General features: G+C 45.7%; 50 protein-coding genes, 1 riboswitch and 1 other annotated feature (1 of these 52 running past the window's edge). Of the genes, 14 read left to right on the forward strand and 36 right to left on the reverse strand.

Annotated features, from left to right (window positions below; all coding sequences use genetic code 11):
* Positions 1 to 316: 316 nt before the first annotated feature.
* A complete protein-coding gene (locus GON05_RS34310) occupies positions 317 to 739 on the reverse strand; it encodes a universal stress protein (RefSeq protein WP_157326012.1) in 423 nt (140 codons plus the stop codon).
* 170 nt (positions 740 to 909) lie between these two features.
* Here GON05_RS34310 and GON05_RS34315 point away from each other — a divergent pair, with 170 nt between their 5' ends.
* The 5 genes from GON05_RS34315 to GON05_RS34335 are packed head-to-tail and all read left to right on the forward strand — an operon-like array spanning position 910 to position 6,169.
* The gene (locus GON05_RS34315; protein WP_157326014.1) at positions 910 to 2,469 is read left to right on the forward strand and encodes a spore germination protein; all 1,560 of its coding nucleotides are present in this window, start codon (positions 910 to 912) and stop codon (positions 2,467 to 2,469) included.
* A 16-nt stretch (positions 2,470 to 2,485) separates the two neighbouring features.
* Positions 2,486 to 3,679 carry a Ger(x)C family spore germination protein gene (locus tag GON05_RS34320; RefSeq protein ID WP_157326015.1) on the forward strand — a complete coding sequence of 398 codons (1,194 nt, stop codon included), beginning with the start codon at positions 2,486 to 2,488 and terminating at the stop codon, positions 3,677 to 3,679.
* Between the two features lie 5 nt (positions 3,680 to 3,684).
* Positions 3,685 to 3,924 carry a hypothetical protein gene (locus GON05_RS34325; RefSeq protein WP_157326017.1) on the forward strand — a complete coding sequence of 80 codons (240 nt, stop codon included), beginning with the start codon at positions 3,685 to 3,687 and terminating at the stop codon, positions 3,922 to 3,924.
* Positions 3,925 to 3,951: 27 nt separating this feature from the next.
* Complete coding sequence (locus GON05_RS34330; RefSeq protein ID WP_157326019.1) at positions 3,952 to 5,055, forward strand: GerAB/ArcD/ProY family transporter; 1,104 nt, start codon at positions 3,952 to 3,954, stop codon at positions 5,053 to 5,055.
* Between the two features lie 16 nt (positions 5,056 to 5,071).
* The gene (locus GON05_RS34335) at positions 5,072 to 6,169 is read left to right on the forward strand and encodes a GerAB/ArcD/ProY family transporter (RefSeq protein WP_157326021.1); all 1,098 of its coding nucleotides are present in this window, start codon (positions 5,072 to 5,074) and stop codon (positions 6,167 to 6,169) included.
* 42 nt (positions 6,170 to 6,211) lie between these two features.
* On the opposite strand, the gene GON05_RS34340 is transcribed toward GON05_RS34335, so the two are convergent.
* The 9 genes from GON05_RS34340 to GON05_RS34380 all read right to left on the reverse strand — a co-directional run bounded on the left by GON05_RS34340 (position 6,212) and on the right by GON05_RS34380 (position 15,512).
* Positions 6,212 to 7,180 carry a 2-hydroxyacid dehydrogenase gene (locus GON05_RS34340; RefSeq protein WP_157326023.1) on the reverse strand — a complete coding sequence of 323 codons (969 nt, stop codon included), beginning with the start codon at positions 7,178 to 7,180 and terminating at the stop codon, positions 6,212 to 6,214.
* Between the two features lie 52 nt (positions 7,181 to 7,232).
* Positions 7,233 to 8,432, reverse strand: coding sequence for an MFS transporter (locus GON05_RS34345; RefSeq protein WP_157326127.1), 1,200 nt, complete (start codon positions 8,430 to 8,432; stop codon positions 7,233 to 7,235).
* Between the two features lie 65 nt (positions 8,433 to 8,497).
* Complete coding sequence (locus GON05_RS34350; RefSeq protein WP_157326025.1) at positions 8,498 to 9,157, reverse strand: hypothetical protein; 660 nt, start codon at positions 9,155 to 9,157, stop codon at positions 8,498 to 8,500.
* A 189-nt stretch (positions 9,158 to 9,346) separates the two neighbouring features.
* Positions 9,347 to 10,645 (reverse strand): ABC transporter substrate-binding protein, encoded by a 1,299-nt coding sequence (locus GON05_RS34355; RefSeq protein ID WP_157326027.1) that lies wholly within the window; start codon positions 10,643 to 10,645, stop codon positions 9,347 to 9,349.
* A 42-nt stretch (positions 10,646 to 10,687) separates the two neighbouring features.
* The gene (locus tag GON05_RS34360) at positions 10,688 to 11,842 is read right to left on the reverse strand and encodes an efflux RND transporter periplasmic adaptor subunit (RefSeq protein WP_246239702.1); all 1,155 of its coding nucleotides are present in this window, start codon (positions 11,840 to 11,842) and stop codon (positions 10,688 to 10,690) included.
* Between the two features lie 42 nt (positions 11,843 to 11,884).
* On the reverse strand, positions 11,885 to 12,745 hold the full coding sequence (locus tag GON05_RS34365) for a carbohydrate ABC transporter permease (protein ID WP_181646054.1): 861 nt from the start codon (positions 12,743 to 12,745) through the stop codon (positions 11,885 to 11,887).
* 12 nt (positions 12,746 to 12,757) lie between these two features.
* Positions 12,758 to 13,621 (reverse strand): carbohydrate ABC transporter permease, encoded by an 864-nt coding sequence (locus GON05_RS34370; protein ID WP_157326028.1) that lies wholly within the window; start codon positions 13,619 to 13,621, stop codon positions 12,758 to 12,760.
* A 117-nt stretch (positions 13,622 to 13,738) separates the two neighbouring features.
* A complete protein-coding gene (locus GON05_RS34375; RefSeq protein WP_157326031.1) occupies positions 13,739 to 14,827 on the reverse strand; it encodes a HAMP domain-containing sensor histidine kinase in 1,089 nt (362 codons plus the stop codon).
* Positions 14,820 to 15,512: a response regulator transcription factor gene (locus tag GON05_RS34380; RefSeq protein ID WP_157326032.1), complete on the reverse strand. Its 693-nt coding sequence runs from the start codon at positions 15,510 to 15,512 to the stop codon at positions 14,820 to 14,822. Before GON05_RS34380 ends, GON05_RS34375 begins: the two co-directional genes overlap by 8 nt.
* 357 nt (positions 15,513 to 15,869) lie before the next feature.
* Between GON05_RS34380 and GON05_RS34385 the strand changes: the two genes are divergently transcribed.
* Positions 15,870 to 16,274 carry an Rrf2 family transcriptional regulator gene (locus GON05_RS34385; protein ID WP_127450345.1) on the forward strand — a complete coding sequence of 135 codons (405 nt, stop codon included), beginning with the start codon at positions 15,870 to 15,872 and terminating at the stop codon, positions 16,272 to 16,274.
* Positions 16,275 to 16,346: 72 nt separating this feature from the next.
* Complete coding sequence (locus GON05_RS34390) at positions 16,347 to 16,982, forward strand: NAD(P)-dependent oxidoreductase (protein ID WP_157326033.1); 636 nt, start codon at positions 16,347 to 16,349, stop codon at positions 16,980 to 16,982.
* A 59-nt stretch (positions 16,983 to 17,041) separates the two neighbouring features.
* On the opposite strand, the gene GON05_RS34395 is transcribed toward GON05_RS34390, so the two are convergent.
* Entirely contained in the window at positions 17,042 to 17,782 is a 741-nt protein-coding gene (locus GON05_RS34395; protein ID WP_157326034.1) for an SDR family oxidoreductase, read from the reverse strand.
* Between the two features lie 177 nt (positions 17,783 to 17,959).
* Here GON05_RS34395 and GON05_RS34400 point away from each other — a divergent pair, with 177 nt between their 5' ends.
* On the forward strand, positions 17,960 to 18,541 hold the full coding sequence (locus tag GON05_RS34400) for a TetR/AcrR family transcriptional regulator (protein ID WP_157326035.1): 582 nt from the start codon (positions 17,960 to 17,962) through the stop codon (positions 18,539 to 18,541).
* 49 nt (positions 18,542 to 18,590) lie between these two features.
* On the opposite strand, the gene GON05_RS34405 is transcribed toward GON05_RS34400, so the two are convergent.
* The 5 genes from GON05_RS34405 to GON05_RS34425 form a co-directional block, all read right to left on the reverse strand.
* Positions 18,591 to 20,279: a methyl-accepting chemotaxis protein gene (locus GON05_RS34405; RefSeq protein WP_157326036.1), complete on the reverse strand. Its 1,689-nt coding sequence runs from the start codon at positions 20,277 to 20,279 to the stop codon at positions 18,591 to 18,593.
* A 267-nt stretch (positions 20,280 to 20,546) separates the two neighbouring features.
* Positions 20,547 to 22,145: a sensor domain-containing diguanylate cyclase gene (locus GON05_RS34410; RefSeq protein ID WP_181646055.1), complete on the reverse strand. Its 1,599-nt coding sequence runs from the start codon at positions 22,143 to 22,145 to the stop codon at positions 20,547 to 20,549.
* A 119-nt stretch (positions 22,146 to 22,264) separates the two neighbouring features.
* Positions 22,265 to 23,503 (reverse strand): TolB family protein, encoded by a 1,239-nt coding sequence (locus GON05_RS34415; RefSeq protein WP_157326038.1) that lies wholly within the window; start codon positions 23,501 to 23,503, stop codon positions 22,265 to 22,267.
* Between the two features lie 133 nt (positions 23,504 to 23,636).
* Complete coding sequence (locus tag GON05_RS34420) at positions 23,637 to 24,092, reverse strand: CBO0543 family protein (RefSeq protein WP_157326039.1); 456 nt, start codon at positions 24,090 to 24,092, stop codon at positions 23,637 to 23,639.
* Between the two features lie 94 nt (positions 24,093 to 24,186).
* A complete protein-coding gene (locus GON05_RS34425; protein WP_157326040.1) occupies positions 24,187 to 25,038 on the reverse strand; it encodes a bifunctional 5,10-methylenetetrahydrofolate dehydrogenase/5,10-methenyltetrahydrofolate cyclohydrolase in 852 nt (283 codons plus the stop codon).
* 56 nt (positions 25,039 to 25,094) lie between these two features.
* Positions 25,095 to 25,173: riboswitch (ZMP/ZTP riboswitch) on the reverse strand.
* A 116-nt stretch (positions 25,174 to 25,289) separates the two neighbouring features.
* Here GON05_RS34425 and GON05_RS34430 point away from each other — a divergent pair.
* Entirely contained in the window at positions 25,290 to 25,706 is a 417-nt protein-coding gene (locus GON05_RS34430; RefSeq protein ID WP_157326041.1) for a GNAT family N-acetyltransferase, read from the forward strand.
* Between the two features lie 52 nt (positions 25,707 to 25,758).
* On the opposite strand, the gene GON05_RS34435 is transcribed toward GON05_RS34430, so the two are convergent.
* The gene (locus GON05_RS34435; RefSeq protein WP_157326130.1) at positions 25,759 to 26,214 is read right to left on the reverse strand and encodes a GNAT family N-acetyltransferase; all 456 of its coding nucleotides are present in this window, start codon (positions 26,212 to 26,214) and stop codon (positions 25,759 to 25,761) included.
* A 1,516-nt stretch (positions 26,215 to 27,730) separates the two neighbouring features.
* On the opposite strand from GON05_RS34435, the gene GON05_RS38935 reads away from it, so the two are divergent.
* Entirely contained in the window at positions 27,731 to 27,895 is a 165-nt protein-coding gene (locus tag GON05_RS38935) for a hypothetical protein (protein ID WP_185157267.1), read from the forward strand.
* 798 nt (positions 27,896 to 28,693) lie between these two features.
* Here GON05_RS38935 and GON05_RS34440 read toward each other — a convergent pair.
* From GON05_RS34440 to GON05_RS34465, 6 genes are all read right to left on the reverse strand, one after another.
* Positions 28,694 to 29,527, reverse strand: a complete 834-nt coding sequence (locus GON05_RS34440; RefSeq protein WP_157326042.1) for a nucleotidyltransferase domain-containing protein — start codon at positions 29,525 to 29,527, stop codon at positions 28,694 to 28,696.
* A 22-nt stretch (positions 29,528 to 29,549) separates the two neighbouring features.
* The gene (locus GON05_RS34445; protein ID WP_246239703.1) at positions 29,550 to 32,165 is read right to left on the reverse strand and encodes a GH116 family glycosyl-hydrolase; all 2,616 of its coding nucleotides are present in this window, start codon (positions 32,163 to 32,165) and stop codon (positions 29,550 to 29,552) included.
* Between the two features lie 51 nt (positions 32,166 to 32,216).
* Entirely contained in the window at positions 32,217 to 33,095 is an 879-nt protein-coding gene (locus tag GON05_RS39565) for a carbohydrate ABC transporter permease (RefSeq protein ID WP_157326043.1), read from the reverse strand.
* Positions 33,096 to 33,112: 17 nt separating this feature from the next.
* A complete protein-coding gene (locus GON05_RS34455) occupies positions 33,113 to 34,006 on the reverse strand; it encodes a carbohydrate ABC transporter permease (protein ID WP_220138815.1) in 894 nt (297 codons plus the stop codon).
* Between the two features lie 73 nt (positions 34,007 to 34,079).
* Positions 34,080 to 35,348, reverse strand: a complete 1,269-nt coding sequence (locus tag GON05_RS34460) for an ABC transporter substrate-binding protein (protein ID WP_157326045.1) — start codon at positions 35,346 to 35,348, stop codon at positions 34,080 to 34,082.
* A gap of 14 nt (positions 35,349 to 35,362) precedes the next feature.
* The gene (locus GON05_RS34465) at positions 35,363 to 35,566 is read right to left on the reverse strand and encodes a hypothetical protein (protein WP_157326046.1); all 204 of its coding nucleotides are present in this window, start codon (positions 35,564 to 35,566) and stop codon (positions 35,363 to 35,365) included.
* Positions 35,567 to 35,739: 173 nt separating this feature from the next.
* On the opposite strand from GON05_RS34465, the gene GON05_RS34470 reads away from it, so the two are divergent.
* Positions 35,740 to 36,741, forward strand: a complete 1,002-nt coding sequence (locus GON05_RS34470; protein ID WP_181646056.1) for a LacI family DNA-binding transcriptional regulator — start codon at positions 35,740 to 35,742, stop codon at positions 36,739 to 36,741.
* Between the two features lie 88 nt (positions 36,742 to 36,829).
* Here GON05_RS34470 and GON05_RS34475 read toward each other — a convergent pair whose 3' ends face one another.
* From GON05_RS34475 to GON05_RS34505, 7 genes are all read right to left on the reverse strand, one after another.
* On the reverse strand, positions 36,830 to 39,418 hold the full coding sequence (locus GON05_RS34475; RefSeq protein ID WP_157326048.1) for a discoidin domain-containing protein: 2,589 nt from the start codon (positions 39,416 to 39,418) through the stop codon (positions 36,830 to 36,832).
* Positions 39,419 to 39,657: 239 nt separating this feature from the next.
* Positions 39,658 to 40,542: a carbohydrate ABC transporter permease gene (locus GON05_RS34480; protein WP_127450379.1), complete on the reverse strand. Its 885-nt coding sequence runs from the start codon at positions 40,540 to 40,542 to the stop codon at positions 39,658 to 39,660.
* A gap of 17 nt (positions 40,543 to 40,559) precedes the next feature.
* Positions 40,560 to 41,450, reverse strand: coding sequence for an ABC transporter permease (locus tag GON05_RS34485; RefSeq protein ID WP_127450381.1), 891 nt, complete (start codon positions 41,448 to 41,450; stop codon positions 40,560 to 40,562).
* Between the two features lie 75 nt (positions 41,451 to 41,525).
* A complete protein-coding gene (locus GON05_RS34490) occupies positions 41,526 to 43,232 on the reverse strand; it encodes an extracellular solute-binding protein (RefSeq protein WP_157326049.1) in 1,707 nt (568 codons plus the stop codon).
* Positions 43,233 to 43,392: 160 nt separating this feature from the next.
* Entirely contained in the window at positions 43,393 to 44,496 is a 1,104-nt protein-coding gene (locus GON05_RS34495; protein WP_157326050.1) for a response regulator, read from the reverse strand.
* Positions 44,489 to 46,213 (reverse strand): sensor histidine kinase, encoded by a 1,725-nt coding sequence (locus GON05_RS34500; RefSeq protein WP_157326132.1) that lies wholly within the window; start codon positions 46,211 to 46,213, stop codon positions 44,489 to 44,491. The genes GON05_RS34495 and GON05_RS34500 overlap by 8 nt, the downstream gene beginning before the upstream one ends.
* A 67-nt stretch (positions 46,214 to 46,280) precedes the next feature.
* Entirely contained in the window at positions 46,281 to 47,162 is an 882-nt protein-coding gene (locus GON05_RS34505; RefSeq protein ID WP_157326051.1) for an AraC family transcriptional regulator, read from the reverse strand.
* Positions 47,163 to 47,290: 128 nt separating this feature from the next.
* Between GON05_RS34505 and yicI the strand changes: the two genes are divergently transcribed.
* A complete protein-coding gene (gene yicI, locus GON05_RS34510; protein WP_157326052.1) occupies positions 47,291 to 49,612 on the forward strand; it encodes an alpha-xylosidase in 2,322 nt (773 codons plus the stop codon).
* A gap of 111 nt (positions 49,613 to 49,723) precedes the next feature.
* On the opposite strand, the gene GON05_RS34515 is transcribed toward yicI, so the two are convergent.
* On the reverse strand, positions 49,724 to 50,512 hold the full coding sequence (locus GON05_RS34515; RefSeq protein ID WP_157326053.1) for a class I SAM-dependent methyltransferase: 789 nt from the start codon (positions 50,510 to 50,512) through the stop codon (positions 49,724 to 49,726).
* 117 nt (positions 50,513 to 50,629) lie between these two features.
* Here GON05_RS34515 and GON05_RS34520 point away from each other — a divergent pair, with 117 nt between their 5' ends.
* Positions 50,630 to 51,664, forward strand: coding sequence for a stalk domain-containing protein (locus GON05_RS34520; RefSeq protein ID WP_157326054.1), 1,035 nt, complete (start codon positions 50,630 to 50,632; stop codon positions 51,662 to 51,664).
* 8 nt (positions 51,665 to 51,672) lie between these two features.
* Here the strand turns inward: GON05_RS34520 and GON05_RS34525 are convergent, their stop codons facing one another.
* Entirely contained in the window at positions 51,673 to 52,578 is a 906-nt protein-coding gene (locus tag GON05_RS34525; RefSeq protein ID WP_246239713.1) for a YVTN family beta-propeller repeat protein, read from the reverse strand.
* 162 nt (positions 52,579 to 52,740) lie between these two features.
* Between GON05_RS34525 and GON05_RS34530 the strand changes: the two genes are divergently transcribed.
* The gene (locus GON05_RS34530; RefSeq protein WP_157326056.1) at positions 52,741 to 52,917 is read left to right on the forward strand and encodes a hypothetical protein; all 177 of its coding nucleotides are present in this window, start codon (positions 52,741 to 52,743) and stop codon (positions 52,915 to 52,917) included.
* An 80-nt stretch (positions 52,918 to 52,997) separates the two neighbouring features.
* On the opposite strand, the gene asd is transcribed toward GON05_RS34530, so the two are convergent.
* The 4 genes from asd to GON05_RS34550 all read right to left on the reverse strand — a co-directional run.
* Positions 52,998 to 54,083 (reverse strand): aspartate-semialdehyde dehydrogenase, encoded by a 1,086-nt coding sequence (gene asd, locus GON05_RS34535; RefSeq protein WP_157326057.1) that lies wholly within the window; start codon positions 54,081 to 54,083, stop codon positions 52,998 to 53,000.
* Positions 54,084 to 54,213: 130 nt separating this feature from the next.
* Positions 54,214 to 54,477, reverse strand: a binding site (T-box leader).
* Between the two features lie 72 nt (positions 54,478 to 54,549).
* Complete coding sequence (locus GON05_RS34540; protein WP_157326058.1) at positions 54,550 to 54,858, reverse strand: hypothetical protein; 309 nt, start codon at positions 54,856 to 54,858, stop codon at positions 54,550 to 54,552.
* Positions 54,859 to 54,983: 125 nt separating this feature from the next.
* Positions 54,984 to 55,991, reverse strand: coding sequence for a DUF3231 family protein (locus GON05_RS34545; protein WP_157326059.1), 1,008 nt, complete (start codon positions 55,989 to 55,991; stop codon positions 54,984 to 54,986).
* A gap of 197 nt (positions 55,992 to 56,188) precedes the next feature.
* Positions 56,189 to 57,671: the 3' end of a glycoside hydrolase domain-containing protein gene (locus tag GON05_RS34550; protein ID WP_157326060.1), read on the reverse strand. It continues 4,277 nt past the right edge of the window; 1,483 of the gene's 5,760 nt are visible here — the last part of the coding sequence; its start codon lies beyond the right edge, outside the window; its stop codon occupies positions 56,189 to 56,191.

Genomic DNA, 57,671 nt, shown 5'->3' on the forward strand with positions numbered 1-57,671 from the left:
ATCCTACGAATGAGCGAGTATATGTAAGAAAAACGTTAATACAGAGGGAGGGGAACTACACGCCGCTATTTGACGCCAAATGAGCAATTTGTGAGTTGGAAGAGAACTACAGGGTCTTATTCCCCTTAGGAAGCCGAAATGTGAGCCCATATTGGCAAAATAAAGGACCGTAGTTCCCCAAAGCAACACTAATCACTGATTTCATAGCGAATAGAGGCTCCTAGTTCCCTTCCTACTGCTCTCTCCACCTACTCTTCGGCATCTAGCACAAAAAAGCTGCACCTTTCGGCCATCAAACCGAAGGTGCAGCTTTTCTTCATTTTATGATCAAGACCGGGCAGTTCGCATGTTTGATCACACCGTGGCTTACACTGCCAAGGAGAATTTCCGACATGAGGCCGACACCCCGGCAGCCCATCACGATCAAGTCGTGGCCATCTGTATCTGCCTGCTGGCAGATGGTCGTTGACGGGTCCCCGGTCAACGTCACACTTTTGAAAGCTACCCTATTCTCCATCAATTTCGCCGAAGCAGGTTCAACAATCTTCTGTCCTTCTTCGGCCAGTGTGTCGCTAAGCGGAACACTCATCAGTGGTTCGTTCAAGATGATCTGAGGACTCACATGAATAATCGTTATACGCGCATTCGGATATCCGTGCTTAGAAAGTTTAATCGCATGATCCAATGCCCGATCGGATTGCTGCGAACCGTCGATAGGAACAAGAATGTGGTTGTACATAGGTTTTTCCTCCTTTGATCGTTGCCTGAACCATCCTAAGCATACATACCCAAATCCGCGTTCCTTGAAACCAACCTGTTCACGCCGCGCTTTTTTGCTCTCACGCATACCTCAGGAAACTTAAGGAAAAGATACTAGCACAACATCCTAGAGCTTGGAGAAAATACCATATGTTCGCTCGTTGGCTGAGCTCCAAAAAACATCCGACTCTTCCTAAACCAAACACCATCGTAGAACCGTCGGCTTCCATGCCTTTATTCGCAACCATCCAGGAAAATACGGATTATGTCAGGCAAGCTCTCGGAAACAGCACGGATATTGTGATTAGAGAGTTTACCTATAACTCCATTACAGAGGACGTCGCTATTTTATACACCGATGGCCTTGTGGACGGGAATGTCATTAACGATTTCATTATGCGAGCCATGATGACAGATTCCATGGACATTGATCCTGCTCAAAACCCTTTTGACATCTTGGAACTGCATACGCTGACGATTGGAGAAATTCAGCAAGTCTCCGATATGAAAAAATTGTTTCATCATATCCTCTCGGGCGATTCAGTCATCCTGATGAACGGCTACACGACGGGTCTTGCAGCAAGCACGAAAGGCTGGAAAGACCGTGGTGTAACGGAGACAAATGTTGAAACGGTTGTCCGCGGACCACGCGAATCTTTCTCGGAATCGATTCGAACGAATACAGCACTCATCCGCCGAAAAATCAAAGATCCGAATTTATGGGTGGAAACTTTTCAAGTTGGCAATGTGACCCAAACCGACGTCGTGCTGATGTATCTGCACGGGATCGCCCAGGATTCGCTTATTATGGAAGCCCGCAATCGGCTGACTCAGATTCAAATTGACGGAATCTTCGAAAGCAGCAATATCGAGGAGCTTATCCAGGATGAAGTCATCACGCCTTTTCCAACCGTTTATAACTCGGAACGTCCGGACGTTGTTGCACTTGAATTGATTCAAGGCAAAGTGGCCATTCTCGTCGACGGCACCCCCTTCGTCCTGATCGCTCCCGCCTTATTTGAAACCTTCCTCAAAGCTTCCGAGGATTACTATCATCGCGTGGATATCAGCACGTTGGTCCGGATACTCCGTTATGCCGGGTTTCTTATCGCTTTATTAGCGCCATCCTTCTACGTGGCCATCACGACGTTTCATCAGGAAATGCTGCCGACGCAGCTGCTCATTTCCCTTGCTGCGCAGCGAGAAGGCATTCCCTTCCCGGCTTTCATCGAAGCACTGTTGATGGAAATCACCTTCGAAGTACTGCGGGAGGCCGCACTTCGTATGCCGCGAAGCATCGGCTCGGCGCTATCCTTCGTCGGGACATTGGTCATCGGGCAAGCAGCCGTTGAAGCCGGTATTGTTTCGGCGGCGATGGTTATTGTGGTATCCATTACCGCGATTTCCAGCTTCGTCTTTCCTTCCTATGACTTATCGAACGCCATTCGCATCTTGCGGTTTCCCTTGATGGCTTTAGCGGCTTCGTTCGGATTTTTCGGGATACTGGCCGGACTTCTTGGGTTAATTTTACATTTGAACAGTTTACAATCATTTGGCGTGCCTTATCTAAGCCCTTTTGCTCCTCTGGAATTAAACAAACAAAAGGATGCCTTGTTTCGGATGCCTTTTCAGTCGTTATTTTCCCGAGTTCGTACGATCCATACCAATAACGTTGTGAAGAAAGCAAAAAGAAAACCATTCCGACCTTAAGGAGGCACGAGGTCATTTGATATCCCGGATGCGGCTAACCACCTGCTTACTCCTCATCATTTTCCTATTAAGCGGCTGTTGGAGCCGCAGAGAGCTGAACGATATCGCGATTGCAGAGGGTGTCGGCATAGATATCTCAGATGGCCAGTTTGAGTTAACCGTTCAAATTGTGAACCCGCGGAGTGTGACCAAGGAAAAAGGGAATGCCGAAGTTCCCATTATCGTCTATTCTTCCAAAGGCGTGACCTTGAATGAAGCAGTCAGAAGATTGACATCTTCGATTTCAAGGAATATTTATTTCGCCCATATACGAATTCTTGTCATTTCAGAAGATCTGGCCTCCAAAGGCATCGTCAAAGCGATGGATTATCTAATGCGAGGAAGCGAATTCCGCACGGATTTTGACGTTGTCATTGCCAGAGAAAGCACAGCCAAGGACTTATTAAGCGTCATGACACCGCTAGAGAAAGTTCCGGCCAACTATATCTTCAATTCTCTCGAAGCAGCCAAAAAAGAGTGGACTTCTGCGGTCACCATCAAACTCGATCAATTATCGAGCGGTCTCGTAACTCCAGGAAAAAGTTCCGTTGTCTCCGGCATACAAATTGTAGGTGATCCTACGACGGGCAAGAGAAATAACAATATCGACTACACGTCCCCCCGCGTGAAGCTGCAATATTCGGGCAACGCGGTCTTTAAAAAAGATAAACTCGTTGGATGGTTGAACGAGAAAGAGTCCCGCGCATACTCCGTCATTACGAATCAATCCATGCGCTCTTCCATCCACCTCGTCTGTCCCGATGGCGGGAACATTGGTATCGATATCGCCCGCGTCAAAAGTAAGATACACGCTGTTATCAAAAACGATAAACCTGAAATTTATATCAACACCCGGACGGAAGGGAATGTCTCTGATGTAGAGTGTAAAATTAATCTATTCAAAACAGAAACGATCGCCTATTTGGATGCACAATACGCAGATTTTTTTAAATCCAATATGGAGAAAACCATTAAGAAAACACAGCAGTTAGGGACGGATATTTATGGTTTCGGAGAAGCTGTCCATCGGGCTGATCCGACCTATTGGAACAAAGTCAAGGATAATTGGGAACAGGTCTTTAAGCAGATCGATCCCCATATGAATGTGGTTGCCAAAGTGAGAGGTACAGGTACCTTGGGAGATTCTGTAGTCAATGATGCAAAGGAGTAGCCGTCATGTTAATTGGCCTCAGTATACTTTTGATTTCCATCCTGATAGCGTGGTATGAACTTCCGCGTTTGTGGAAGCAAGGATGTAAGAAGACGGTTTGGTTATACGTTATTCTCATGCTGATCGGCAATGTGCTTGCTACGCTCAAAGGGATGGGAAAAATACTGCCAAATCCAGGCGATGGCATTACGTTTCTTATGGCTCCATTAAGCAAGCTGTTATTGCAGATGGGGTTAATTAAATAAGTTGGGCTCGGCATAGGGAGGCAGAGCATGAACAACGAGAGTACTTTAACCGCTCGGCAGCTCATGATATTTATTTTCTTGATTTCGCTAGGGACAACGATCCTTGTCGTCCCCTCCATTTTGGCTGCACAATCCAAACAGGATGCCTGGATCTCCGGAATTACGGCAGTATGCGCAGGGATGCTCTTCATTTGGATGTATGTCAAGTTAGCTCGGATGTATCCGGATATGACCCTATTTGATATGAATGAGTACGTATTAGGTAAATGGCTGGGCAAAGCGGTAACACTTCTCTACATCTACATCATGTTCATTATAAGCGCGCAGGTGCTTTTCTATATTGGCGCCTTCATGACGACCCAGATCATGCCTACGACACCTATTCAATCCATTCATTTACTCATGATCACTTTTACTGTTATTGGCGCAAAGCTGGGTGTGGTCATCCTAGCGAGAACTGGGGAAATCTTTTTTCCATGGATGGTCTTGCTGTTTTTCTTATTGGTGATCTTTGTAGCTCCCCAGTCCAATATTAAGAATCTGCTTCCAATTGGCGAAGCAGGCATCATGTCCATTGCTCGTCCAGCTATGTTTATGATCGTGTACTCGTTTTTCCCAATTGTTTTTACGCTCTGTTTAACCTCCAAAGAGGTCAGATTCCCTGCAAGGTTCGCCAAATCCTTCTTCTACGGGGGAATAACAAGCGGAGTCATGATGATCATCGTCACATTACTTGGCATTCTGGTGATGGGCGCGGACCAATCATCACGGCATGTTTATGCCACCTATGCGCTAGCCAAAAAAATTAGCGTTGGGAATTTCCTGCAACGGATTGAGGTTACGGTCGCTTTTCTATGGTTTATTTCCATTTATTTTAAGCTGACGCTCTATTTTCACGTAGCGCTCAAAGCTGTTGCCTCCCTTTTTCAACTCCAAGATTATAAATCTCTTGCAACGCCTACAGGTCTCATCGTGATCGTGCTTTCTTTAATGGTATACCCTAATGTAGCTTACATTCACGAATGGGACCAACATACCTGGGTACCTCTGGGCTTATGTTTCGGCTGCCTGCATCCCGGTCTGCTCATCATTATCGGCTACACGCGCAGAAAAAAAGTTAAAAACAGCTAAACAAGGATGTGCTTGCATGGGCAAAGAGTCCATCACACCGCGGCAACTCATGATCATCGTCATCCTTTATTCCATAGGTACAGCTATCCTGGTCATACCAGCGTCGATAGCCGCGGATGCCAAACAGGATGCCTGGATCCCACTTGTGCTTAGCATAGGTCTGGGCGCAATCTTGACCCTCCTTTATACAGCAGTGGCGAAAAAATATGCGGTCTCCTCTCTCTTCGAGATCAACGACCTCGTTTTTGGCAAATGGCTGGGCCGAATGATCACTTTGGGCCTCAGTTTTCTGACGCTTATTTTTGGGGCTCAGGACGTTTTTTACGTTGGCCATTTCATGAGCAATCAAATTATGCCTTCAACGCCGATCCAGGCGATTAATATCCTATTCATGCTGGTAGTCATAATGGGAGCCAAGCTGGGACTGGTTGTTTTTCTGAGAACGGCTGAAATTTTCTTTCCTTGGCTCATCCTGTTGTTTGCCTTATTTATGACCATGAATATTCCGAATATGGACACGAACAATCTCTTGCCGATTGGAGAGGCAACCGCCATTCCGATTACCAGGTGTGTGATCAGAATCCTTTGTTTTACGTATATTCCTTTATTTATTACAATTGGCCCTATTATCAATCAAGTTTCAAATGTACAAAGAGCTGCAAAAGGGTATCTTGTTGGCGTTGTGATAAGCGGACTAGTCTTACTCTTGCTCGTGGTATCCAGTGTGTTGGTGTTAGGACCAGACACAACGGCCATGGAATCATTTCCCAGTTATGCCTTGGCGCAAAGAATCAGCATCGGCAATTTCTTGCAGCGCATCGAAGTTGTCGTAGCCTTTTTATGGCTGGTTTCCATTTTTTTTAAAACATCGATGTACTTTCATGCAACACTTCGAGGTTTAGCGCACGCCTTCCAATTACGCGACTACAAATCGCTTTGTACGCCCATCGGGCTAATTGTTACCGTCCTAGCACTTGTTGTATACCCGAATGGCGCTTATGAACAAAAATGGGATAACCACACTTACATCCCTCTCGCCCTCCTCATAGGCATTGTTTATCCGCTATGTGTTGTACTGATGGGTTGGGTGAGAGGTCAATTGGCCACAAAATAAAAAAAACCTGACGGAGTTTAAATCGGCCCCGTCAGGCATTCATTACTTCAACTCCGCCACAAGATTCGGCGGCACTTCCCCTTGAACACCCTTCACCAAATTCGTTGCGGCAAGCATCGCCATATCAAAACGTGTTTGATGGGTGGCCGATCCGATATGCGGCAAGGTGACGACATTCGGCATTTTCAGTAGCTTGTTCTCCGGATCTACCGGTTCTTGTTCGAATACATCAAGACCTGCTCCGCGAATCTGCCCTTTTTCCAATGCGTCAATGAGTGCTTCTTCATCCACGGTTTGACCGCGGGACGTGTTGATAAAGATGGCGGTTTTCTTCATAAGCGCCAGCTCTTCACGGCCGATTAAACGGGTCGTTTCAGCTGTCAGCGGCGTCATTAACACGACAAAGTCAGACTCTTGCAGCAGTTCCTGCAGCGACCGGTAAACCACACCCAGCTTCTGTTCAGCTTCTTCTTTCCGGCTGCGATTGTAGTACATGACCTCCATATTAAAACCAAACTTCGCCCGTCTGGCTATGGCCTCCCCGATGCGCCCCATGCCAATAATCCCGAGCTTGGCGTGATGAACATCGATGCCGAAAATGTGGTCATCGCTTCCTTTTTTCCACTTGCCGGCTTTCACGTAAGCGTCAAGTTCCGGCATTCGCCTTGCTGCGCCTAAAATAAGGCCGAAAACCGTATCGGCCACCGTTTCATCCAATACGCCCGGTGTATGCGTTCCCATAACACCTCTGGTTTTCATGGCCGCCGTATCTAAATTGTTGTAGCCTACCGACACATTGCTTACAATTTTGAGCTTCGGCGCATGATCCAGCAATTCTTGATCAATGCTTCCGCCGGAGATTAAGAGTCCGTCCATATCGGATAACTCCTCTAATAGCTGTTGACGCGGAATTTCTTCTTCCCTGTCCCATTTTCGATAATCGCAGTGCTCTGCAATATACGCTTCTACTTCACTTGGAACTCGCTTTGCAAGAAAAACTTTCGGTCTCATCTTCAAAACTCCTCTCCATACTATGTAAGAATCGTACCACAAATTGCTAGATTCAGATAAGCTCTTTTTGCTTTTTTAAGATGAGGTATAAAATGAAACTGAATACGGCGCAGATTGCCGCGCATAGTCCAATGAACCCATATCCGGTTTGGAGGCCGCGAATCAAGCCGATTTGGGTGTCCGATCCAACCCCGTTTTTGACCAATTCAATAACGCCGCCAATGAGATAGTTGCCAATGACACTGCCGACGCCCATGAGCGTAACCGTGAATGTAATGGCCGTATCGGTTCCGTTCGGGTACCTTTTGGCAATAAAGGCCATAACGGTCGGATAAATCATCGCGATCCCGATTCCCGCCGCTGCGAATAGGAAGGCAAGTGGTTCCCCGCCTATGATGGCACCAAACGTGCATAGCGCAGAAAATCCAGAGAAAATAATGAGCGACAAAATGAATCCTATTTTATCCGTAATCGGACCCAAAATTAACCTTGCAAGCGTAAAACAGAGAAAAAAGGCAGAAAGCATCCCGGAAGCCTTCACACCTTCCCACTTGTACGCTTTCTCCAAGAAATTGACTAACCACCCGCCTACCGCGAGTTCCGATACAACGCCAAATGAAAGAATCAGAACCATGAACCACAGAACTCGATCACGCATCAGTGTTTTCATAGGAACCCGGTCTTCATGGGCAACTTCATCGGAAGGAAAGGAGCTGCGCAATGCAAAAAGGATGGGAAGTATGGACAACGAAAGCATGGCCACATACATGCCGCGCCAATCGAGCATATGCCCGAATACGCTTACAGACATAAGTCCTGTTGCAATCAACGGGGCAACCGTGGAACTAAGTCCATAGAAGCCGTGCGTGAGATTCATCATGGTTCCCGTATTTTTCACAAAGATTCTCGCCCCCAGAATCGCGAGTGCAATCTCCAGCATCCCGTTGCCGATATACATGAGAAAATAAGACGAGGAAAACATTGGAAAACTATTGGATAAATAGATAAACACACCTGAAAGGATCATCACGCCAAAGGCAGCGATACTAACGATTTTGATTCCCCATAGACGGGTTAAAAAAGCCGTGAAGGAGCAAGCGATGAGATAACCCAGCGCATTGAGAGACAGCAATGTCCCAAGCTGCGATTCATTCAGCATAAAATCGAATTGAATGCGCGGGATCGCGGGTCCCTTAATATTTTCTGAAAAGCCAAACACAATGAAGCCTAGAAAAATCGTAGCCAGTTGCATGGCGTAGACCTTTTTGGACTGTTCCAAACGTTGTTCCACGTTGTCATTCCTCCATGCAGCTTAATTCATTTGTAGTCGCCAATGTAATACGCAAAGATAGGTTCAATCGGTTTAAAGTACAGATAGCCGTCTTCTTCCCAAGGCTGGAAGTGCAAATCCATACGCGAATCCTGCCAGTTCTCGGGAGTTCCTTTCGTTTTCAAACGACCGGGTACAACTGGCTCTTCGATAACCTTTGGAAACTCTTGATAACCAAACAGCAGGTTCTCGTGCATCGCAATGATTTCGTATTTGTCCCCTGTGAACGCTCGCTCTTCCTGAAGCTGATAATGATAATAGATATAACTGCTGATCATTTCAGGTTTCAAATGCGCAACTCGCCCGACACGTTTCTCTACCCGCTCCTTGCGCAGCCAGTGCTCACGATCAGCCGGCTCATTAAAGTGGAACACGTCAATCATTGGAATCCACTTGCGCGGTTCTGATTGACCAGGCCAGTCCTTCAGATAGGGCACGGCTGCGCCGGCAATTTCATCAGGACTTAACCGGACATCTATACACTCATAATAGAGGAATAGACTATTTTTCCACACATAAGCTGCAGCGGTCATCAACTCACCTTGCATGACGCGTTGCTCGGCTTGCTCACTACTTTCTAACGCTTTTACACCTGTTGATACTTGCCCCTCTTCAAATTCCGCTCGATAGATCATTCTTGTAATCATTTAAACTCTGCCTCAACTTTCTATGAGATCATGATCAACAAATCTGATTATACCACTGTTAGCCAAGGCACGGCGCGACAAAAAAAAGATCCACAGCGAGGTGCTGAGGATCTTTTAAAAAAGCCATGACATTCAATTTCCATTGATTGTCATGACCTTATATATACAGGTGCTGCTATGTCATGTACCCTACTCGTTCAAGAAGGTTGTTGCCTTACTCTGGATCAGCTTTGCTACTTCGAGCGCAGTCTTCTGCTCACCAAAGAAAGCTCTAGCCTCATCCCCTATCATGGCAATTACACTGCCGTCTACCATGGGATAATTATCCGCAGTACTTAGGAGCTGTTTGAACTTTTTGAATTCTTCATCCGATACCTTAGGCACTTTCCCGTCCTTCAGCTTGTACGTACCGCTTTTCACCTGCTCCTGAATGCTGTTTAATTTCTTCTCATTCACAGACTTAAGCAGCGAAAAGCCCTCTCTCTCTTGTAGAGACTGCCCCTCTTCCGATAACAGGAAGGTAATTACTTTCCAAGCCTCCTCTTTCACTTGAGACTTGGCTTGAATCGCAAGCTGGGTCGAGGTAACAATCCGGGTTCCACCTGTTTGCTCGGGTTTTTGCAGCAGCTTCGGATTGGCGAAAAACTGATGCAAACCATCTACAAAATCTACGGGTGATCGTAAAACAGTAGAATAGAACATTTGCTTGCCTACATCCGCAGGTTCCGAGGTCATGACTTTGTCACTATACATTTTCTTAATTTGCTGCATCGCTTCAATGAATAAAGGGGAGTCAAATGTTGCCTTTTTCGCTGTATGATCAACAAATTGTGCGTAATGATCGACCATCATTTCTTGCAGTAGAATTTCTGGCGGATCATTAGCTAACGCGTAACGTCGCTCCGTGCCGCTTTGCCCCATTTTCTTCGAGGTCTCCGCAAACTGCTTCCAGGTCCAATTCTTATCGTCTACCTTCATTTTATCAAGAATGTCTCCATCACCGACGAAAGCCCGCAGGAAAAAACCGGAAGGAATCATATACAAACCTCCATTTAACTTTAAGGCATCCAACACATTTGTTTGCAAATCACTTTTATTCACTGTTTGGTCTTGTTGCATGTTGTCATTCATGTTCAGCAGAAGCTTTTTGTCCAAATAATCGCCGATCGGCAGTGAACTGATTTCGAAGATATCAGGCCCTTTTCCTGATAGCAGAGCTGCATTCGTCGTCTTCTGGTATTTCTCATACTCATTCGTAAACTGAATTTGAAGGTCGATGTCAGGGTATTTTTCTTCAAACTTCTTCTCTACTGTCTGGTAATAAGGATTTGCCGCTTGTAAAGACATCGTAACGACGGTTTTCCCCTTTGCCGACCCTGATCCTGTGACCTCCTTGCTTGCCGCTGAGTCATCACGGCTTCCTGAGCTGCACGCGGTCGCTACCGCCATTAAAAAACTCATAATTATGATTGATTGACACTTCTTCATCGTATGAATCCTCCTATCATTCTCTCTCATCTACATGCTTAATTACTCCAGACGTACTCGGTTTCCATCTTGTAAAGGCTCACTGCTCTCCAAGATCACCATGTCTTCCTCATAAAGGCTATCGGATTGAACCATCGTTTCTTTGCTATTTCTTTCGCTGTATTGCAACCTGACTTTACGGACTATGAATTCGTTGCCCAACGCATTTCTCATCTCTTCCAATTTATAAACAAACATACCGTCTCGATCCTGATGAATCGCTTCATTTGATATCATCCAACCCTCTTCACGCGATCGCTTCTCGAGCTTGATTCGAACCTGCTCACCCCCCTTCACTTCAGCATCAACGACCTTCACGCTAAGAACCTTCTGAGGCACTGTTATCGTCTTGCCTGCCTCTCCATCAGAGGAACTTACGGTTCGAGGTTCTGCATCCGCCATTTCATCAATTGTGCCGTTGATGATACGCGTATAGGGTTCCTGACTAGCGTGTACTTCGACCTCTACCTTCTCTCCCGTCGACATCCCTAAGCTGGACAGAAGAGTTGAATCAACGAATAGATCGAAGCGGTAGCCAAGGCTGCTGTTCGTGATAAGGATCTCCGGTCCTCCCGCTGAAACCAGCCCTTCCGTAGCATTTACCTTCGTTATCAGGCCATCGAACGGAGCCGTCATTTCCTTATGGGTTGCCAGCCCATCTCTCAATTCTTTAATTTTGCGCTCCTGCGCAGCCAGATCGAGCTTTCTTGTCTCAAGATCACGCCTTGCCGATCGAATCTTGATGTCGTCCCCGTCCATGGTCGACTGGATGAACTGGTCCTGCACATTCTGAAGTTCGATGTTTTGCTTGTCCAGGTTGGTTATAGCGTCTTCCAGCTCATGTTCGGCCACTTTGCTGTCATAACGGATAAGCGGTTGCCCCTTTTTCACATGATCACCTCCTTTAACGAGAATCTCCTGCACTTTCCACCCGGCCGTATTCGACAGTTTAGCCTCATAGAACGGTTGTAGGCTGCCGCTGCCTTCAATTGAAAATAAAAGACTCCCTTTCACCGGCTTTTCCGTTCTCACTTTCGGTAATGCTAACGACTGCAAGGTATTGCTGAATAGCGAAAAGAACACAAGTAATCCCATAAAAACAAGGAATACGACTCGAATGCTTTTCTTTCGGCCAAATACAGCCGGCTCCTTTTCCAACCCCGTTCCCCCTTTCTTCTCTCGAATAATCTTTTCGCAAGACTAACCCTTGAGACCAGACAATTGAATACCTTCTATGAAGTACGATTCTGCGTACAGAAATAGCAGCACCATCGGAGCCATATAAAGCACGGATGCAGCAAAAGCGATCCCTGGCTCGCCGTTTATCCTGGATAAATACACGGACAAGGGCTGCTTGAACGGATCGTCCAGAAAAACAATCGGCTGCTCCACCATGTTCCAATAGTCAACGAATAGAAGAAGAATTAGGGCTGCCAAACCTGGCATAATCATGGGGACAATGATAGTGTAGAAAATCCGCAAATGACTGGCTCCATCCATCTTGGCCGCTTCCATATAGGCATATGGAATTTCCAGCATGAACTGTCTAAGCATGAACACGCCGAAGGCTGCGAAAATACCTGGTAAAATGATCGCAGTCGGACTATTCAAAAGCCCCAGCTTATCCGCCATCATATAATTGGGCACCAGAGTCACTTGAAACGGCATCAGCATCGTAAAAACATATACGAGAAACAAGGGCTCTCGCCCGCGAAATCGCAGCTTGGAGAAGGCATAAGCAGCAAGCGATGCTACCAAGGTCTGGCCTGCGATAATCGGTATGACCATAAAAGCCGAATTCCAGAACATTTTCAAATATCTAGGACTGCCTACTAACACCTTGTCATACTGTTCCAAGGTCACTTGATCCGGGAGTAATTTGATATTCACGAAACGAGCCGCTTTATTCATCTGCCCAATAGGACTGTAGTTGATGCCGATTTCTTGGGCAGTCATTAATGAATTGGTAAAAGTAATAACAATAGGAAATAACAACACGAAGGCTATGACGCCCATAACAATCGTTAACGCAATTTTTCTCAGGATACTAGCAACAAACACGACTCCTTCCCCCTACTCCATAAACTGCCGATACCGGCGCTCTAGTATAAACATGCCTATGACAATCAGAAGAATACAGCCGGCCATCAAAATCGCCGATGCAGTCAGCTTTTGAATATCCAACGACGTGAACATGTTGTTCATATAATGCTGCAGCATATAAATACTGTCGTGCGGATAATCACTCGCAATCAGGTACGTTTCCCGGAACACTTTAAACGAATTAATAATCGACATGATGACTACAAAAAACATGGTGGATGTTAGATAGACCATCGTAATACTGCCAAACTGCCGTAAGCGCCCAGCGCCTTCGATTTGGGCGGTTTCGTAATAATCCTTCGGAATTTGCTGAAGTCCCGCTAAGAAAAGAATCACGTTATAGCCGATGTTCTTCCATATATACACCACAATGATGACCGTTCGGGCATCATCCGTTTTCATCCAATCCACACGTGCGATCCCGTAGCTGCTCAACCAGGCATTCAAAGAGCCGTTCCAGTCCAATAAAATCTGCCAGACAAGCAGTATGGAAGCGACAGGAACGACAAGCGGCAGCACATATGCCATACGAAGCCAGTTACGAAAATAAATATTTTGGTTTAGCAACAGCGCCAAGCTAAGCGAAAGCACAAGCATGAGCGGAACACTAACAACACTGAAGTAAAACGTATTGAAAGCTGCCTTCCGGAAGGAGTCGCTTGCAAGCAGCGCACGGTAATTATCCAATCCCACAAAACGGCCATCTATCGTACCGTCCATGAAGGAATTGTACAAACCCATAGCAAACGGGATCAGGTAGAATAGCGCAAATCCGATACCGCTCGGCGCAAGAAACATCCATGCTACTGAAGCATCCTTACGTAACCCTTTCATCTACTCCCTCCTCTCTTACATGTAGATTAAGATGAACTTTTTAAAAAAAAGCAGGGTAAAACTTAAAGTTTTTCTAAAGTCTTTTGCAGAAAAAAAACACCGCCTTGGAAGGCGATGTCAACCTTGTGGTATACGGACTTCAAATAGTGTACGAATTAAATTACTTTGAACTGTAATTGTGCCATGATGCTGCTCTACAATATTCTTTACGATGAACAGGCCTAAACCGGAGCCGCCTTCTTCATGCGTTCGGGCCATATCCCCCGTAAAAAACATATCAAAGAGATGCGGTAGCTCCTCCTGCGGAATGCAATCTCCGTAGTTGACCACTTGGATCACGGCCTCTCCACCGTCCGAATGGCCAATAATATCGATAAACAGCCCGTCTGCACCATAGCGAATGGCATTCGTCAGAAGATTTTCAAATACGCGTGCCAGCAAATCTCCGTCACCCCAAACGAGCATATGCGGTGTCATTTTCATTCTGATTAATAAGTTTTTTTTAGTTATGACAGGAAATAATTCCTCAGTTAATTGGATGAGAAGCTCATTGAGATCGATCGTTCTTGTTTCGAGAGGAAGCCTGCCATAGTTCATTCGAGCGATTTCAAAAAGCTCGTCTATCAGCCTTTCCAACCGTTGTGCTTTAGTGTAGGCAATGCGTGTATAGTGATTCGTTTGATCGCCCGTTAGTCCATCCGATTGAAGGATGAAATCCAAATAACCGATCACAGAAGTCAGAGGCGTACGCAAATCATGAGCCAAATTCAGTACCAATTGCTCCTTGCTGGTTTCCGCAAAATCGCCCCTTTCCATCGCTTGTTGCAGCTTCTCGCTTGCCCGATTAATGTTTCTCGCGACATCACCGAATTCATCATTGGAGGACAGGCGAATACGGCTGTTGAAATCACCTTTCGCGAGCTGGTTAATTCCATTGGATATGACATAAAAATAGGTCGCATATCGTTTTGTGAAGAGATAGAAGAAATAAAAGGAGAGAGGAAGGAAGATGAGCAGAAAGAAATTGATATCCCCGATATCTCTTATGAAATAACGTACTTTCGTTAAGGGATTTTCATACCTGGTTGTGTAGTAGTAAGATTGAAGGACTTTAAAAAGGATGTAAGTGATCACCGCTGAAATAGACATACTTAAGCCAAACCATAAAATCATTCTAAATCGAAAACTGCGGAACATGCTAGCCATGGAATGAATACCCCACCCCCCAGACGGTTTTTATCCGTTTGGTTTTATGCACGTCTTCCTCCAGCTTTTTCCGCAGAGAGCGAATATGCACCATGACCGTATTGCTGCCCTCATAGTATGTCTCACGCCACACTTGTTCGAAAATATGTTCCGAGCTAAACACTTTCTTGGGATGTCTGGCCAGCAGGTGTAAGATATCAAACTCTTTCGGAGTTAATTCAATGGGTTGGCCGTATAAAAAAACAGTACGTTCTTCGGGATAGATGAACAATCCACCAGCCTCCAAAACGGGTCTAGCTGTTTGCGTCGACTGATTGAATTGCTTAGATCGCCTCAACTGCGCATTGACTCGCGCTACCAACTCCATCGGGTTGAATGGCTTGGTCACATAATCATCCGCCCCTCTTACCAGTCCTGCAATCTTGTCGAGATCGGACGTTTTGGCGCTTAAAAAAATGATAGGAAAGTGATGCTTCTCTCGTATCTGCCTGGTTACTTCATAACCATCGTGTTTAGGCATCATAATATCCAAAATCGCCAAATCAATGACATGCGCGTCACAGACAGCTATAGCCTCCTGACCGTCAGCTGCTTTCAAGCATCGATAGCCCTCTTTCTCTAAATGAAGTTCGATAAGATCGGCAATCTCCGTCTCATCATCAGCTATCAAAATGGTCATTGACATCCTTTTTTCCCACCTCTATAAACTTTTTCACTAGTCCAATAGCAGCTATAGCCAGCCGCTCACTCAAGGATAAGGAAAAATATTTAAAAAGATATGAGTGTAAAAATTAAAACTTTCTTAAATTATTAATGACAGAGGGGTGGTTGACAAAAACCAATCATGTAACTATTATTGTTACATGTAAGACAAACAAATAAAGCAAAGGAGTGAATATATGTAGCGTATACGATAATTGGTGGCATTGCCATGACCATGAGGAAGCTAGAAGCTCATTTATCTGCTATAATGGGATAAACGTGTCCTATGGAAAGAAGCCTCATCCTTTCATCAAGACACTTCCTTCGTGAGGTGATAGTCATGGTTAACACACGTCTTTCCGTTGCCATTCATATAATGGCTCTAGTTCATACGAACCCTAAGGCTTCTTCGGATATGATTGCAGGAAGCGTCTCAACGAATCCCGTTGTTATTCGCAGAATTACCAGCATGTTGAAAAAATCCGGCTTACTATCTTCAAGAGTAGGCGTTGCGGGGTTTGCCTTGACCAAAAGTCCAAGCGAAATCACCTTGTATGATATCTATAAATCCGTCCAATTGGAGTCTGAGATTTTCAATATCCATGATAATCCGAATCCGAATTGTACGGTCGGCAGGGAGATCCAACAAACCTTGGATGTGACTTTTGAAAGTGTAAAAGCAGCGATGGAAAATGAGCTTAGAAATAAAACACTACAAGATGTTATTTATCATATCTTCAAGTAGTACGAGCTTTTTTTCGACTATGTTGTAACAATAATTATTACAAATATTTTAAACATTTTAGGAGGAAAAACAATGAAAATCGCCATCATCGGAGCAACAGGAAAAGCGGGTAAAGTCATTATGCAAGAAGCCCTTTCAAGAGGGCATGAAGTAGCGGCCTTTGTTAGAAGTGTGTCCAAAGTACAAGAAAGCGATGTACACGCTGTAGAAAAGAATATTTTTGATCTCACAGCCGACGATTTAAAGCCTTATGATGTTGTTGTAAATGCCTTCAACGCCGCGCCGGGACTTGAACATCAGCATGTGGAGGCTGGTAAAGTGTTGATTCAAGCCTTACAAGCTAACACGCATACCAAATTAGTCGTGGTGGGCGGAGCAGGCAGTTTATTCGTTGACCAGGACAAAACAACACGACTTTTCGATACGGAAAATTTCCCGGCTTTATACCTGAGTACCGCCAAAAATATGGGAGAAAACCTTAACGAACTGCTAAGCACCACTAACATCGTATGGACCTATATCAGCCCTTCCGCCTTTTTTGATTCAGAGGGCATTCGGACTGGAGAATATACAGCAGGAAAAGATCATTTGCTTGTCAATTCGCAAGGACAAAGCTATATCAGTTACGCTGATTACGCAATTGCGCTACTCGATGAAATCGAAAATCCTAAGCATGTCAACCAAAGATTTACGGTTGGATCGAAATAAGCATTTCTATAAAAAGGGATTAGGCTGCCGATCGTATGTTATCGGCAGCCTCTTTTTGGTCAAGCTAAAGCGGTGGGTCTAACCATAATTTCACTGATCAGCGTGTCATCTGGTTCGTTAATGGCGAATGCAATGGCTCTGGCAATACTATCAGGAGAAATCCCCAACCCACTTATTTGACCGGCTATCGCCTGCACTTCAGGACTCGTAATGCTATCAAACAGTTCGGTTTTCGTCAGACCCGGAGCAATTACGGTCGATCGGATATTCGAAGCCGCTGATTCTTCAAGCCGCAGTCCTTCCGAGATGGCTCTTACCGCGAACTTGGTAGCTGCGTATACAGCCGATGTTGGTGACACCTGATAACCCGACGTAGAAGACAGATTGATGATATGTCCAGACCGCTGCTCCCTCATGGCAGGCAGTACCGCGGCGATACCATATAAAACGCCTTTGATATTCACATCGATCATTTGATCCCACTCGGTTACTCTTAATTCATTCATCCTGGAACTCGGCATGACGCCTGCATTGTTCACCAGCACATCGATTCGGCCATATACACGCAAAGCAAAATTGGCCAATTGCTGCATATCTTCAGCAGAAGCGACGTCGGCTTTTACAGAAACAGCCTCGCCGCCAGCCTGTTTGATTTCGTCCACAATCGTGTGCAAGCGTTCCTCTCGTCTGGCGGCCAATACCACCTTTGCGCCATGTTGCGCCAACATTTTCGCTGTAGCTTCACCTATTCCACTGGATGCTCCTGTAATAATGACCACTTTACCTTGTACATTTTCCATCGTTAAACACTCCTTCAATGTTGAATAATATATTTAACACGTGTTGAATATTTAACGGCCGTTGATTAATATTATAGACAGAAGCTTGGATTACTCAATGGTTAATTGATACGGATTTGTTAGATATCCAACATCACCCTTACAATTGTTGATTATCTGAAAGGAGGTAACACTAAATTGGAGAACGTAGTTAAAACCGACCGCCGCATTCTCAGAACGAAGCAAGCCATCACCAAGTCGTTTTTGGAACTTTTTTCGGAAAAAGATTTTGAACAGATCACCATCAACGAAATCGCCGAGCGCGCCAATGTGAACCGCGGCACCATTTATCTGCACTACAGTGACAAATTCGACCTTTTGGACAAATGCATCGAAGATCATATCAATGAATTAATTTCGCTCTGCACAAAGCGGGAGAATCCTTCGGTTTCGCAGGGCATGGTGCAGGAGCCCAAACCGATTTTTGATTATTTTCACGATAACTTCCCCTTCTTCTCCGCCATGTTTTCCAATCAAAGGGTTTTTCTATTCCGGGAACAACTGCTGAATTTTATTTCTGTCAATCTGATGGTTAAAATGAAAAAGCCGGATAATCAGCCCGACATCGATCTTGAGCTGAAAGCGCAATTCATGGCCTCTGCTTTCATTGGCATTGTAGAGTGGTGGATACGCCATCAAATGCCGCATTCCACTCAGTTTATGGCCGACCAAGTCAAGAGTTTATTTGAAAATAATCAAGTCTACCTGGCTAATAAATAAAAAAGGTGCCCCTCACGCCAACATCTTGGCTTTAGGACACCATCATGATTTAAACTTTAAACTGTCTAATTATGACATGTAATTCTTCAGCAATCGTAGATAAATTTGCAGCTGAGGACGAAATATCCTCCATGGAGGCTAATTGTTCCTCGGCTGATGCGGATGCCTCTTGCGTTCCTGCAGCAATATTTCCCGAAGCTTCGGAAATGAACTGCATGGCGTGAACCAATTGTTCCGTGCCCGAGGCTGCATGAAGAACCGCAGAAGAAACTTCTTGGATCTGAGTTGACACTTCATGGATAGCAGTCTCAATATGCTCGAACGACTCTCCTGCCATATTAACCACTTCGATGCCTACAGCTACTTCCTTCGTTGTAAATTCCACGGATTGAACAGCCTTAGCTGCCTCCTCCTGAATCATACCGATTAATTGAGAAATTCGCTCAGCGGAATTGGCCGATTGTTCCGCTAACTTACGAACCTCATTCGCGACAATCGAAAATCCGCGTCCTTGCTCTCCTGCTCTAGCTGCTTCAATCGCTGCATTCAAGGCCAGTAGATTCGTCTGCATGGAGATACCGGCCATAACTTCAATAATTTGCCCGATTTCATGGGAACGTTCGCCTAGACCTTTGATATTTTTCGATAAACCATTAACGGTCTGATGAATGGCACTCATCTGTTTACCAACCGTCTCTATGGCACCCCCTCCTTGTGCTGCCTTCTCAGCCGCTTCCATAGCCGCATCTGTGACAGAGTGCGCATTTCTCGCAATTTGCTGCACACGATCGGATATTTCACTCACCGTTTCTAAAGTTTCCTCCGCACTTTGAACTTCTTTTTCCGTACTCGACGCAATATCTTGCATCGTGATGGAGATCATCTCTGTGGCATGACTCGTTTGTTCAGCACTTGTTGTTAAATCTTCCGCTGCTGCAGCCACTTGCTCAGAATTTATTCTCACTTGCACAATAATGTCACGCAAGCTTTCCGCCATATCATTCGAAGCGTGGACTAATTGGCCGATTTCGTCCTTCACATTCGTTATCATTATATCCTCCGTTAAATTGCCTGCAGAAATGGATTTCATTCTGGAAACAACTTTAATAATCGGGGATACAATTTGATTGGCAATGAAAAGAGCCAGTATTACTCCTATGATTATGGCGATGATAGAAAGTGTTCCAATATTCAACTCCAAACGGTCTCCGCTAGATAACAACACACTTCCCAGTTCATGAATTTCCGATTCTCTGGTCAGCGCTAATTTGTTAAAGCCTTCGTCAATTTCACGTCCTTTAGAAGTAACTTCATCTTTTAAAATTTGGATCGCCAATTCCTTATTGCCGCTGTCGTAAGCAGGAAATAACTTTTGTTCAATTACCTGTCTCCACTGAACACTTTTTGCTACTAGATCTTTCGCTTCTTGCGAAGTCGTTATGGCTAAAAGTTGCTCCTGGAACGCCTTGCTCTCTTCCGTAGTTTCCAAGAACCTTTTTTTATAATCCGGGTCCCCAAATATGATATAACCCCTTACCAAGGCTATACGTTTTTGTATATTTCCGCTTAGCTTTTCATCAATAATCAACTTCGTGACATCACTCGTTACGATTTGTTTGACACTCCCATTGAAAACGTTTACTTGCGTGTAAATAAAAACAGACATTACAACGAACAACACCAAAACAGCCGAGAAACCAAGTAAAATTTTAAGACGTAAACTCTTCAATTGCTTCATTGTCAGCTCTCCATCACTATTTTGTATTATATATACGACAGATTATATGATACATCTTTTACCACTAAAGATAAACTACTTTTTCAATCTGCTGTAATCCATTCTTTCATAAAAAACGATCGCTCCTGGTTCTTGGAAACCAGAGAGCGATCGTTGCAAAATACTTATTTTTTATTTTCCATTGCTTTGAGCAGCGTCGCTAGCATAATATTTTCAAAAACAAAAAGGCTGCCCAGAAGGTAATTTACCTTGTGAGACAACCTCTGTTTATTTCGTATGACTTGCTCCGTTACTCGCTACAGAAATCGCATTCTTCCCGCTCCTCTTCACCTCATACATGGCCTCGTCCGCCTTCTGCAGCAACCCTGTAAGATCTGAAGCATGGTCGGCGTATAGGCTCACTCCAGCGCTAAAAGAAACGGGAATCGACTTCTGATGGATGCGAAAAGGATTGGCAGAAAGCGGGAATAAGCGAGAATGCGCTTCCTCGTACACTTGCATTTGGGCCGAATCGAAAGGCATCAACAGGACAAATTCGTCCCCGCCGATTCTTCCCGCTAGATCTCCTGGCCTTGCATGCAGTTCCAACAAATCCGCGATATGTTTTAAATAGTCATCTCCAATCAAGTGCCCGTGCGTATCGTTCACGGTTTTGAAATTATCCAAGTCTATTAGAATGAGTGCGAATGGCTCGCCCGCAGCTATTTTAAGATTCGCATGCTCCTGCACGGCAGCCCGATTCAAGAGACCCGTGAGGGGATCATGGAAAGCCAAATGGCGATACTTCCTTTCCGACTCAACCAGTTGGCGTTCCGTAGCTTTCAGGGAGGTTATGTCCGTCATATTCAGGATGACCATTCCTTCCTCTGCACCTTCGATATTCTCCATGCTGACGATCATATCCAGCTGCGCTTGATCTTGAATGTTCAGTTTCATTTCCCACTGCCGATTCTTGGTTTCATTCATCTGAAACTCGTTCCATCGTTCTTTGAAACTCGTATCATCGTAAAATGATAGACTTGAGATCACATCGATGCGCTCCATGTCTTCCGTAAATAAGCCAAACAAACTCTTCGCGCGAGGATTCATCTCTTTGACAATCCCCTGCAGATCCAGAAGGAAGATTGCGGTCGGAGCGGATTGGAACAAGGTGTGAAACAGATCGCGGTAACTGGGCAAAAAGTCATATTTCGTAATGAGCCTTCTAAGCGACACCACCCACAGAAGAGTTCCGGAAAAATAAAGAGCAATTGAAACTGAACTCGTAATAACTGCTAGAGAGAGAAGGAAAGTCACGATAAGTATCCAGGCAAAAAGCGATAGTAATCCCGCCAAAAGCCGTATGAGCATCTTTTTACGTTTCACAAGTTGGGTAGTCAGCCAGGCAATTAACAAAATACCTACGGATAATAAAATATAACTTCCTACAAAAAAAACCGCTAAACCAAGCATAAGTGGACTTAAAGGACTAGGTCCATCTACCCTTGGAAGATAGAGATGTTGAGGACCAAAGATCAGCAGCATCAACGCCAACGAAAGCAGCGGAGTCAAATATATCCATAAGACAAATTGTCTTATTGTCGAACTCGTCTTACCCGCAACAAGCACACTAAGATGCACAAGGTTGCTAATCGTTAATAGCAGCATAGGAGCATTCCAAAAAAGCACAATTAAACTCTCATATCTGGGGAAAAGCGCTGTTTTGATATATTCACCTAGAAAATAAAAGAGTAATGAAAGCATAAGCAGCGAGGCCACGCGGTTCACCAGGTTTTGTTTATTCCGGGCATACATTGAAATAGCCATATAAAAAAACATATAGGACGGTAATAAAATCGTCAGAAAATCAAGCGATATTTCGTTCATCTGGAAGTCCTTTTCATCGAGATTAACCATATTATTTATCGTTTAATGTTATTCCAAATCTCATAAAAATACAACAACCCGAACGCTAGAAAAGCGAACGGGCAGCATGTAAATTAATGCTATCGGTGAGCGTCATACCAAGCTAAAACAGTGCTCCAGTTACTCCATCCATAATAAGGAACGCCTACATCCAATTGGGAAATCCAGATCTCTGCTTTGCTTCCATCCGGATTCGAGCTCCATACTTCCGCATGGTTTCCGTCAGAACGGATCCAGGTTAGTCTATTACTCTTCCTTAGCATGTACGGACCGAAGTCTCCGTTTTTTTCCGGAGGATGTGTGAGCTGCTTCTGCTCTTTATTTGAAAGGCTCAGCTGATATAAAGCGGGAAGCGGCCATACAGCATCCTCTTTGGATTCCTTGGACCTAGAAACAATGATCATGCGATCGTTTTCCCATGTAAAATCACGATCCGCATATCCTTGAGGCGTATAAGAAGCCGGTTTCAGAGCGGGCAGATCCTTGAGCTTCAAATGCTTATTCTGCACCGCAACTCGGCCTTCCCCTGCAATATAGGCGAGCCTTGCCTTCGTAGGCGACCAGGCAAACCATTGCGGGTAGTGAAGCATGTTATCCAATTGCTGGAACTGTTCGCCATCCGAAGACAACACGCATAACGCATTGCCGTCCGCCGACAAAGATGCCGTTGGATGCGCAGTAAACGAGATCCATTTCTTATCACTGGACCATTTGAATACGCTTGTGCCAACAGCGAAAAAGCCAGGCGACTCCGTAGGAAGCGTATAAAAATGCTTACTCTTATTGGGGTCCATTTTGGCGTCGGCCGGAACCATATACAATTCCACATTCGTCCAACCGGATGGCCGTAGCTGAGCAGGTGAAGATACCAGAAATCCACTACCATCAGGTACCCATGAGTAGTTATCCACACCCAGAGTTACATTCTTAAAGGGGTCCACTTTATCGCGGCCAATCTTTGCAGTATTCAGAACGCCATCTATTTTAAAAGCAAGATCATTCCTATTGGGAGACCACTGGAAATTGTCGCCGCCTGGATAGACGCGATTATGTTTTTTCGCCTCCAAGCTGTACACCCATATCTCATGCTGCTGTTCGCCAAGAGCAAGTGAGTAGGCAATGAACTTCCCGTCTGCCGACCATTTGGGCTCGCTTACCTTTTGATGTAGCGTAACTTGCAGCTCTTTATCGTCTTTTTTGACCCATAGATCGCCGCCGCGTACGAACGCAGCTTGTATAGATTGCCTTGGTTCAGCAAATCCGACATTTGCGCATAAAACTGAAAACACCAGGCTAATGAACAACATTTTAATTTTCATTGGTTGCCCCCTTTTCAAATCGTTCAGAAATATTTTTAGCAGGTTGATCCAAATTATTCCTCAAGGAAGAACAGCAAAAAAACGCCTAACAACTCCCTATGACCACTGGCCAGAAGAGCAAATTAAGCGTTTTTCATTTCCAATAACCGTACCTTACCAAAAGCCTGTAATACAAATAGACTAGGCTATAAGCAAGTATATAGGATACAAAGGTCCAACCTATATTCCAATGATTGCTGTATTCTACTTTCCCAAAAATAAACGCCAAATATTCCAGCGCAGTCGTAGCCAAGCAAAAACAGCCTATTTTCAAAAGCGCATGCTGATTATTTTTTCGAATCCAATAAATCATATAGCCGGCCATAATGGGATAAAGCCCAATATCAAGCGGCAGTGCTGAAAGTGTCTCATCATTCTCAATCAATGGGGTAAAATCCCAAAAATCCAAATGATACCCTGTATCATTGATTAAGCTAGATATCGTGACCGTTATTGGAAAGATTAGAAACACAATAATTCGGGACTTCCTGTACAGATAAATGCCAAACACCCAGGGGATGAGAAAGCCTGCAATAATGTTAAATAACATGATGTTCACCTCTTTACTCTAGATCCCCTAGTATGACCAGTTGTCGGTGAAAATATGATGTTTACAAAACGTTGCAGGCACAGGTGCTCTACACTTATCGCTTGTTTGCTATGTTTTCAGCCGCATCGACCGTATGTTTGAGCAAGGTTGCAATGGTCACTGGACCAACCCCGGCAGGAACGGGTGTAATGGCCGAAGCCACCTCCCAACAAGCGTCATAATCAACATCGCCTATGTTTCCAGGATTGTAACCTGCATCTAAGACAATTGCGCCTGGTTTTAGCCAATCGCCTTGAACAAATCGAGGTTTACCCACAGCAGCTACAACAATATCTCCCAGACGAACGATATCGGCCAAATTCGCTGTTTTCGAGTGGCAGGTCGTAACGGTTGCGTTCTTATTTAGCAGCATCATAGAGACAGGCTTGCCGAGAATTGGACTTCTTCCAATGACAACAGCATGTTTGCCTTCGACCGGAATTTCATAATAGTCTAAAATAGCCATAATCGCCGCCGGCGTACAGGATGGGAACTCGGCAAATCCAAAAGCATTTTGAGCAAATCCCAACGTCGTGACGCCATCGACATCTTTATCGATATGAATCGCCTCAAAAGCTGCCCTTTCATCAATATGCTTCGGGACCGGGTGCTGCAACAAGATCCCATGCACGCTGTTGTCATCATTAAGCTTGTTAATTGCTGCAATTAACTCCTCTGTAGTCGTGTGTTCAGGAAGAACAACACGAATAGATTGAATCCCCAGTCGCTTGCACGCGTTTCCTTTCATCCGTACGTAAGTCGCTGAAGCAGGATCGTCGCCGACCAACACGGTCGCTAGACAAGGAACGATGCCTTGATCGGACAAGTTTTTGATTCTGTTGCTCAGTGATGCCTTCATGGCGTCTGCGACCCGGTTACCATCCAAGATTAATGTTTCTGCTGACATTTCAATCATCCCTTTTGAGTAAATTTGAAACGCAAAAAGGTAAGGGGATCTCCCCTTACCTCTGCCCAGGCGTACGGCTGATTATCTATGTGCTCCCTCATGGTTCCCCATGTTCCGCCAGTCACACACAGTTACTTGTATGAAAATATAATAACAACTATAGCGATAGTTTTCAATGCTCTCTTCCAATTTGCCTGCAAGAATAGGATAATCAAATGGAGTTAAACCTTGTGTCAAAGGAGAATTAATTGATGTCCATTATTCGGGAAATGACCATTGAGGATTATGATCAGGCCTTTATACTCTGGAGTCAAATTGAGGGTCTTGTCTTAAGTGAGGCGGATTCAAAACCTAATATCGCAAGCTATCTGCAGCGAAATCAAGGATTTTGTTTCGTATGCGAAGCGGACAATCAGGTGGTTGGAACTATTTTGGCTGGGCACGATGGCAGAAGAGGATTTATCTATCATCTAGCTGTGAATCCAGAATATCGCAAACAAAGGATCGGTCATCGTCTTGTAGAAGCGAGTCTTGCGCAGTTAAGAGAAATAGGCATTGAGAAATGTCACATTTTTGTACTCGAAAATAATGATTTGGGCCATTCTTTCTGGACGGCTGCAGGTTGGGAAAAAAGAAGCGGATTTTTGGTTTATTCGAAAACCCCTTGAAGCGGCGAAAAAAAAAGGCTGTCCAGACCTGTTGGTCCAGCAGCCTTTTTTTCTATAATTTCAAAGTCATAAATGAACTAAGCGGGTCTTCTGTGTAATCCGCAAACGGCTGGCAATACTCGAACCCGGATTTTTCATACAGTTTTCTTGCCGGCTCGAAGGCTTCAAAGGAGCCAGTTTCCAGACTTAAACGCTGATAACCACGTCGCTTGGCTTCCCCGATGATGTGCTCAAGAAGCTGTTTCGCAACCCCTTTTCTAAGATGTGCAGAAGAAGTTCGCATGGATTTTATCTCACCGTGTCCGGGTTCAAGTTCTTTCATTGCGCCGCAGCCTGCTAATTGCCCTTGGTCCCAGGCACTCCAGAACGTAACTTCCGGTTTTTTGAGCCCATCAATATTCAGGGCATGCATGCTTTCCGGTGGTGAAAGCTCTGACATTCCTTTCAGATGCTCCAGAATTAATCCCCTTACCTCAGGACCCGTTAAATCATCAACCTTAATATCCAACACAGCCATCGTGAATCTCTCCTTCTCATTACTCTCTATTTCTAAGTTATATTTTACATGAATTCGCCTAAGGTCAAAACCTTTTTTGTAAAGGAAATTTTAAGTGAAAACCTAACGGATTAAACACCGAAAACCTAACCGACTAAACATCGAAACCTAACCGACTAAACATCGAAACCTAACCGACTAAACACCGGCAAGCTTGATGTTAAGACTCTTCGCACCGTCCCATCACACTACTCACCAGATCAGCCAACTCCGCCTCACCTGTCAAAGACAAATTATACTGGAGCGGCTGGCGGGGCCTCCCCGGGACCAGGGCCTGAAGCCGAGGTTGAGGCTCGGCCTTATGGAACTACAGGGCGCTATTTCTGCGAAATGAGCCCTTTTACGCATGGGAGGGGAACTACGGGCCCTTATTTCAACGGATTAGGCTGAATGTCAGCCAAAAACATTGAAATAAAGCCCTGTAGTTCCCCACAACTTTGAAATGGACCGATAGGGCAGAAATAGTGCCCTCAGGTTCCGCTATGAGATGCAAAGAGCGAGTATGGTGGGCAGCCTCTGCACTTAGGAACTGGAGCGGCTGCCGGCCGTCATTGCCAACCGTTGGGTAAGGCGGAGCTATCGGGGCCGGTCCCGGGACCAGGGCTCGAGGCCGAGGTTGAGACTCGGTCTAGGGGAACTAAGGGGCGCTATTTCTGCGAAATGAGCCATTTTACGCACGAAGGGGAACTACGGTCCCTTATTTCAACGGATTAGGCTGAAAGTCAGCCAAAAACGTTGAAATAAAGCCCTATAGTTCCCCACAACTTTGAAATGGACCGATAGGGCAGAAATAGCGCCCTCAGGTTCCGCTATGAGATATATGCTGTGCAACGACAATCCACTAAGCCGCCCCAAACTACGGTAGATGAAAAACTACCGTTAATCTTCCCTGCTCAGTAGCAGGGAACGAAATAACGGTAGAAGTTCCAGCTAAATCATCGGTAGGAGATGACAATTGGCTATACTTGGCATAATTAACGCCAATAAATCCAGCTACTTAGGAAAAAGTGGAACAATCGCAGCAAATAGCAGGAGGAATCGGCGTTAAAGCTTAGCAATCGCCTGTACCTCACCGACAAGCGCCGCAAAAGAAGCAATCGCTCTCGTTAAATCCGCGCGATCGGCTGTCATGCAATTAAAGCCAACTCCCCGTTGTATTTTTTACAACATACAGATTTTTTTTCGCTGCAATCTCATCTTCATTGCACAAAATACAATCATTTGAACCCGAAATGACAAAAAAGTGCCCATTTCATGCGAAATGGTTGTATAAACTACAACATAGACGAGTAAAAAGCCAGATAGACCCCCATTTGGTTGTACAAACTGCAATATAGTGCAGTGTGGCACCAAGGAGTAATTCCCCACAACTTTGAAATGGACCGATAAGGCAGAAATAGCGCCCTCAGATTCCGCTATGTGATGCAAACAGTCAGTAAGATGGGCAGCCTCTTCACTTTGACCGAAAATGCGGCCATTGCTTCGAGCGGACAATCCACTAAGCCGCCCGCAAGCTATCGTAGATGGAAAAACTACCGTTAATCTTCCCTGCTCAGTAGCAGGGAACGAAATAACGGTAGAAGCTCCAGTTAAATCATCGATAGGAGATGAGAATTGGTTATACTTGGCATAATTAACGCCAATAAATCCAGCTACTGTGAAAAAACGTGGAACAATAGCAGCACATAGCAGGTGGAATCGGCGTTAAAGCTTAGCAATCGCCTGTACCTCACCGGCAAGCGCCGCAAAAGAAGCAATCGCCCGCGTTAAATCCGCGCGATCGGCCGTCATGCAATTAAAGCCAACTCCCCGTTGTATTTTTTACAACATACAGACGCTTTTTACGCTGCAATCTCATCTTCATTGCACAGAATACAATCATTTGACCCCGAAATGACAATAAAGTGCCCATTTCATGCGAAATGGTTGTATAAACTACAACATAGACGAGTAAAAAGCCAGATAGACCCCCATTTGGTTGTACAAACTGCAATATAGTGCAGTGTGGCACCAAGGAGTAATTCCCCACAACTTTGAAATGGACCAATAAGGCAGAATTAGCGCCCTCAGGTTCTGCTATGTGATGCAAGCAGTCAGTATGGTGGGAAGCCTCTTCACTTTGACCGAAAATGCTGCCATTGCTTCGAACGGACGATCCACTAAGCCGCCCCAAGCTATCGTAGATGGAAAAACTACCGTTAATCTTCCCTGCTCAGTAGCAGGGAACGAAATAACGGTAGAAGCTCCAGCTAAATCATAGATAGGAGACGAGAATTGGTTATACTTGGCATAATTAACGCCAATAAATCCAGCTACTTAGGAAAAAAGTGGAACAATCGCAGCAACTAGCAGGAGGAATCGGCGCTAAGCGATAGTAATCTGCCTCATCCTCGAAGTTGCTCGGTTGGTTTCGCCGGGCCTAGCCGCTCCGCTACCCAGCAATCGCCTGCACCTCACTGGCAAGCGCCGCAAAAGAAGCAATCGCCCTCGTTAAATCCGCGCGATCGGCCGTCAGGCAAGCGAATCCCTCCTGGATTCGCTTCTCGAAATCAACAGGTGCTGCTGCAAATTGGCTGCACTGGGCGACGGCTCCTTTTTCGTTCAGCAAATACTGCCCATTGCACGCGAACAATACTTGAACGAGGCAGCTTACCGTTCGAAAGAGATGCCCTGCTGCGTAAGAAACATCGTTACGCCCCAAAGCCTTTTTAGCGTTAGCGATGGAAAAATCAGCTTCCCACATAAATTTCGCGAGGGACGCTTGCCGCAGCGCTTCCGGGTACGGCACGGTCTTCGCCTTCATTTCAGCGACGAGACCCTCCGGATCCCAGAGCGGCCGGCAGCGCGCGACTTCTCCCATGTAGATCGATGTGCAGAAGCCATGCGGATGGCCTGGCTGATAATGTATATCGATCCGGCCGTGCCGGCAATCCTCAATGATGCTTGACACTTTCGCGGCATCCCGATACAGCACATCCAAGGGAAAACCGCCGCTGCTAAGCCAGCCGCCGCCATTGATCCACGGCCCCCATCCGCCGATCGGCGTGATAAGACCGCTGCGGTGCTGGTCATCCAATGACTCCGCAGCTTTCTCCAAAGCTGCAATGTCAATTGGCTGCTCAGGTCGATAGTAGACGCCGATGTCAATATCCGACTCCGGTGTTTCGGTGCCGCAGGCACGTGAACCGCCTAACACGATAGCAGCGATTCCTTCTACTTTTTGCAGCTGTTCTACAGCCGATTGAATAACTTGATTAGCTTCCATAGACGAATCACCTACCTTGATACTAAAACTTTACGATAAGAGTAGATAACGGATCAAGCGTGATCTTTTCTTTAAATAATACTTTCCCTTCCGCATAGTCGACGGCTACTTCGTTCCCTCCAAGCAAGACGCTCCGAATGTCGCTCCCTTTCAACAATTCGCTGCCAAAGCTGGATAACGTCAGTGTTCCCATTTTAACCTCCAGCTCCAGCTGTCCATCCATGCTGCGGAACTCACCCCATCCGTCATTCAAGCTCCAGAAACTGCTGAACTCATCTTCCTGCCATTTCGGACTAAAGCCAATATGTCCTTCGACCATATCATACTCAAATCCGCTTAGCGCCAGTAGTAATCCGAAGGAAGCCATAGAGCGAGCATAATTGCTGCCGCATTCGAATTCATTCCACGGATTGCGGCGTTCACCGTCATAGCGGTCGCGAATCGCCTTCACCACACGCAGCCCTTCCGTTACATATCCCTCATAAATCATGTGGCAAGCAGCCTGGTATTCAAAGCCATTCATGCACTCTTCCGCATAAGGAACTGGCACAATCGGAGAGTTCGCATCAGGCCATGAGCAGATGACGAGACCCGCCTCGTCGTTTAACCCATAAATGCGGCAAGCATTCGGGTGGTCGCCTAATTGTTCAATAAAGTTGTTCTCATAGATGGAGTGAACCGCACGTTTTACTTTCTCCGAATCCAACACGTACCCTAAACCAACCAGATGAGCAAACCATTGTCCGAGCACCTGATCAATACCGCAGCCCTCACCGATCTGATATTTATGCTCCCCTGCCTCTTCATTCCAGTACACCTCTTCTGCACCATACTTTTCAAGCACAGAACGGTCTTTGAGATCAACCATTTGATGAAAATAACGCCCATTGAACAAATGCTCATTCGTCCATGCCGATCCTTTGAGCCTGATCGCATCGTACTCCGCCGCTGTCTCCGGCTCTCCCAGCGCATTGGCCATCTCGGCTGCAGCTTTCAAAGCCGCCAAGTACATACTTGTCAGCCAGGAGTTCGGGCCGAACAGCTCCATATCGAGCGTATGGTGCTGCCGCCCCTCCATTACGCCATCTTTGTCGGCATCCCACTGGTCTTCGTTGGTCGGCTCCCAGGCAAATTCGAGCGCTTTGCGAATGTTAGGCCACAGTGAGCGTAACCACGCTGTATCGCCGGACACTTTCCATTCGCGATAAGACTTAATGATGCCGCCCATTTGACCATCGGCAGCAGCTCTGAACTTGTTATCGCGTGTTGTCCGCTCTGCAGGCAGCATGAGGCGGAACGCCATTTTCCCATTTTCAAATTGTGCATAGGTATAATCGATCTTCCGCATCGAACGTGCCAGAGCCGGGAACAGGAAAGCTGTCGCTTGCTCGTAATTCCATACGTGGGTACAAGATCCTTCGCATGAGCCTTCATTCGTGTGCACGCCTTCAAACCCGTACAGAGTCCCATCGGTTAAACGCAGTACAGTAGGCGATTTTAAAATAGAAATATTGCTGCTAATGGCATCAACGACCGTATCAGGCAGCGTAGACCCAAACAACGTATCCTTAAACAGTCGCGACTCCGCATAAAGCCGCTCGTAGTTCGTCATCACATATTTAGCCGTAGCAGTCGAATCCTCGAATAGCGTCGAATAATAATTTTTCCATGAAGGCAGTTGATCGCCGCCCGGGTTCCAGAAGTTTACATAATTCGGAAAACTCCATGTAAGGATGAAGCGAAACGTCGCTCTACCGCCAGCCGGTACCGTACGATGCCCGCTCAGCAAGCCGACATCCTGGTGCTTTTCATGCACTCTTCTCGGATCTAATTCACTTGAAGTTTCATAATTTCGCTCCTGAAAGCGGCCTGGCCGGCGGAAATCTTTCCAGAACACGGTCAAGTTATCGAACCAGCTCCCCCGGAACCAATAGGATTGATAACTGACGTCATCATGATCGGCAAGCAGCGTCAAATCGCCGAAATCCGCTTCATCCTCCTTATACTGTACAGAGGACATCCGAATCGCTCGTCTGCCATCTACCTCCGTTGCTTCGTTTATGGCTCCTTTGCGAAGAGGATTCGTCAAGTTGCCTACCACGCTGAGATCTAATTCTTCCGTGGAGCGATTCGTCACTTCATATTCGAAAATCGCACACGGGATCGACGAATCCCGATCGTTCAGCGGGATGAACGGATTGAAAGCCGTCAACTTGACATGGATGGGATCGGCATGATCATCGAACGTCATTTCCGCAAACGGAAATTCTCCTCGAAACGACGTATTTTCAAAATGCGGAAATCCCGACATATTCTCCCGTCTAGGACCGTAGCCGTAGCCCTCAAATTTCCCTTTTCCTTCGCCGGTATAAGGGGTCTGCAAATCCCCGTTCAACACTTTGGTCAGGATCACCTCGCCTTGACGCTCTGCTTTTACAGCAAAAAAGGAAAATCCGTTAAAGCTTAGCTTATTCGGACGATTGAAAATCTCCCAATCAATCAGCCGGCCATTCCCGGCTAGGCCAATGCTGCCCGTCCCGATGCCACCAAGCGGAAACGAGATTTGATTCGTTTTGGCACCTGTATATTCAAAATTTTTCTCCATACCAAATTGCGCATTTGACTGATTCGTACTCATAGAACGGCCTCCTCAAACTCCTCATGATTTAAAATCATTCGTTGTGCTCACTTACATTTTAAGTCCACCCGCAGTGATGCCATCGAGCAAATATTTTTGTCCGAATATGTAAAAAAGCAGTGGCACGATGAGCGACAATGTCACCCCTGCTAGAATGGCAGAAAGATTCCCGGTTCCAAAAGCTCCGGTTAATGCGGTCATCCCGATCGGCAGCGTCATTTTCTCAAATGAATTCAGAAAAATAAGCGGCCGGAAGAAATCGTTCCAATGTCCGATGAAGCTAATTACCGAAGTGACCGCCACAGCTGGATAGGACATCGGGAGAATGACCTTCAGAAACACCCAAATCCGGCTGGCTCCATCCATATAGGCGGCTTCATCATACGCACTGGAGATCGACATCATCGTCTGCCGAATCATGAAAATACCGAACGGATTAATAAGTCCCGGCAAAATAAGCGCCAGATGCGTATCAACAAGCCCCAGCTTCGACATCAGAATAAACTGCGGGATGATCGTTACTTGCCCCGGAATCATAAGCCCGGATAGAAATATGAGAAATAGCGCATTACGTCCAGGAAAAGTGATGCGGGAAAAAGCAAAAGCCGCCATGCTGGAGATAAAAATATGTCCCAGCACGATGATCAAGCAAATTTTCAGACTGTTGGAAATAAAATCGAAAAACGGTACCTTCGCAAACACCTCGGCGTAGTTGCCAATATGCCATGCTGTGGGAAAGATGGCAGGCGGCAGTGTGAACGAATCCTTTGGCAGCCGCAGCGAGGTGGAGAATATCCACAGGAACGGGGTCAGCATAAGAAAGGATAAGAGCAGCAGCACGCCGTCCAGCAGAATGCGTCCCGGCCCTAATCCCCGCATGGCGCCCGTTCTAGTCCCGGTCCTTGCTGCTTGAAGATTGGAAGCCTCCACTTGTATCAACTCCTCTTTTAATCCCTGTCATAGTTGACCCATTTCTTACTAATGGAAAATTGAAAGACCGTCACACAAAGTATGATTAAGAACAAGCTGAGCGAGAGTGTAGAGGCATATCCCATCTCATGATGTTGGAACGCTACTTCATAAATATACATATTCACGGAACGGGATGCGTCTCCTGGTCCACCCGACGTAATGAGGTACGGCTCATCAAAGATTTGGGTCGCCCCAATCAGAGTCGTCACCAAGACAAAGAAAATCGTTGGTGAAAGCATGGGCAGCGTGATAGAGAAAAAACGCTGTGTCTTATTCGCTCCGTCAATTTCGGCGGCTTCATACAGTGCAGCAGGTATGCTTTGAAGCCCGATTAAGTAATACAGGAACGCATTACCGATAAATTTCCAGAAGCTATAGATCGCTACAGCCACGTAAACCCACTGCGGGGACTGCATCCAGGCAATGGGACTGACACCAAATTTGCTTAACAAGAAATTCAGTATGCCGAAATCCTTGCTGAAGATGAACTGCCAAGCAACCGCAACCGCCGCCGAAGTCGCAAGTACGGGGAAATAAAAAATCGTACGGTACAAATATTTCCACCCTTTGCCGATATTCCGATTGACCGCCAAAGCAATCAATAAACCGAGAATCGCATGCATAGGGGTTAAAATCAAGACATACTTGAGCGTATTTCCATACGTCAGCCATAAACGATCATCCGCGAACAAATGCTTGATATTGTCAAAACCGATCCATTTGGCCGGCGTGATCACGTTGTATTTGGTAAAGCTTAAATATAGAGTCGCTACAACCGGTTCGCCAATGAAGAGTACAAAAAATAGCAACGCTGGCGCCAGAAATAACAAGCCGACAACAGTATTAGACATCTTGCGATAGGTTCCCACGCTAGACTCCTCCCATGAACCGTGGAGCCGGGCGATCCCTCCGGATCGCCGACGGACTGCCAACGATTCGGCGTCATTTTTTCAGGATAGCGTCGATTTCTTGTTTGGCCTTTTTCATGGCTGTCGCCGCATCGGATTGATTAGACAGGATCTCCGATACGTGACGGTCGAATACACCTTGAATTTCGCCATATTGCATAGGCGCTTCTACCGCTTTGGCAACATCGGCGCTTTCTGCGTATACTTTCCAGTTTTGAGCCGGTGTTTTAGGCAGCACTTCGTTCATGACGGATATGCGTGTCGGAATTGAAGTATTGGAAAGCGTCGTTTTCTGTGAGTAGACACCGCTCAAGAAAGCTGAAAGCTTGTAGGCAGCTTCCGGGTATTTGGTGGATTTAAGGACAGGGAACGCTCCGGAACCAAAAATCACTTTGTTCGTCTTAAACGTCGGTAAGAACTGCACATCGATATTCGTAAACTTATTTTTGTCATACGTTCCGAATGGCCATTTGCCAGCAGATATCATTGCTACCTGACCATTCATGAGCATCTGAATTTGATCATCCTTCGGTCCTGGAACCGGGGCCACTTTATATTTGTAAATGAGATCCTGGAAAAACTGCATCATTTCGATGGCGTTCGGATCGTCTAATTTACTGGTTGTCATGTCATCGTTCAGAACGCTTGCGTTATTGTTAAACAACCAAGCAGAGGCGCCAAAATAATAATTCGGAATCGCAAATCCGTATTGTTTTTTGCCGTCTTTTTCCGTAGTCAGCTTTTGCGCATACTGGAGAAAATCGTCCTTCGTCCAGCTTTTATTCGGCATAGACAAGCCCGCTTGCTTGAGCATATCCGTATTAAAATGCATCACGACATTGTTCCAGTCCCAAACAAAACCGTACGTTTTTTTGTCGATGACAAACGGCGACTGAAGCTTCGGATGCAAATCATTGTAATTGTCCAGTGCAGCCGGATCGGCTTTCATGTAGGTATCCAAAGGGAGAAGCAAATCCTGCTTCGCAAACATTTGAATGCCTTCGATGGCTACGCGAATGACGTCAGGTGATTTGCCGCCGGCGATCATCGTCTGAATTTTATTGAAATAGTCCGCCCAACCGCTGCTGACGACTTCCACTCTTTTGACCGTGATATCCGGGTTTTGCTTATTGAATTCGGCTAAAATATTCGTTAACTGCTCATCAGAGGCTTCATTTTTACTCCACACTAGCGTTAATTCCGCTTTGCTTGATTTCGATGAAGCTGGTGTTGAATTGGAGCTGCATGCGACAAGTGACCACCCGAGTGCAAAAATTAATACGAAGACCCAAACCTTTTTCATACAGGACACCATCCTTAAAAGAATGTGACGCCGCTCTCCCGTATTGGCATAATCGGTGCGGCTGATGCCTTTCTACGTTGCGATTCATGGTCCATGTTCATCCCGTGCACGTGCACGAGAAAGATTAAAAAAATTTGCAACAAAGCAACTGCGCCATCCGGGGCGTCCCCCGCTTCGGCTAATCCTGCATCGGAGCTCCAATCACCTGCATCGTGCACGTGAACGAACTCATCTTAACAAATAAGTTTCACTTTGTAAACGCTTTAAATGAAATTCGTTCCTAATGCCTATATGCACGCACTCCCTTTACGTTCACGAGCACGGATCTTGACCTGCACGCCGAGATAAGCTACGATTAGACCACTAGAGCCTTTCACGGAGGTCCATGCCTATGAACGTTACCAGCAAACAAATCGCCGAATTGTGCGGCGTTACCCGAGGGACCGTAGATCGCGCATTGAACAACCGTCCCGGCATTCATCCGGACACACGCGATAAGATCATGCGCGTCGCTGAAGAGCTTGGCTACCGACCGCATTTCTTGGCTCAGAGCCTTGTCAAAGGACATACGAAAACACTCGGTATCGTGTTATTCGACATCCATAACCAAATTTTCTCCCAGCTCTTCCATGCCTTCGAGGCTGAGGCTCGGAAACGAGGCTATATCGTCTATTTGGTGCTTTCCAATCGCGACAAGGAGCTTGAAATGGAATATATCAACAATTTGTTGGATCGTCGTGTCGACGGCATTGCCCTGCTGCCGGCAAATGACAACAAAAAGTTCGAGTCTTTTCTCCTTCGTTCACGCACACCGATTGTAACATTCGGCAACCGGCTTACCAATCCGTTTCCTTACATTTGGATTAACGATAAACAGGCGATCTGTGACTCTGTTGCCTTTCTTGCCGAACAGGGATACCGCCATCTCATTTATTTAAGCCCTCCCTTGATGCGCAAAGGTAAAGAAAATATTTATGTGCCCGAGCAGCGATATCAAGGTTTCGTGCAAGCCTGTGCGGAAATTCCGGATATGCGGTTTAACGTTATCGCACAGAAGCAATATTTGACCGAATTAGAATCACTCTTGGATACAATCGACAGCAAATGCGCCATCCTCTGCTCCAGCGATGTGTACGCATTGGAGGTCTTGAAATGGCTGAAAGCACGTAAAATCCGCGTGCCCGACCAAGTCGGACTCATGGGGTTCGATAATATTGAGTTTCTTAAATATATTAATCCCTCCCTCACAACGGTGGACTATAATGTGAACGAAATCGGTACGAAGCTCGCAGATTTATTAATTCGCCGCATTAACGATGAGGAAGTGCCGGCCGAGACATTGATTGACCATCATGTGCTGCAAGGTGAGTCCGTATCGTTGTCTCTTGATTAGCTGGTTGGTGAAATAAAAAAGGCTGTCCCAAAGTCATTTAATGACCGAGGGATCGCCTCTTTTTTTAGAATGTATGGGACAGCCATAATTATTTTACTTCATCGGCCTCGGCACCAATCCGGTCTTGTAATTGCTGTAAATATAAGCTTCGTGGCTTGACATGTGTACCAAAGCTATCCCAAAAAGCATCATTCTTTGGTCTAGGATCATAGGCATTAGGCAGCAGCGCTTTCCCCTTCTTCCCCACATGTCCGAAAGCGTAATTTTGCGCAGTCGGCGGTTGTTGAGAAACGAGCTCATTGCGGGTATTCCAGGTGACGTAGTTAGCCCCCGCCCAACCATGACCGCTGCCTAACCAAGCCCTATCTTGAATGTGAATGCGACCATTCACATTGTCAAACAAACAGCCTACTGACCATCGATGATGCGGCTCGCTGGTGTTATAATCCTGTTTGGATTTGCAATCGAAGAATACATTCGGACCTGCAACACGGGAATCAACTGTAAAAGCATGTCTTGCCCCTTCCGAGTAAACACGTTGTACCAAAGCCAATTCGCCAACAAGATGAAATGAATAACGGCGTCCGCCGGTTATTATACTTATAAAATCGGATACGGCGCAATCTTGAACGGTCGTCCACTTGGTATCACGCTCAACTTGCACAAGAGCATGCTGCAGATGGAAGCCTGCCACATTGCGAACCCATGCATGCTTAACTCGGTCTATATACACACCTGTGATGGCGTGATTTTCATCAGCCAGGTACGTCGCACTTCCCTCATTTCCATCCATGCTCGTTTCCTTGACGCTCGGATCATAAGTCACATCAATCCGCAAATGTTCCACACCAATTCGTTCAATTCGGCCGGCATCTTCGTATTTGACGATCGCGCCTGCCCCCCACCGTTGTTCTATTGCATTGGCTATAGGTGCGTCGAGTGTTATACAACTGCCGTCAATCTGCGTGATCACCCTGTCGAATGCTAGTTCAAATGGCGACCATTGCACGGTCCCTCCTGTTACAGGCCTTATCCTAATTGAATCCATCCCAATGGCATGAATCCATCTTTCATTCCCAAATCGCAATACCTTCACGGTATCACCCAGACGAAAGCCGGATGAATCTTCGACATGGAGGCTGCGTGAGCCTGACGGAACGTAGAGATCCGTTATAGACGCTGCGGTCTCTGTTAACAGTTCTGGAGCCGATGCTCCCTGGATATCGATCACACTGCGCTTCATCGTCCCTGTTGCATACAGCAGTGTGCCCTTTTCATCTGCTCCTTCTCCACGCAATACGACTCCGCTCGCACGAATACGAAGCTGTCCGCTGATAGGGTATATACCTTTCCTTAGAAGAACGGCCCCCCGGAAGCCGTCTGGAGAAAGGGGCAGGGCTGAGATACGATCCAGCGCATGCTGAATATGTGCCGTATTATCGCCTTCAATAGGTTCGATGGTGAGGACTATCGGCACATCCGGTAATGGGACTCCCCCACCTCCATACCCTGCATTGGAAAAGTCGATGACACGATTCCCCTTATAATCCGGTACATAGGCAAGCTTGCCGTTCTGGTTCAGATAAACAATTTGATTCTGACCTTCCTCAGAAGCCGCGGGATCTAGAATCGTAAAATAAAAAGCATCGTAACCTACAACATGACCGTTCAGTAGTAGCTCGATACGCCATTGATAGTGCGCAGCTTGGGAAGCATAACCAGGTATCATAAACGTACATTCCGTGTTGGCCTCAACTTCACGTTCCGGTAAAAAGATGATGACCTCACCGGTTAAATCGTTTATCAAAGTGCTCTTCACCGACATACGTTCAGTAGCCAAAATATGCAGGACCGGAAATTCGCTGTCCGCTGCCAGTAGAGCAGGTTGCCCGATTTCCATCACAAGTGAAGGATGCGTTAGCCATAGATCTGCTATCCTTTCGGACGGATCATCAACGTCAACATAGAGGTTGATCTCTTGCGTGACCCCTTGTAAAGTAACATGGCTTTTGACTTGAGCAATACCTGATTTAAGCGCAGTCATGGCACCTAGTTCATCCAATACGACTACCTCCGGATTCATGCAAGTTGTGACGACCTCTGCTCGTGTTAGATCAGCTGCCGTCCTATCCGTCATGACTCCTTTTATAGTAAGTCGCGCACTGCCCCCTTTTACAAGCGCTAATGTATCCCATTGCTCAAAGGTATCTCCCTCAGCATTGCTCGCATAAACACTTGCTAACAAAGGTCCGTTTGGAATCGATGGGATTTCGTAAATTCCGAAATCCACCATTTGAAAATCACGTTCTGGATCGAAAAGTTCCGCTTCCAGCTTGATATATCTGGCATTAACTCGTGGAAAAATGGTCTTATTGGTACGTCCGATGTCTTCTTTAGAAGCATCTTTCCGGTAAGCCTCCTGCCAAATGAGGTTGTCTTGCGAATAGGCGATCTGATAACCACTTATGAAACCCGATGCAAATTTCAAAATGATCTGGTTAAACGAAACGGTACTTCCCAAATCAACCGTTATCCAAACGCGATTGTCATCCTTTCGATCCGTGCTTAGCGGCTGCCAAAAAGTGCCCGCTTCTCCATCCACAGCATGGCTTCCTTCACCATTCATACGCTCCGAGCTGCAAATTACTGGTCGTTGTAAAGCTAAGTTGACATGCATACTATTCTTATACCTCCTCACTTTTCGTCGAAATTGCCATGATCTGTTGCAGTGTTCAAAATCCTATGACCTCTGTCTAAATTTTACTCCTTATAAGCTGCCTTTACATTGTATGAACTTACACTGCCCTATCATTTTTTACGATCTCGCTGTACACCTTCACTCCAATCGTTCAAGCGTCGTATAACAGAAAAACGGCTGCTCTGTTTACACAGAGCCAGCCATTTTTAAATCTCTCATTACTCTTTCACAGAACCAAGCGTAATCCCATGGATGAAAAAGCGCTGCAAGAACGGGTAGATGACAAGCACCGGGATCATCGCAATAAAGATTTTTGCCGCATTCAGCGTCTGGTTGGAAAGCTCGCTCATCTTCTGAATTTGCTCCGCAGTCATGGTGTTGGCATCCACAATAACTACCAGCTGTTGAATGTAGGTCTGCAGCGGATAATGATCGGCATTCGACATCAACACTAGACCGTTAAAGAACTCATTCCAGTGATAAACGATACTGAACAAGGTCACAGTCGCGAGTACAGGCACTGCCAGCGGGATGAAGATTTTTACAAGCATATACCAAGGACCTGCACCGTCGACGAGTGCCGCTTCCTCCAGTTCCTTCGGCAAATTACGGAAATAGTTAATGACCAGGATGACACTGAAGATCGGAACGCTGTTCCCAAGGACTAACGCCCAGATATTATTAATCAGACCTAGCGATTTAACCGTTTGATACCAAGGAATCAAGCCGCCGTTAAATAACATCGTGAATACCAAAATCCACATCAAGACGTTGCGAAACGGCAAATCTTTCGTATTTTTGGATAAAGGATACCCCATCAACACAATAATAACAAAGTTCAGGGTCGATCCCAGAACAACACGCTGAATCGAGATCCAAAAGGAATTGAAAAATTTGCTGTCGCCCATAATTTCATGATAGGAATTCAAGTTAAATCCCACCGGCCAGAAACTGACCTGCCCCGAGGACGCTGCCGCATTGTCGCTTAACGAAACAGCCAGCGTGTACCAGAGAGGAAGCACACACAGAAGAGCGATGCCAACCAGCAGCACGATAAGGAAAAGATCGAACACTCTGGAGCCTATTGTTGTTTCTCTGACCATAATCCTGCTCCTTTATATTAAAAAATACGATAATTTGCAAACTTAGCGGCTAGCACATAGGAAGTCGTAATTAACGCAAAACTAATGATGGATTTCAAAAGCCCCATTGCCGTAGCCAATCCATACTGCAGATTCAATAGACCTGTCCGATAGACCCAAGTGTCAATAATATCACCGCTTGAATACACAAGTGGATTGTACAAGTTAAAAATTTGGTCAAAACCCGCATTTAAGACATTCCCTAAGCTAAGCACCGAAAGTAAAATGACCGTTGTCATCATGCCGGGTAGCGTGACGTGAAGCAATCGCTGCCAGCGCGTAGCGCCGTCAATCGCAGCCGCTTCGTACAGCGCCGGATTAATCCCCGTTAAAGCCGCCAAAAAGATAATGGTGTTAAAACCGAATTCCTTCCAAACATCACTTCCAACGATGATAAAAGGAAACAACTCCGCCTTGCCGAAAAACAGTGTAGGACTGATGCCGAAGAACCCCAGCAACCCGTTAACAGGTCCTTTATAGGACAAGATATCAAGCAAAATACCGGAAAGAATAACCCAAGATAAAAAGTGCGGTAAATAAACAATCGTCTGAACCCATTTCTTCAACACCGCGATGCGCAATTCATTCAACAATAACGCGAAGACCAGCGGAACTATCATATTCGCAATAATTTTCATAACAGCAATGAACAAGGTATTGAAAAAAACCGTTTTACTGTCATTCAACGAAAACATGTACTTGAAATTTTCCAGCCCGACCCACTCGGAATGAAAAATGCCTAAACCTGGATTAAAATCCTGAAAAGCAATGACAATGCCGAACATAGGCACGATACTAAACAGCGTCAACCATATAAAGCCAGGAAGAAGCATGAGATAGTAATGTTTGGCAAAACCCTTCGTAACCATCCTATCAATCACTTCCATTCTTTGTTGTTAAGGGAAAGGCGCCAGAGTAGTCTGGCGCCTGGTGTGCCCTTGCGACTATTTCAAGTTCGCTTCAATTTCACTAATAATCTGATCTCCGCCTTGCTTTTTCCAGTCCTCGACGAACTTGTCGAAGGATTCCAACGGCGCAGCACCCATAATAATTTTGAGGAACGTTTCTTTTTCCAATTTATCCAGTGCAGCCCATCGGCTTTCCATCGTTTTCGTCTGGGAGTACGTTACGCTGTAGGTTTTCTTATAAGGCAGCTGGAGTGCAGATATCCCTACAAGTGTTGAATACATCCGTTTCCATGTACCTAAATCCGCATTCGGATCCCAATACTGTATATCGTATTTGTCGTAAGGCTCCAGCTTCACTTTTTTCACTTTTTCCGCATCGGATTTCAGCAATTTGTATCCTGGGAGATCCAAATCCTCCGGTTTTTTAGTACCGGCAAGCACTTCTTTCATCATTTTGTACGTAACGTCCATCTCATCCATTGGAGCATATACGATACGTAATGGATAGTTGCCAATGGCTACTTTCACATCGAATTTGGATTCGTCACGCAGCAACAAGTTTTCCATTTGAATAGCAGCTTCTGGGTGCTCATACCCTTTCCGAACAACGAGATACTGATTCGTCGGGTTCCCCATGTGTGGCGTAAATTCGCCATTTACATCCAGAGGCGCCGCATAAGCCTGCCAGTTCGCTTTCGGGTTATTTTTGATGGCATCCGCTAATGGACCGTATCCGCCAGCCCACCATAGACCGAAGTAAATACCGGAAGTTCCATTTTTGATCAGCTCTTGAGCATCCTTACGAATCGTCATTTCCTTGTCAATCAAGCCTTTGGAATACAGATCGCGCAGCTTAGAGAGCGCTTGCTTCGTTTCTGGCTGAAGGGAACCGTATGTTGTTTTACCGTCAGCACCTTTTAGCCAAAATCCTGGATAAGAATGGTAGGAAGCGAAAATCGGATCGAAACCATAGTTATTATTGTTAGGGTTGATAAAATCTGCATTCAACAAGCCGCCTAATTGCGGGCCTGAAATCCCGATCGTATCCGCTTTGCCGTTTCCGTCTGGATCTTGCTCGACAAAGGCTTTGGCTACTTTCTCCAGTTCATCCATTGTTTTAGGCGGTTGCAGGCCTAACTTATCCAGCCAATCCTTGCGAATCCACATCATATGAACCATGTCCGATTCCGTTGTGACGTTCGGAAGGGCATACATTTTTCCATCTACGGTAACTGATTTAAGTGCAAGACCTTTTGTACTATCAATGATGCTTTTGAGCGCCGGTGAGGCATATTTGTTATAAACCTCTGTCAGATCAGCGAGTTGACCGCTTTTCACCATTTGTCTGAACTGCGTGTCTTTCACAACAAGAGCGTCCGGCAAATCATTGCTGGCAATAGATAGGTTAACTTTTTGATCGTAATCCTTCCCGCTTGCCGCTTGCCAAACAATTTTGGTATCAATATTCAAATTGTCTTTAATATAGCGGGTATACTGGTTGCTTTCCGGCGAGTCTCCGGCAGGCAAGCTTTTGTCCGCTGCGTCAACATCTTTCCCGATTTTAATCGTAATCGGTTTCTCTGATTTGGCGAAAGGGCCTGCTGCTGTTTGTGCACCCGCAGTTTGTGTAGCCGCTGTTGAAGCTTTAGGTGATTCCTTAGCCGTATTCGCTTCCGAACAGGCAGATAAGACAACTAGCATTCCTGCGAGTAAAAGCAGCATGCTTTTTTTAGGCTTGCTCATATAAATCCCCTTCTTTCGTTTATATAATTTGTCTACACGATAAAAATAACACGAATTATGCCCCTGCAAGGAGGGAAAACGGTTACACCTTAGATGGGTAATTGACCGAGATTTTGCTGGCGTTCGCATCCAATCATCGGAATTTCCGGCATTTGACCCCCTAACTTTCGGACATTTCTCTACCTGCTGCATGCTTTAGCCGATACTCGCTTGGCAATAATCCGGTTTGCTCCCGAAAGCTGCGGCTAAAATACTTCTCATCCATATAGCCTACATGCTCAGCAATCCACAAAATCGTCTTATTCGTATAAAGCAAATATTCCTTCGCCTTGTCGATTCGGTTATTGCGCAAAAACTCGCTAAAATTAATGCCGATAATTTCTTTGAAACATTGGCTGAAGTAGCTTCTGCTCATATTCACCCGCTTCGCAATGATTGCCGCAGTAATCTGCTCCTGCATCTCTTCACTGACGATGTGAACGGCTTTCATCACACATTCGACGACCTCTTGTGAGAAGGCCGGTTTGTCCATCGCCTTGCGGATCATGTCACGCGTATCGGTTAACCACGCTTCAACTTCCGGCCAGTTTTCAAAAGCGTCCGGCAACGCAATTTTCGCCATATGAACAGGGTGGAATAATAGATTCCATTTATCCGTTAACGTATATAAAAGCCCGATTAGCTTGGTTTGCGGCAACCGCAAATGCTTTAACTGTTTGACCTGAGCAGCGAATAACGGATCTTGATGAATCCATTCGTGCCCCGACCATTGTTCCTTCACTTGATCTAGATCCGGCACAGCCTTGTCCACTTGCGGAACGGTTTCGTCTTGTGAGCCAACCCCCTCGTAGAAGACGTCCGGTGCTTGCGGAGCAGGTTTTGGCTCCTCCAGAATCCGTTTATGAATTCTCCCCAACACTTCTTCAAAGCGCTCCTTTTCCAGCTGCACCTTGGCAATATAATCAATAGCGCCAAGCCTCAGCGCCTCTTGGATATACTCAAAATCCTGGTGGAAAGTGAGCACAACGGTATACATAGCCGGATATTGCTTGCGCACAATCTTCAATAGCTCAATCCCCGACATGACGGGCATCGCTAAATCCGTGAGCAGTAAATCGACGGCATGGTCAGCCATGAATTCCAACGCCTTCTCGCCGTTGCTCGCTTCTCCGACAACCTCCATATCAAACTCGCTCCAAGGCATGGCAGAAATCAGCCCTTTACGCACCAACTTATCGTCATCGACAATCATCACTTTAATCATGACGGCGGTTCCCCTCCATAATAGGTATCGTTACAAATATCGTTGTCCCTTTGCCGATTACACTCTGTATACGCAGCTCCGCCTTATCGCCGTACTGCGATTCGAGCATCCGCTTCACATAATTCAACCCAATCCCCATGCCGACTTTTTTGTTCTCGATTTCCGGATTATGCAGGAGGTTTTGAATCGTTTCTTCCGACATCCCTGAACCGTTATCCTGAATAGAGATCAGAATGGCATTCGTTAAATTCACATCTACCCGGATATACCCATCGTCGCTGAGCCCATGATACAGAGAGTTTTCCACCAGCGGTTGGAGGATAAACCGTGGCACCGGCATGCTCCAAACGTCTTCATCAACGTGCATTTGGACATCAAACTTAAAGTCATAACGAATTTGCTGCAGCGTCAAATATTGCTTCAAGGCCTCAATTTCTTCATTAATTGTGGATGCGGTTCCCAGCTTGCCTAAATTGTAATGCAGCAGCTTATTTAGGGAAGAAACAAGGCGATCGATCTCATTTTGACCATTCATAAGGGCTAACCAGTGCACCGTATCGAGCGTATTCATCAGAAAATGAGGATTTATTTGATACAGCAGCTTCTCAACTTCAAGATCCACTCGCCGCTTCTCCTTATGCTCAACCTCGGCGAACAACTCCCAAATCTGCTCCCTCATCTGTCTAAATTGGTTCAAAAGGAAGTCAAACTCCGGTATTTTGGTTTTTACGTTAAGCGTTTGCACGCGATTTTGCGCCATCAACTTGATTTCTCGATTAAATCCATTCAAAGGAACATAGACCATTTTCCATAAAAGCCATGCCATCAGCAGGCTAATCCCTAGAAAAATAAGCGCAAACATTAAAATTTGCAGAAACCACCGATTCATTTCCTTATTGTAATCAGCTTTCGGAATGACGGATACGATACTCCACCCTTGATTGCTGGCCTGCCGAAACCAAATAAATTCATTCTGCTTGCCGTGCGTGCTCTCACTGGAGAAATTCGGGAAGATCGTATCTTTCACGAACGCATTGGGCAGTTCTGTATAGGCAATTCGACCATTATTGTCGAGAAAAATATGATAATTCCCACCGCCGAATTGATCATTGTTCAGAATGTTTTGCGTCAGATGGAACCCAGATTCAATGTAGACATACACGTCATCGCGCATGGGCAAATCCACCTTCCTCAGTGCTGAAAAAACAAAGTTGTTATCGAACCGGTTGTTACTGATATGAGGGCCATAATACGAAATTCCTGAGTATTCCGCCAGCAACGGCAGCTTTTCAGGAGAGAAATTATCTTTAACCCCTACATTTTCGAGATCATAGGTATTATCCTTTTGAAAATAATACAAGGTTAGACCGATATTTGGATTCGTAAAGGTAACTAAGCTTAATTCATCTCTTAGATTGCTGATCATTTGTGATCGTTCATAGGTTTGGCTTGGCGGAAGCGATAACATCTGATCCAGCTTTTTCCCTACGCTCCCTGCAAAAGCAAGCTGCTGAGAAACGTGATTTAAATTACTGATCGTGCTTTCCAAGGAGAGTTCGACTTGCTTCAGATTGCTCTGTATCCCGTTCTGAATTTTATTCGTCAGGATCGAGTAAATCGTGTAATAAGAAATAAGAACGATACAAATAAACGGTATCAGCGTACTGCAGAGAAAGATGATAAATATCCGCTTTTTTAAAGTTAAATAATCGTACATCCACGACTTCAAATAATCTCTTAGCTTAACAAACACATGACTTCACCCCTGATTCTGTTTCCATTCCTTATGCATGGGCTTTTCTGCGATATTCGGATGGCGTGCAACCAAAATGCGCTTTGAACACACCAATAAAATAACTTAGCGTATTAAACCCCACATCCAGCGAAATTTCCGTAATCTTCTTATCCGTATCCTTCAACAGGTAAGCCGCTCGCTGTGACCGTACCTGATTTAAGTACTCCAGCGGGCTTTTTCCAGTAAAATTTTTAAAATATCGGCAGAAATAAGACTCGCTGAAGGAAACGAGCGCTGCTAACTCCTCCAAGCGAATGGGCCCGCTATAGTTCATTTGAATATATTCGATAATGAGTTTTAACCGGTCAATATGCGTCGGGCTCACCGCAGGGGGAAGTTCACGATAAGATGGCCCTCCCAACATCATCAGCTTCGAAATAATTAATTGCAGCAATCCTTTTGTCGTCAATTCATATAACGGTAATTCGTTAATGTTCAAATCGAACACTTGCAGCAGCAGTTCAAGCAGCTCTACTTCGCCTGCCGTTTGACGTGAGATATGGGCAGGAATGACATATTTCTGCTGGATGAGCGGTGTGATATATTTCTCGCCCACAAGATCAAACCGCCCGTTTCCTACAATATCGGGGTGAAACACCACGGCTGTGAAGCAGCACTCTTCTTCTGAGGTGATGTAACCCGAGTGAAGCTGACCGCCATTCACGAAAATCGCTTCACCCGCCTCCAGTTCATAATCATCCATAGAAACGCGAAATGTGGCCTTTCCCTTCGTGAGCATTAGAAATTCCAACTCATCATGCCAATGAAGGTCTAACAGTTCTTCCCCTGGCCGACAGCAAATTTCATACACACGAATGGGATATAGCGGGTCGCCGTGAACACGGTCTTCTTTTAAATGCGCTTGCTGCATAGCTTCGTTCCTCCTTCACAAAATTAAGCCCTATGTCAAAATACTGATACATTCCAGCAATATAAAGAAAGGAAAGCGATTTATAAATCAATATACTTATATTAAATTACAACGAAGGGCTGATGGCAATGAAATTTTCGAATGGCTATTGGATGGCAAAAGAAGGATACACAGTTTTGAACCCTGTCGATGTCCGCGAAGTGGAGCAAAACGGCAGCAGTCTTACGGTTTATGCCGCTGCGCGAAGGATTCAGCGAAAAGGCGATACCTTAAACGGCGCCTTGCTGACTTGTGAAATTAGCTCCCCAATCGCTGATGTCATCCGTGTACGTTGGACGCATCATGCAGGCAAGCAAACAAAGGGACCGGCTTTTGAATTGTTCGAAAATCCGCTGACGCCTGTCACTATAGATGAGAGCGGTAACCAGGTGACGCTTAAATCCGGCAATCTAAGTGTCAAAATAAATAAACAGGAGACTTGGGGAACGGAGTTCTTTTACGAAGAGAAACGTTTGACCGGCTCCAATAGCAAAGGCGCGGGGCACATCACAACAGATAACAAAGATGTTTACTTCCGCGAACAATTGGACCTTGGCGTCGGCGAGCACATTTACGGTCTTGGGGAACGCTTCACCCCCTTCGTGAAAAATGGGCAAGCGGTTGACATCTGGAACGAAGATGGCGGCACAAGCAGCGAGCAAGCGTACAAAAATGTTCCTTTTTATTTATCGAGTAAAGGTTACGGCGTGTTCGTCAATCATCCTGAGCATGTCTCGTTCGAAGTTGGTTCCGAGGTCGTCTCCAAAGTCCAATTCAGCGTACCTGGCGAAAACATGGAGTATTTCATCGTCGGCGGCCAAACGCTGAAAGACGTTCTGAACAATTACACCAAATTGACTGGAAAACCCGCCCTGCCGCCAGCTTGGTCGTTCGGTTTGTGGTTAACCACGTCCTTCACAACGAATTATGACGAAGCCACCGTGAACAGCTTCATCGACGGGATGATCGAACGCGACCTTCCGCTGCATGTTTTCCATTTTGACTGCTTCTGGATGAAAGAATATCAATGGACCAACTTCGAGTGGGATGCCGACATGTTCCCCGATCCGGTAGGCATGCTGAAACGCCTTAAGGACAAAGGCCTCAAAATTTGTGTATGGATTAACTCATATATCGGCCAGAAGTCTCCACTGTTCAAAGAGGGCATGGAGCAAGGCTATTTGGTCAAAACGTTGGAAGATGACGTGTGGCAGTGGGATCTCTGGCAGGCTGGCATGGGGCTGGTCGATTTCACGAACCCAGCAGCAACGGAGTGGTATAAGGGGCATTTGAGACGGCTGATTGATATGGGTGTGGACTGCTTCAAAACGGACTTTGGCGAGCGCATCCCTACGAATGTTAAGTACCATGACGGATCTGATCCACTGAAAATGCATAACTATTACACCTTCCTGTACAACAAGGCTGTCTTTGAGGTGTTGGAAGAAAAACTTGGCAAAAATGAAGCGATGCTTTTTGCCCGCTCAGCCACAGCAGGCGGCCAGCAATTCCCTGTGCACTGGGGCGGCGACTGCTCGGCCAATTATGACTCCATGGCGGAGTCGCTGCGCGGAGGCCTGTCGCTCGGCTTGTCCGGCTTTGGCTTCTGGAGCCACGATATCAGCGGCTTTGAGAAAACAGCGCCGCCTGATATTTATAAGCGCTGGGTCGCCTTCGGCCTGCTGTCTTCCCACAGCCGACTGCACGGCAACGAGTCTTACCGCGTTCCGTGGCTGTTTGACGAAGAAGCCGTTGATGTTCTCCGGCATTTTACGAAGCTCAAAAGCACGTTGATGCCGTATCTGTTTGAAAGTGCCATCCAATCGACCGAGATGGGGATTCCGATGATGCGCGCGATGGTGCTCGATTATGCTGCTGACCCTTCCACGCACCATTTGGATACGCAATACATGTTAGGCGACAACCTGCTCGTGGCGCCAATCTTTAATGATCGCGGGCAAGTGATGTATTATGTGCCGGAAGGTCGCTGGACCGACTTCTTTGGCGGGCAAATCGTTGAAGGCGGGAAATGGCACGAAGAAACCCATGGTTACATGACGCTGCCATTGTTGGTTAAACCGAATTCGTTGCTCGCAATCGGCGCGAACGATCAGAAACCTGACTACGACTACGCGGATGGTGTATCCCTGCATTTGTTTGAACTGCAGGATGGCGCCAGCGCTGCAGCGAATTTGTACAGCTTGCAAGGCGAGCTGGAAATGACTGTGAAGGCTGTTCGCCGAGATGAAGAAGTGAGCTTCTTCATGCAAGGGGCAAAGAAGCCGTACACGATCGTGCTGCGCGGCATTCATGAAGTCGCCGGCGTAGATGGCGCGGAATGGATCGATTCCGCTAACGGCATCGTGCTTACGCCTGGAACGGGCAAAACGCATGTAGTCGTTAAGTTATAAGAAAAGCAGTTCCCCAAGTAGAAGTTTCTACTTTTGGGAACTGCCTTTTTTTGTTGCTCGCGTGCTGTTTACCACTTCTCCTAACTTTCTTCCGGCTTAAGCTGAATCACTTCAAAGCGGCGATAGCTCCAACTCCACCTTATCAGCCACTAACGTATAAAACTCAGGAAACCTTGCATCCGAAGGACTTGGTATCTCTTCCAATGCGCGTATCACAAGCCCGGAAGCCGCAATGGCTGTGATAATCTCGCCAAGTGTCCAGCTTCGCACGAGAACCTTCTCCAATCCGGAGCGTTCTTCCTCAGGCAGCAACTTAGCAAACGCGACTTCCCCTTCTCTGGTCTCCTTTTCAAAATAGTTGCCGCTTGGTTGAGTCAGATTAACCGTGTTCAGCCAAGCTCGTGCAAAAGGATGAAAGTCGGTCAACAGAAACCGGCCCTTGTTCCCAAGCCTGCGACGGACCACCTCAAAGATAGCGTTAAGATCAGTGAAATAATGCAGAACGCCAAACTCCATCAGCACGATGTCAAACTGGCCAAGCGACTCTTCATTCGGGATTTGCAAGACATCCGAGCAAATATAGTCGAGCTTCACACCGACGGCATCGGCAACTTGCTTGGCGTACAAGTGGTTTTCTTCAGAGATGTCCACGACGGTTACATCCGCACCTAACATCGCAAAAGAGATTGCTTTCCTCCCGTGCGAACCAAGAAGATTAATCATTCGCTTCCCATTTGGATCTCCTATGTATTTTAGCCAGTATCGCAGATGATGTTTGTGCTCCTGTTTCAATTCTTCGGCAAGTTCAGCCGGTGTCCCAAAATGCTGCACCCAAGCTTGATACGCTTTCGTTTCCCAAGCCTTCTTGTTTGCTCTCGACAACTCCTCTTGCACATCCATCCCCCCAGTTTTTTCGACTCCTTTGCCCATATCCTTAATTTACCACAAATTTTAGAGCAACAAACAAGCTTTCTTCTGCGTCTAAACATTACTAAAGTCAACTAAGGAGTATAGGATATGAAGATAAAAAATGGCTTGCAAACTGGAACCGCGTTGATGCTTCTGCTCATGGGCATGCTCCCGGCAGCAATTACTCATGCAGATACGACGGACACGTCGCTTCCCGTCTATCTCAATGGCCATCCGTTGAGCTTTGAGACGCCTCCCGTTATCGAAGATGGCTATAGTCTCGTTCCACTTCGGGCAATTTTTGAGGCTGAAGGCGCAAAAGTTGCTTGGGATGACAACACACGAACAGTTACCGCTACGAAAAATGATATCGTTTTTACATACCGCATTGGCGACATGACCGCTTATAAAAATAAAGACCAGCTGGATATGCCGATCGCAGGTAAAATTATTGACGGCTCCACGATGATTCCGCTTCGATTAATAAGTGAAACGCTGGGCAATATCGTGAAGTGGCATGAATATTCGCGATCAATTACCATTTCCTCGGCGAATGAATATGAAACCAAGATTGAATATGGCGTCAATCTGCGGGACACTCCGAATACGAGTGGGCAAGTGCTTCGAATGATTCCGAAAAGCGAGAACATTCATGTCATTCGGGAAGTCGATGCCAACTGGTTGGAGGTGCAGACGAAGGACAAGACCATTGGTTTCCTTTCTGCAGCCTCCCAATATACGGATTACGCCAGCGTCGCTTCAGCAGATAAAAAAGCCGATGATTTGCTCGCTTTTGGAGCCAAATTTCTCGGAACGCCTTATGAATTCGGGGCGGAATCCGGTCAAACCAAGACATTCGACTGCTCCTCATTCGTCCAATATGTGTTCAAGCAAGCATTGTCAATCGATCTCCCGCGAGTCTCCTACAACCAAGCATTGAAAGGAACGGAAGTCCCTCTAGATGAGCTGCGCAAAGGTGATGTGTTATTTTTTGACGCACGCGGGCTCGATATCGGGCATGTTGGCATCTATGCAGGAGACGGGCGGATTCTTCATACTTATTCCAAAGAACAAGGCGTACATTATGAAGACTTTACTGATAAATGGAAAAAACGTTTTGCCACGGCTAGAAGAATGTTCTAATTCCTACATCAAAGTGGGATAATGGCTAGTCCCGAGGCAGCATTTCCTACTTTTATCGTGTCTATGACTTTATTATCCCGGACTCTTATAACAGAGACGGTATTTTCTCCAAAATTAGCCACATAGGCAAATTTGCCGTTTTGCGTGATAGCGACGATGCCGGGTTTCTTGCCTACCGGAACAGTAGCTATCACTTTATTTTTCTTAAGCATAATGACGGAAACGGTGTTATCTCCTTCATTACCGACATAAGCAAATCGATCGTTTGGCGTTATCGCTACTCCCACAGGTGTTGAGCCGACTTTAATTTTGCTAAGAATCCTTCTGCTTCTTGTACCAATGACCAAAACGTTGTTATTCGTGGTCACATAAGCCAATCTGCTATTTTGGGTAAAAGCAATTTGATCAGGACCCACTCCAGCAGGAATGGTGTCTATGATTTTATTACATTTCGCATTAAAAATAGAAATCGTATTGCTGTCGTGATTGCTTACGAAACCTAGCGTTCTTTGTCCTATCTTCTGCGGTGTGACAGTTACACCTATCGGTCTCTTACCTACCTTTAGCGTTTGAATGACCTTTCTCTTCTTTATACATAGAACTGAAACGGTATTATCGGCTGCGTTCGTAACATACACGTACTTAGGCGATGTTCCTACATCCGATGGACTTTTTCCAACTGGGATCGTGCTAATAATTTTATTCGTACTTCGCTGGATGACTTGAGCGGTATTATCAGTTTTATTGATGACAACCGCATGTTTCCCATCGGGGGTGACCGCGATCTCAAAGGGACCTCTTCCGGTCTTAATCGTTGCCTTGACCTTTCTGGTTCGGGTATCAATCACCGAGATGGAATTGTCGTTGAAATTCGTAACGTAGGCGAAATGAAACGAGGGTATACGTCTATTCATGGTCACAAGGGATCACACTCCTAAGTAATCTTATGTTGGGAGATGTGCCCCAGGGAACGGCTGTTATCACGAAGAATATGCAAACTCTGCATGCAACACCCTCATACGGGATCAGCATGACGAAAATATATGATATGAAACGTTGTCATGGAGGGACTTCCTATGCGAACCAATACAGAACAAAGAAAAATCACAAATCAAGATATTGAACAAATGATTGTCGAAATAGATAAAGGCTGGACAGAACTGAATAACATCCATGTGTCGTGTCACCATATTTGGAGGGATCTCGTGCAAATTTCGCAAGATTTGGACGAGAAATTCGGCATTTCCTATTGATTCACGGTTTTAAAATATTTTAAAAACAAAAAACAGCAAGCCCCTAATAAATAGGAAGGCTTGCTGTTTTATTTACATTTTTATTTCGCTTGAATGTAGCCTTCTGCTTTCAGCAGTTCAGCAATCAGAACAGCGCCGCCCGCCGCTCCGCGCAATGTGTTATGCGACAATCCTACGAATTTGTAATCGTAGATGGAATCCTCACGCAGTCGACCTACGGAGACACCCATACCGCGCTCGATGTCACGGTCAAGTTTCGTCTGCGGTCTATTCTCTTCTTCGAAGTAAGTGATGAACTGCTTAGGTGCGCTTGGCAGCTCAAGCTCTTGCGGACGGCCTTTGAACTGCAGCCAACGAGCAAGAATTTCTTCTTTAGACGGTTTTTTCTCGAAGGATGCAAAAACCGTCGCCAAATGTCCATCTGTTACAGGAACGCGGATACATTGAGTTGTAATCAAAGGGGAGCTCGCTTTAACGATGGCATTATTTTCGATGCTGCCCCAGATACGAAGCGGCTCTTGCTCGCTTTTCTCTTCCTCGCCGCCAATATAAGGGATAACATTATCCAGCATATCTGGCCAGTCTGTAAAGTTTTTGCCCGCTCCGGAAATGGCTTGATACGTCGATGCCACAACTTGGGTTGGTTTGAAGTCCAGCAAAGCATGAAGCGCCGGCACATAACTCTGAATAGAGCAGTTAGGCTTAACAGCAATAAAGCCCGTTGAAGTTCTGAGACGTTTTCTTTGTGCCGCGATCACTTCAATATGCCCTGGATTCACTTCCGGGATCACCATCGGGATATCAGGCGTCCAGCGGTGAGCCGAGTTATTAGAAATAACAGGCGTGCCCGTTTTGGCGTAAGCTTCTTCCAATGCTTGAATTTCATTCTTTTTCATATCGACGGCACAGAAGATGAAATCAACTTCAGAAGCTACTTCTTCCACTTTCGAAGCATCTTGAACAACAATTTGTTTCACGCCTTCAGGGATAGGTGTAGCCAGTTTCCATCTGCCTTGCACAGATTCTTCATATGTTTTGCCCGCAGAGCTGCTGCTAGCTGCGATCGCTGTTACTTTAAACCAAGGATGTTGATCCAGCAATTCAACAAAACGCTGCCCAACCATTCCTGTTCCTCCGACAATACCCACTTTTAATTTTTCTGACATGTGATATTCAAATCCTTTCAAAATGGTATGATAAACTATTCAATAAGTCTGAATTGGTGTACCTAATCAGCGCGTAACCTGCATTTCTTTTTTAAAAGCAAAAAAATCCCACCCCCAAGACTATTATAGCCTCAGGGACGAGATTTGGATTCCTCGTGGTACCACCCAGATTCGCCAATATGTCGCCATATTAGCCTCTTCAAGTACGGCATTACCGTGTAATGCGGATACTTTAGCTCTGTAACAGGAGCTCCTGGCACACCATCCCCATCTTTCCCGGTTCCGATGCGCTGCTCTGAGCCTTTTTTCAATAAAGAATTCTTTACTCCTTTTCAGCTAACGGAGCTCTCTGTGAAAGATTTCATTTATTTACTCTTCTCTTCGTCGCATTTGAATGTTGCGATAATATTATCAGATATCGATTCCAACGTAAACAAATTTTTTGAAATTTCGAAAATAGGACAAATTATTCGCCTACGATGTCCGCCTTTAAATCACTCGCAACTTCCATCATCCTTGGAATCACGGCTTCATTCGTGCCTGACACGTAAACATCCCCCTGATAATGCCGGAAGGGAATCTTGCTGTCTCCATAACTCCACATGAAGAAATCACCCTCGATGGACATCGTGGTCGTACCGGTTATCGTAAACACAGGCGTATAGGAAAAATCAGATTGGGATGCAAAATACTGCTTGCATTCTTCCAATGTGATGACAGCTTCCGAGTTGTCATTGACTTGCAAAGCTCTTGTAATTCGATAGCGTTGGCTCAAAACCATTCCTCCATTCGTTCACCAACCTATTTTATTGCAAAATCACGCAAATTGCTAGCGCGATTTGATGCAAAAAAGCCAATCCAATGACTGAATTGGCTAGTTCGTTATCCATGTACTGGACATCATGATTTGGTTAGCTGTCTGCGGTCTTCCACTTGTGGCGGCTCTTCCATCCAACCATGCTCAATCATGATTTCCCCGCCTTCTTTGACAAAGGGGATAATTTTTTGAGCAAGTCTCGCGAGTGCAACCGGCAAATCACTACGCAAACTGAAAGCTCCGCCAAGCGAATGGCTTCCAACTGCGAACGAACCCAATAAATTGGTGAGATACATCATGATTTTATCAGAAAATGGAGAAACGGTGGAGTTGGTCGCTTTCCCCGCGTGGGTGGCAGGAGGCTCAATGTAATCCTCCCGGAGAAATTCACCCAAGGCCGTTTCAACTTCTTTAGACAATTTCATGCCTTTTACAAAATATTCTTTCACTTTCTTATCATGAGCAACTTGAGCGAAACCAATCATTAGCTGCATCCCTGTAAGATTCGTTTCAATCGAATGATGCAAAAGCGAAATCTCAATCGCATTCAGCGCTCTTTTATCCTTAAACAAATGGAACCCTGATAAATAATTATCATTTTGAATAAAGGTTACTTCCGTGGGCATGGACATATAGGGCGGCCGCGATAAAGCCCCTTTCTCCTCCAGGAATTGCACGCACTGATCGTACATCTCTTGTGATTCTGCTGTTAACTGCTTAAAGAGCTCCCTGATGTCTTTCCGATATGACATCGTAGAATGAAACGCAAAAAGTGGAACTTCAATCTTGCTTATCATAAGCAAAAACATAGGTTCGTACAGATAATCAAATAACTTGGGAACCCCTTTATTAACGTCATTTGCAGTAAATCCTAGCGGAATGACTGCTCCTGCTTGCTCAAAAATGTGTTTGATCGTCGCTACTATTTGATCACTGGAATCGTACGTTGCTTTCAGAATTTTTTTAACCTCTTCATTTTCTGCGTTTTCAAGGAAATATTCCAAAAAGCGAAGCAACATGGTTTTTTCTTGATAGGTCATCCACAAGTTACCTATTTCAGACGATGTCAATGGGATATCGGTTGATGCCATATGGTTGACTCCTTTATGTAAATTCACGTGATCTCTTCCTGATGTTTACTTTCATTTATCATTTCCTATCGGGGAAGGTTTATCCAGAATCCTTGAAACCGCGAATCCTTTTGCCTAATTGGCTATGAAAATAGGGCTACCCCTCTGGTCAGTGACCTTTGGAATAGCCCTTATTATTTTTACTTACAGCCTGTATGTTACTGCACGTTTAAAGAGAACCTAACATTGTCGAAATTACCAATGTATTTCTTAGTGGAGTTAGTTGTTCCTGTAAAGACAACATAGATGTCTTGAAGCCCAGTTAGCTTTTGAGTGAGATCAGCCGTCACGGTTTGGTAAGTTCCCCATCCGCTTGCAGTCGGAGGTGTGGAGAGTTTCCCGACTAACGTACCGTTTACACCACCCAGACGAATCTCAACAGCCGCATCGGTAGGACAGCTGCCGCTGTTGCCTGAATACTCAATGGCAACGCGATCCACGCCTTCGCTGCCGAAGTTCATTTTCTTGAAACCGAGCCACGCTCCGTTAAAGGTGTTAGCAACTTGATCACCGCTAGTTCCCTTTTCCGTTTTGAGCGGAGAATTGTTGTATACATTTAAAGCAGTTGTCCATTCATTGAAGCTCTCCAACTCCAACTTGGCATAATCGTTCCTAATTGGAAGCTCATACGAAAAGCTCGCGTTATCGAAATTTCCGATATATTTGAATGTCGCACTCGTCGTTCCGGTAAATACGAAGTATATATCTTGAACGCCGGTAATTTTTTGCGTTAAATCGCCAGAAACCGTCTTGTAGGTGCCCCATCCGTTTCCTGTCGGAGGTGCCGCGAGTTTCCCGATTAACGTACCGTTGACTCCGCCTAATCGAACCTCGACAGCTGAATCGGCTGCCGTATTCGCCGTGTTACCTACGTACTCGATGGACAAATGGTTAACACCTTGTGTGCCAAAATCCATTTTTTTATATGCAATCCATGCGCCGTTAAAGGTATTGGCAACCTGCTGCCCGCTTGTTCCATTCTCTGTTTTAAGCGGACTATTATTGTTATAAACATTTACAGCAGTTGTCCATTCATCGTACTTCTCCAGCTCCAACTTAGCATAGTCGCTTCTAGTTGGACTCGCATACGAAAAGCTGGCATTATCGAAATTACCGATGTATTTGAGTGTCGCGTTTGTCGTTCCCGTAAGCACGAAGTACACATCTTGAATGCCGGTTAACTTTTGTGTTAAATCGCCAGTAACCGTCTTATAAGTACCCCATCCGCTTCCTGTCGGAGGTGCTGCAAGTTTCCCGACTAACGTACCGTTGACTCCGCCTAATCGAACTTCGACGGCGGAATCCGCTGCGGTGTTTGTCGAATTACCTACGTACTCAACAGACAAACGGTTAACACCTTCATTGCCAAAATTCATTCCTTTATACGCAAGCCATGCCCCATTGTAGGTATTTGCAACCTGCTGCCCGCTTTTTCCACCTTCTGTTTTCAGTGGTTGTGAGTTACCCGGATTCAGGTCTGTCGACCAATCATCATAGGTTTCCAATTCCAGCTTCGCAAAGTCATTTCTACCCATTGCAAAGGTTAAACGGTCGAAGTTTCCAATGTATGGAAGCGCGCTTGTTGTGCTGCCTTTCATGACCACATATACCTTCTGCAGCCCCGTTACGGTTTTGTTCAAT

The sequence above is a fragment of the Paenibacillus anseongensis genome, assembly GCF_009757995.1.
Taxonomy (GTDB): Bacteria; Bacillota; Bacilli; order Paenibacillales; family NBRC-103111; genus Paenibacillus_E; species Paenibacillus_E chondroitinus.

Bases quoted from the DNA above. Each gene is read 5' to 3' on its own strand.
- GON05_RS34310 (WP_157326012.1), bottom strand. From the start codon at position 739: ATGTACAACCACATTCTTGTTCCTATCGACGGTTCGCAGCAATCCGAT.
- GON05_RS34315 (WP_157326014.1), top strand. From the start codon at position 910: ATGTTCGCTCGTTGGCTGAGCTCCAAAAAACATCCGACTCTTCCTAAA.
- GON05_RS34325 (WP_157326017.1), top strand. From the start codon at position 3,685: ATGTTAATTGGCCTCAGTATACTTTTGATTTCCATCCTGATAGCGTGG.
- GON05_RS34330 (WP_157326019.1), top strand. From the start codon at position 3,952: ATGAACAACGAGAGTACTTTAACCGCTCGGCAGCTCATGATATTTATT.
- GON05_RS34335 (WP_157326021.1), top strand. From the start codon at position 5,072: ATGGGCAAAGAGTCCATCACACCGCGGCAACTCATGATCATCGTCATC.
- GON05_RS34340 (WP_157326023.1), bottom strand. From the start codon at position 7,180: ATGAGACCGAAAGTTTTTCTTGCAAAGCGAGTTCCAAGTGAAGTAGAA.
- GON05_RS34345 (WP_157326127.1), bottom strand. From the start codon at position 8,432: ATGCAACTGGCTACGATTTTTCTAGGCTTCATTGTGTTTGGCTTTTCA.
- GON05_RS34350 (WP_157326025.1), bottom strand. From the start codon at position 9,157: ATGATTACAAGAATGATCTATCGAGCGGAATTTGAAGAGGGGCAAGTA.
- GON05_RS34355 (WP_157326027.1), bottom strand. From the start codon at position 10,645: ATGAAGAAGTGTCAATCAATCATAATTATGAGTTTTTTAATGGCGGTA.
- GON05_RS34370 (WP_157326028.1), bottom strand. From the start codon at position 13,621: ATGAAAGGGTTACGTAAGGATGCTTCAGTAGCATGGATGTTTCTTGCG.
- GON05_RS34375 (WP_157326031.1), bottom strand. From the start codon at position 14,827: ATGGCTAGCATGTTCCGCAGTTTTCGATTTAGAATGATTTTATGGTTT.
- GON05_RS34380 (WP_157326032.1), bottom strand. From the start codon at position 15,512: ATGTCAATGACCATTTTGATAGCTGATGATGAGACGGAGATTGCCGAT.
- GON05_RS34385 (WP_127450345.1), top strand. From the start codon at position 15,870: ATGGTTAACACACGTCTTTCCGTTGCCATTCATATAATGGCTCTAGTT.
- GON05_RS34390 (WP_157326033.1), top strand. From the start codon at position 16,347: ATGAAAATCGCCATCATCGGAGCAACAGGAAAAGCGGGTAAAGTCATT.
- GON05_RS34395 (WP_157326034.1), bottom strand. From the start codon at position 17,782: ATGGAAAATGTACAAGGTAAAGTGGTCATTATTACAGGAGCATCCAGT.
- GON05_RS34405 (WP_157326036.1), bottom strand. From the start codon at position 20,279: ATGAAGCAATTGAAGAGTTTACGTCTTAAAATTTTACTTGGTTTCTCG.
- GON05_RS34410 (WP_181646055.1), bottom strand. From the start codon at position 22,145: ATGAACGAAATATCGCTTGATTTTCTGACGATTTTATTACCGTCCTAT.
- GON05_RS34415 (WP_157326038.1), bottom strand. From the start codon at position 23,503: ATGAAAATTAAAATGTTGTTCATTAGCCTGGTGTTTTCAGTTTTATGC.
- GON05_RS34420 (WP_157326039.1), bottom strand. From the start codon at position 24,092: ATGTTATTTAACATTATTGCAGGCTTTCTCATCCCCTGGGTGTTTGGC.
- GON05_RS34425 (WP_157326040.1), bottom strand. From the start codon at position 25,038: ATGTCAGCAGAAACATTAATCTTGGATGGTAACCGGGTCGCAGACGCC.
- GON05_RS34430 (WP_157326041.1), top strand. From the start codon at position 25,290: ATGTCCATTATTCGGGAAATGACCATTGAGGATTATGATCAGGCCTTT.
- GON05_RS38935 (WP_185157267.1), top strand. From the start codon at position 27,731: ATGCGGCCATTGCTTCGAGCGGACAATCCACTAAGCCGCCCGCAAGCT.
- GON05_RS34440 (WP_157326042.1), bottom strand. From the start codon at position 29,527: ATGGAAGCTAATCAAGTTATTCAATCGGCTGTAGAACAGCTGCAAAAA.
- GON05_RS34445 (WP_246239703.1), bottom strand. From the start codon at position 32,165: ATGAGTACGAATCAGTCAAATGCGCAATTTGGTATGGAGAAAAATTTT.
- GON05_RS34460 (WP_157326045.1), bottom strand. From the start codon at position 35,348: ATGAAAAAGGTTTGGGTCTTCGTATTAATTTTTGCACTCGGGTGGTCA.
- GON05_RS34470 (WP_181646056.1), top strand. From the start codon at position 35,740: ATGAACGTTACCAGCAAACAAATCGCCGAATTGTGCGGCGTTACCCGA.
- GON05_RS34475 (WP_157326048.1), bottom strand. From the start codon at position 39,418: ATGCATGTCAACTTAGCTTTACAACGACCAGTAATTTGCAGCTCGGAG.
- GON05_RS34480 (WP_127450379.1), bottom strand. From the start codon at position 40,542: ATGGTCAGAGAAACAACAATAGGCTCCAGAGTGTTCGATCTTTTCCTT.
- GON05_RS34485 (WP_127450381.1), bottom strand. From the start codon at position 41,450: ATGGTTACGAAGGGTTTTGCCAAACATTACTATCTCATGCTTCTTCCT.
- GON05_RS34490 (WP_157326049.1), bottom strand. From the start codon at position 43,232: ATGAGCAAGCCTAAAAAAAGCATGCTGCTTTTACTCGCAGGAATGCTA.
- GON05_RS34495 (WP_157326050.1), bottom strand. From the start codon at position 44,496: ATGATTAAAGTGATGATTGTCGATGACGATAAGTTGGTGCGTAAAGGG.
- GON05_RS34500 (WP_157326132.1), bottom strand. From the start codon at position 46,213: ATGTACGATTATTTAACTTTAAAAAAGCGGATATTTATCATCTTTCTC.
- GON05_RS34505 (WP_157326051.1), bottom strand. From the start codon at position 47,162: ATGCAGCAAGCGCATTTAAAAGAAGACCGTGTTCACGGCGACCCGCTA.
- yicI (WP_157326052.1), top strand. From the start codon at position 47,291: ATGAAATTTTCGAATGGCTATTGGATGGCAAAAGAAGGATACACAGTT.
- GON05_RS34515 (WP_157326053.1), bottom strand. From the start codon at position 50,512: ATGGATGTGCAAGAGGAGTTGTCGAGAGCAAACAAGAAGGCTTGGGAA.
- GON05_RS34520 (WP_157326054.1), top strand. From the start codon at position 50,630: ATGAAGATAAAAAATGGCTTGCAAACTGGAACCGCGTTGATGCTTCTG.
- GON05_RS34525 (WP_246239713.1), bottom strand. From the start codon at position 52,578: ATGAATAGACGTATACCCTCGTTTCATTTCGCCTACGTTACGAATTTC.
- GON05_RS34530 (WP_157326056.1), top strand. From the start codon at position 52,741: ATGCGAACCAATACAGAACAAAGAAAAATCACAAATCAAGATATTGAA.
- asd (WP_157326057.1), bottom strand. From the start codon at position 54,083: ATGTCAGAAAAATTAAAAGTGGGTATTGTCGGAGGAACAGGAATGGTT.
- GON05_RS34545 (WP_157326059.1), bottom strand. From the start codon at position 55,991: ATGGCATCAACCGATATCCCATTGACATCGTCTGAAATAGGTAACTTG.